The 57,671-nt window shown below is 39.5% G+C and carries 40 protein-coding genes and 1 tRNA gene (1 of these 41 cut by a window edge); 14 read left to right on the forward strand and 27 right to left on the reverse strand.

What is annotated here, in order from left to right; genetic code table 11:
* From U735_RS0122835 to mobC, 9 genes are all read right to left on the reverse strand, one after another.
* Window positions 1-565, reverse strand: the 5' portion of a protein-coding gene (locus U735_RS0122835) for an AraC family transcriptional regulator (RefSeq protein WP_034248702.1). The gene continues 440 nt to the left of window position 1, outside the view; only the first 565 of its 1,005 coding nucleotides appear in the window; its start codon is at window positions 563-565; its stop codon lies off the left edge, out of view.
* A gap of 188 nt (window positions 566-753) precedes the next feature.
* Complete coding sequence (locus tag U735_RS0122840; protein ID WP_198036675.1) at window positions 754-3,168, reverse strand: ThuA domain-containing protein; 2,415 nt, start codon at window positions 3,166-3,168, stop codon at window positions 754-756.
* A 65-nt stretch (window positions 3,169-3,233) separates the two neighbouring features.
* Window positions 3,234-4,082 (reverse strand): sugar phosphate isomerase/epimerase family protein, encoded by an 849-nt coding sequence (locus U735_RS0122845; protein ID WP_198036676.1) that lies wholly within the window; start codon window positions 4,080-4,082, stop codon window positions 3,234-3,236.
* Window positions 4,083-4,133: 51 nt separating this feature from the next.
* Window positions 4,134-5,789 carry a DUF7133 domain-containing protein gene (locus U735_RS0122850; protein WP_051892308.1) on the reverse strand — a complete coding sequence of 552 codons (1,656 nt, stop codon included), beginning with the start codon at window positions 5,787-5,789 and terminating at the stop codon, window positions 4,134-4,136.
* A gap of 114 nt (window positions 5,790-5,903) precedes the next feature.
* On the reverse strand, window positions 5,904-7,637 hold the full coding sequence (locus U735_RS0122855) for a RagB/SusD family nutrient uptake outer membrane protein (RefSeq protein WP_031446040.1): 1,734 nt from the start codon (window positions 7,635-7,637) through the stop codon (window positions 5,904-5,906).
* 11 nt (window positions 7,638-7,648) lie between these two features.
* Complete coding sequence (locus U735_RS0122860) at window positions 7,649-10,777, reverse strand: SusC/RagA family TonB-linked outer membrane protein (RefSeq protein ID WP_084681134.1); 3,129 nt, start codon at window positions 10,775-10,777, stop codon at window positions 7,649-7,651.
* Between the two features lie 945 nt (window positions 10,778-11,722).
* Complete coding sequence (locus U735_RS26100) at window positions 11,723-11,854, reverse strand: hypothetical protein (RefSeq protein WP_262482707.1); 132 nt, start codon at window positions 11,852-11,854, stop codon at window positions 11,723-11,725.
* A gap of 313 nt (window positions 11,855-12,167) precedes the next feature.
* On the reverse strand, window positions 12,168-14,453 hold the full coding sequence (locus tag U735_RS0122880; RefSeq protein ID WP_031446042.1) for a relaxase/mobilization nuclease domain-containing protein: 2,286 nt from the start codon (window positions 14,451-14,453) through the stop codon (window positions 12,168-12,170).
* Entirely contained in the window at window positions 14,450-14,839 is a 390-nt protein-coding gene (gene mobC, locus U735_RS0122885) for a plasmid mobilization relaxosome protein MobC (protein ID WP_031446043.1), read from the reverse strand. The genes U735_RS0122880 and mobC overlap by 4 nt, the downstream gene beginning before the upstream one ends.
* 152 nt (window positions 14,840-14,991) lie before the next feature.
* Between mobC and U735_RS0122890 the strand changes: the two genes are divergently transcribed.
* The 12 genes from U735_RS0122890 to U735_RS0122945 all read left to right on the forward strand — a co-directional run bounded on the left by U735_RS0122890 (window position 14,992) and on the right by U735_RS0122945 (window position 31,848).
* Window positions 14,992-15,228, forward strand: a complete 237-nt coding sequence (locus U735_RS0122890; protein ID WP_031446044.1) for a hypothetical protein — start codon at window positions 14,992-14,994, stop codon at window positions 15,226-15,228.
* A gap of 155 nt (window positions 15,229-15,383) precedes the next feature.
* Window positions 15,384-16,394, forward strand: a complete 1,011-nt coding sequence (locus U735_RS0122895) for a helix-turn-helix transcriptional regulator (protein ID WP_031446045.1) — start codon at window positions 15,384-15,386, stop codon at window positions 16,392-16,394.
* 76 nt (window positions 16,395-16,470) lie between these two features.
* Window positions 16,471-18,918: an N-6 DNA methylase gene (locus tag U735_RS0122900; RefSeq protein ID WP_031446046.1), complete on the forward strand. Its 2,448-nt coding sequence runs from the start codon at window positions 16,471-16,473 to the stop codon at window positions 18,916-18,918.
* Between the two features lie 5 nt (window positions 18,919-18,923).
* The gene (locus U735_RS0122905) at window positions 18,924-20,078 is read left to right on the forward strand and encodes a hypothetical protein (protein ID WP_031446047.1); all 1,155 of its coding nucleotides are present in this window, start codon (window positions 18,924-18,926) and stop codon (window positions 20,076-20,078) included.
* Window positions 20,079-21,707: a type I restriction-modification system subunit M gene (locus U735_RS0122910; RefSeq protein ID WP_031446048.1), complete on the forward strand. Its 1,629-nt coding sequence runs from the start codon at window positions 20,079-20,081 to the stop codon at window positions 21,705-21,707.
* Complete coding sequence (locus U735_RS0122915) at window positions 21,707-22,819, forward strand: restriction endonuclease subunit S (RefSeq protein WP_034248705.1); 1,113 nt, start codon at window positions 21,707-21,709, stop codon at window positions 22,817-22,819. Before U735_RS0122910 ends, U735_RS0122915 begins: the two co-directional genes overlap by 1 nt.
* A 6-nt stretch (window positions 22,820-22,825) precedes the next feature.
* The gene (locus U735_RS0122920; protein WP_031446050.1) at window positions 22,826-24,217 is read left to right on the forward strand and encodes an RNA-binding domain-containing protein; all 1,392 of its coding nucleotides are present in this window, start codon (window positions 22,826-22,828) and stop codon (window positions 24,215-24,217) included.
* Window positions 24,218-24,373: 156 nt separating this feature from the next.
* Window positions 24,374-27,865 carry a DEAD/DEAH box helicase family protein gene (locus tag U735_RS0122925; RefSeq protein ID WP_031446051.1) on the forward strand — a complete coding sequence of 1,164 codons (3,492 nt, stop codon included), beginning with the start codon at window positions 24,374-24,376 and terminating at the stop codon, window positions 27,863-27,865.
* A gap of 152 nt (window positions 27,866-28,017) precedes the next feature.
* Window positions 28,018-28,248: a DUF2188 domain-containing protein gene (locus U735_RS0122930; RefSeq protein ID WP_031446052.1), complete on the forward strand. Its 231-nt coding sequence runs from the start codon at window positions 28,018-28,020 to the stop codon at window positions 28,246-28,248.
* A gap of 5 nt (window positions 28,249-28,253) precedes the next feature.
* The gene (locus U735_RS0122935) at window positions 28,254-29,330 is read left to right on the forward strand and encodes a hypothetical protein (RefSeq protein WP_031446053.1); all 1,077 of its coding nucleotides are present in this window, start codon (window positions 28,254-28,256) and stop codon (window positions 29,328-29,330) included.
* A complete protein-coding gene (gene cap12, locus U735_RS0122940; protein ID WP_031446054.1) occupies window positions 29,327-30,241 on the forward strand; it encodes a CBASS system CD-NTase-associated NAD(+) hydrolase Cap12 in 915 nt (304 codons plus the stop codon). The genes U735_RS0122935 and cap12 overlap by 4 nt, the downstream gene beginning before the upstream one ends.
* A 398-nt stretch (window positions 30,242-30,639) precedes the next feature.
* Window positions 30,640-31,848, forward strand: coding sequence for a site-specific integrase (locus U735_RS0122945; RefSeq protein WP_031446055.1), 1,209 nt, complete (start codon window positions 30,640-30,642; stop codon window positions 31,846-31,848).
* Between the two features lie 20 nt (window positions 31,849-31,868).
* Here the strand turns inward: U735_RS0122945 and U735_RS0122950 are convergent, their stop codons facing one another.
* The 17 genes from U735_RS0122950 to mce form a co-directional block, all read right to left on the reverse strand.
* Window positions 31,869-33,545, reverse strand: coding sequence for a sulfatase family protein (locus U735_RS0122950; protein WP_232233320.1), 1,677 nt, complete (start codon window positions 33,543-33,545; stop codon window positions 31,869-31,871).
* A gap of 6 nt (window positions 33,546-33,551) precedes the next feature.
* The gene (gene bglX, locus U735_RS0122955; RefSeq protein ID WP_031446057.1) at window positions 33,552-35,819 is read right to left on the reverse strand and encodes a beta-glucosidase BglX; all 2,268 of its coding nucleotides are present in this window, start codon (window positions 35,817-35,819) and stop codon (window positions 33,552-33,554) included.
* 37 nt (window positions 35,820-35,856) lie between these two features.
* On the reverse strand, window positions 35,857-37,662 hold the full coding sequence (locus tag U735_RS0122960; protein ID WP_031446058.1) for a family 43 glycosylhydrolase: 1,806 nt from the start codon (window positions 37,660-37,662) through the stop codon (window positions 35,857-35,859).
* A gap of 50 nt (window positions 37,663-37,712) precedes the next feature.
* A complete protein-coding gene (locus U735_RS0122965; protein ID WP_031446059.1) occupies window positions 37,713-38,501 on the reverse strand; it encodes a carboxylesterase family protein in 789 nt (262 codons plus the stop codon).
* A complete protein-coding gene (locus U735_RS0122970) occupies window positions 38,491-39,873 on the reverse strand; it encodes a glucoamylase family protein (protein ID WP_031446060.1) in 1,383 nt (460 codons plus the stop codon). The genes U735_RS0122965 and U735_RS0122970 overlap by 11 nt, the downstream gene beginning before the upstream one ends.
* A gap of 166 nt (window positions 39,874-40,039) precedes the next feature.
* Window positions 40,040-41,407, reverse strand: coding sequence for a glucoamylase family protein (locus U735_RS0122975; protein ID WP_031446061.1), 1,368 nt, complete (start codon window positions 41,405-41,407; stop codon window positions 40,040-40,042).
* Window positions 41,408-41,418: 11 nt separating this feature from the next.
* A complete protein-coding gene (locus tag U735_RS0122980) occupies window positions 41,419-43,173 on the reverse strand; it encodes a LamG-like jellyroll fold domain-containing protein (protein ID WP_031446062.1) in 1,755 nt (584 codons plus the stop codon).
* A 17-nt stretch (window positions 43,174-43,190) separates the two neighbouring features.
* The gene (locus U735_RS0122985; RefSeq protein WP_031446063.1) at window positions 43,191-44,738 is read right to left on the reverse strand and encodes a RagB/SusD family nutrient uptake outer membrane protein; all 1,548 of its coding nucleotides are present in this window, start codon (window positions 44,736-44,738) and stop codon (window positions 43,191-43,193) included.
* Window positions 44,739-44,750: 12 nt separating this feature from the next.
* Window positions 44,751-47,765 (reverse strand): SusC/RagA family TonB-linked outer membrane protein, encoded by a 3,015-nt coding sequence (locus U735_RS0122990; RefSeq protein ID WP_031446064.1) that lies wholly within the window; start codon window positions 47,763-47,765, stop codon window positions 44,751-44,753.
* Window positions 47,766-48,005: 240 nt separating this feature from the next.
* Window positions 48,006-50,759, reverse strand: a complete 2,754-nt coding sequence (locus tag U735_RS0122995; protein WP_031446065.1) for a helix-turn-helix and ligand-binding sensor domain-containing protein — start codon at window positions 50,757-50,759, stop codon at window positions 48,006-48,008.
* A 652-nt stretch (window positions 50,760-51,411) separates the two neighbouring features.
* Complete coding sequence (locus U735_RS25635) at window positions 51,412-51,576, reverse strand: hypothetical protein (RefSeq protein WP_157365040.1); 165 nt, start codon at window positions 51,574-51,576, stop codon at window positions 51,412-51,414.
* A 32-nt stretch (window positions 51,577-51,608) separates the two neighbouring features.
* Complete coding sequence (locus U735_RS0123005; protein WP_031446066.1) at window positions 51,609-52,271, reverse strand: P-loop NTPase family protein; 663 nt, start codon at window positions 52,269-52,271, stop codon at window positions 51,609-51,611.
* 5 nt (window positions 52,272-52,276) lie between these two features.
* Window positions 52,277-52,729, reverse strand: a complete 453-nt coding sequence (locus tag U735_RS25130; RefSeq protein ID WP_157730716.1) for a helix-turn-helix domain-containing protein — start codon at window positions 52,727-52,729, stop codon at window positions 52,277-52,279.
* A gap of 16 nt (window positions 52,730-52,745) precedes the next feature.
* Entirely contained in the window at window positions 52,746-53,036 is a 291-nt protein-coding gene (locus U735_RS25135; protein ID WP_180994008.1) for a helix-turn-helix transcriptional regulator, read from the reverse strand.
* A 127-nt stretch (window positions 53,037-53,163) separates the two neighbouring features.
* Window positions 53,164-53,838, reverse strand: a complete 675-nt coding sequence (locus tag U735_RS0123020; RefSeq protein WP_031446069.1) for a hypothetical protein — start codon at window positions 53,836-53,838, stop codon at window positions 53,164-53,166.
* Between the two features lie 131 nt (window positions 53,839-53,969).
* Window positions 53,970-54,043: transfer RNA gene (locus U735_RS0123025), tRNA-Ile, on the reverse strand.
* A gap of 202 nt (window positions 54,044-54,245) precedes the next feature.
* Window positions 54,246-54,674: a methylmalonyl-CoA epimerase gene (gene mce / locus U735_RS0123035; protein ID WP_031446070.1), complete on the reverse strand. Its 429-nt coding sequence runs from the start codon at window positions 54,672-54,674 to the stop codon at window positions 54,246-54,248.
* Window positions 54,675-54,819: 145 nt separating this feature from the next.
* On the opposite strand from mce, the gene rbfA reads away from it, so the two are divergent.
* Both rbfA and U735_RS0123045 read left to right on the forward strand, forming a co-directional pair.
* A complete protein-coding gene (rbfA, locus tag U735_RS0123040) occupies window positions 54,820-55,212 on the forward strand; it encodes a 30S ribosome-binding factor RbfA (protein ID WP_031446071.1) in 393 nt (130 codons plus the stop codon).
* A gap of 2 nt (window positions 55,213-55,214) precedes the next feature.
* Window positions 55,215-56,423 carry an ABC transporter permease gene (locus U735_RS0123045; RefSeq protein ID WP_031446072.1) on the forward strand — a complete coding sequence of 403 codons (1,209 nt, stop codon included), beginning with the start codon at window positions 55,215-55,217 and terminating at the stop codon, window positions 56,421-56,423.
* Here U735_RS0123045 and dusB read toward each other — a convergent pair.
* Complete coding sequence (gene dusB, locus U735_RS0123050; protein WP_031446073.1) at window positions 56,420-57,415, reverse strand: tRNA dihydrouridine synthase DusB; 996 nt, start codon at window positions 57,413-57,415, stop codon at window positions 56,420-56,422. The genes U735_RS0123045 and dusB overlap by 4 nt on opposite strands.
* Window positions 57,416-57,671 lie beyond the last annotated feature (256 nt).

A 57,671-nucleotide genomic window follows, 5' to 3' on the forward strand; every position in this document is an offset into this window, starting at 1 on the left:
TACAATTATCGAGACAATATCCCAATTCTTTAAAACATTGCTGTATTTTTCTATCTGAGTTCCAAACCTGAATATCATTCTGCCTCAAAATGAGGGTTAAAAAGTCTAAATCCTGTTTTGAAAGTATAATCCAATCGGGCCATTCCCATTGTTGATGTGGTTGGCGTACTTGTACGTCAATGATCAACCAATGCAACTTTCCAACAGTGACTTCAGGATTCCCCACCTTATGAAGCTGCCATGGTCTGGTTACCGTTAAATTTCCAGGAACCAAATTAAATTGTTCTGTTTCGGTGGAAAAACTCAAGTTTCCAGATTCCAAAAAAGTAAACTCTATTCCTTCATTTCTGTGCCAATCCAAACCCCAATTTTGGTGTGTTTTAGCATCCCAATAACCAATACTTAAAATTCCCGGTAAAACTTCTTCAGGGAGCTCCGTTCCGGGATAATCCTCCCTCTTTAAGGCTCTCATTTCGAGTTCACCGGAATCTACCGCATTAATTAAGGGATCACAGCGGTCAGGGCGATATATTTTAGAAAAATCTTTACTTCCTTTCTTCCCCATAATACCTTTTTAATGGTTGCATTTTAATTTTCAATCTAAACATTTAAAACACTAACTATCAGCATCTACTAAATAAATTAACCCAAAAATGTCTCTGTACTTTAAAATAATTTTACAAAAAAAATATAATAACAGTATTCCAATTTTGTTTTGCAGTGGGTCTAAGTCCAAAAATAATGTACTGCTTTTTATCTGGATAGTTCTATGCTATCTTTTACATTTAAAATATAGCCAACCATCTTCTCCACATCCTCCTTGGCAAGTTGGGGGTGGGCACTCATAGGGCTCTGACCCCAAATCCCGCTTCCTCCTTCAATTACTTTATTTATAAGACTATCCACAATATCGGGTTGATCTTTATATTTCAAGGCAATTTCACGGAAGGAGGGTCCCACAGATTTTTGCTTCATGGAATGACAAGCCATACAATCACTTTTTTCCATCAAAGTAAGCCCTTTATCCTTATTCCTAGTACTCAAATGATGCCCACTGCTCGCTGTATCCTCAATTTCTGATTTTACAGTTGTCGATCCGTCTATGTGAATGTCTTTCCGAAATTCAAGTCTACTAAGCCTGGCATCTCTGTTGGGGGAGTACCAATTTTTGCCATACTCTAAAATGTACAAGGCTCCATCCGGACCCAATTCCATATCAATAATCTTTTCAAAATTCGTTGAGGGCATAAAAGGTTCCATGCCAACATAATTTCCGTGCTTATCAGTTCTTACTACCATAATCCAATTTCGCATCCAGTCATAAATAAAAATGCCATTGTCATAATATCTTGGAAGCTTCACATCTGATTGTAATTCCGCGTCAAAATGGTATACTGGGCCAGCCATGGCTGTACGTCCACCCTCGCCTACCAAGGGAAACTCGTCAGACTTCACGTAAGGATAATAAATTAAAGCAGGTTTTGCAGGCGGAAGTACCTTGGAACCTGTATTTCTTGGTGAATTGTTTATGGGAGCCTTGGTGTCGTAAGTTTCACTGATTGCTCCTGTTGTAAAATCGACCTTATTATATGCTTTATTGTTACCCACAAAATAAGGCCATCCAAAATTCCCTGCAGCACGCGCCTGATTAATTTCGTCGTAGCCGCGAGTACCTTGAATACTATCTTTCCCTGCATCGGGGCCAACATCACCCCAATAAAGCCAAGATGTTTTTGGATCAATTGAAATCCGAAATGAATTCCGGGTACCCATAACATAAATTTCTGGTTTTCCCTCTATGCCATCCATAGGAAACAAGTTCCCCGATGGAATGGTATAAGAACCGTCCGGTTCCGGTTTAATACGAAGAATTTTACCGCGAAGATCATTGGTATTGCCAGAAGAACGCTGAGCATCAAAATCCGTTCTACCCGGGCGCTCGTCTATAGGTGCATAACCATGGGAATCTCCAAAAGGATTTGTATTGTCCCCAATTGCTATAAACAAATTACCATTACCGTCAAAAGCAAGTGATCCACCCGTATGATTACTTTCTGAATGTTCTTCATGCACTTTCAAAATAATCTTTTCCGAACCCATGTCCAACATGCTAGTATCATCAAGGGAAAATCGCGAAATATGATATTCATAAAGTCCGTCAGGAGAAGAATACATTACATATATCCATCTAGTACTTTCAAAATTAGGATCAAGGGTCAATCCTAATAATCCGTCCTCATATTTATGGTAAACGGGAATTGTTCCTATTATTTTAGTAACCCCACTTCCCGGGTCAAACATCTTTATCATTCCTTTTCTTTCCACAAAAAATATTCGCCCGTTATTGGCAACCGCAAGTTCCATCGGCTCAGAAACATTGGTGCTATCCAACAATATGTTCCTTCTAAAATGTCCCTCCATCGGGGCTGCCAAGGTATTTGCCTTTGCATAATCCAAAGGAGCATTGTCATCCATAACATATTCGAGTCCATTCATAATATGCATTCTAAAAATACTGTCTATATATGCTTCAGGTCTATGACCTAATGCCGTATAAAAAGACCGCCCACCGTCAAATTTTTGTTTCCAAAAAATAGGGTGGTTATCGCCATGCTTACCTCCTTTAAAAGAACTTTCGTTTACCCTGGCTAATACCTTTATTTCTGGGCTAATAGAATCAAAATTGTACCATTCCTCCTTAAATCTCCATGGGTTTGGTAAACCCTTGGTAGCTGGGTCGATCAAATCTTCAATAATTATTTCTCCGGTCTGTAATTCTTCTGGGTGACTTTCAAACCTTGCTCCCATTAATTTGCCATACCATGGCCAAGAATATTCTGCACCACTGGCACCATGAATCCCCATTACCCCTCCTCCCGATTGCACATAACGTTTTAAGGCAGATTTTTGTCGATAGTCCAAAATCTCTCCGGTGTTACTAAGGAAGACGATTGCACTATAGTTTTTAAGGGAATCGTCCACAAAATAATCTACATTTTCCGTAGTGTCAACCATTAAATTATTTTCATTACCCAATTCTAAAAACATTGCTTTGCCATCCTCGATCGAAGCATGGCGAAATCCGAGGGTTTTTGAGAATACCAATACTCTCCTTTCCTTTCTTTGCTCCTCTTGACAAGATATAACAGCAAAAAGTACAATTATCATCAAAAAAAATATTCTGGTACCCCTAGACATCATGGTATTCCATTTATAGTTACAATTTTGAATTTTTATTCAGCTCCCAATGATTTTAAATACTTATAACTTTCCAGAACTGAATCTTGGCCTGCAATTTCCAAAGTGGAATGTCCATCGTAACCAGCTTTTACAAGTTCTTTATAAATTTCTTCAATACCAACTACCCCTGTTCCCAATGAGATCAGCGACATACCGCAACCATATAACTTTCCTCTCTGTTCCTCCATTTCTTGCGGAAGGTCCTTCCAATGAACATGTTCAATTTTTGATCCTAGTTTTTTGATCATAGCTATTGGATCTCCACCGCCCAACCATAAATTCCCTGTATCCAAATTAATGCCAAGTGCATCTGAATTACAGGCATCTATGATGCGCTCCATTTGTTTGATAGAATCAGTATACTTTCCATGTGGCTCCAATAAAATTTTGACACCATAATCTCTGGCCATCCTTAGCGGTTCATGCAATTTTTCCCTTATTGAAAATATGGCCTCATCATCAGTTAGGTTTTCCCCAAATTCGGTATGGGCATCTCCTTCTGTCGTTATTACATGCTCAACACCTATTGCCGCTGCCATTCGGATGGCTTTAACGATTTGCGCAGTACCATAGCGCCAGGGCGCAGAAGGATCAAGCAAAGTTGCATGTGCACAGACGCTAGTAATTGTAATGCCCCTGGACTCGAACAGCCTTTTTAAATCAAATGCATTAGCATCCAGACTTGCCACTGCGTTGAAACCAAAATGAGATCCTAAGCATGCCCCGTCAGCATTGTCTGTAATATCTGCATATTTAAACCCCCATTCCCTAATCTGATCTACTTGTTTGTCCAAAGTTTGAAATGGATTGATAAGCGCGAAGCACCCTACTTTAATTGCCATAGTAAAAATGTTTTATTATTGTTATACTAATTTTAATTTCCTATTCATCATTTAATTTACGCCTTCAAGGCTTCGTAAATAGCCCAATAGATCCTTAATATCAGAGTCGGTAAGCCCATTAAGTAATCCCTCAGGCATCAAGGAAGTCTTAATCATATTACTTGATTGAATATCCTTTCTACCTATTTTTATTTCTTCATTTCCGATTGTCATCATAACAATGTACTCCTTGTTAGAAGTTACCATTCTACCATCTATGATTGTCCCATCATTCTTTTTTATTTTAATATGATCAAAACCCGTTTTAATATTTCTATTGGGATCTGTTATAGACTCTAATAATTGTCCTCCTTGTAGTAATGTACCTATGCCACCAAGATCTGGACCAAGTAGTTGTTTTGAACCGTCTATCGAATGGCAAGTCATACATGCTCTACTTTTAAAGACACCCTCGCCATGATGAACATTGCCTTCAACAGCTGCAGTATTATCTTTCGGATTGTCTGGCTCTATGGAAGGCATATAAATAAATCTATAAATAGCACCCATAGGATTTTTATATGGAATATGATACGCCCCTTCTGTACCGAATTGAGAAACATACAAATCTCCTGTTTTGCCAAACTCAAGATCGGAAAGTTTAGCAATCTTATCGGCTATCGGAAATTCTTTTCCCTCATAAGTACCATCTTCATTTTTAACAAGATGGACTCTTGATATAGAACCATCCTCCCATTGACCATCGGGTCCATAAAAAGCAATAAACAAATCCCCTGAGGTCCTATCAAAATCATTCAATTTATCGTTAAAATCCATACCAACAGGAGCATAACCGTATTGCAATCTTAGAAAAGGTTCAATTGCTTTCCCTTGATCTTCATATTTGTTGGGATTGTTCCCATAAAAACCACTTTTTACAACATAGTTTAATTCTTCATACTTATTTTCGTTACCCCTGTTGTCATTAAAAAACAAATCTCCTTTTTCATTAAAAGCCAAATCATAGGCATACCGTAACCCAGTAGCATATCTTTCGTGTGATTGTCCATTGGGTGCAATTTTCAAAATACTGCCCCTAAGACGATTTGGATCCGGTGCAGGGTTGTCATTTAAGGCGTCCGTGCATAATATTGCGAATACATAGCCATCAGGACCAAATTCGAGTCCAAATGTCCAATCAAAATAATGCATGGTATATGGAAAATCATTGAAAAAGGTATAGCTCTTATCGGCTATTAGGTCCGCATCTACATCCTCATATACCCTTATTTCTTGGGTCGTGGCAACAAATAGTTCATTACCCCTAAATACCATACTTGTAGGATATCTTAGGCTGTCGTTAATAACATTACAATATAATTTGGCAAAGTCCTCCAAACCATCTCCATCAGTATCCTGCAAGGAAAAAATTTCCCCAGTATAATTGGCTACATACATTACCCCTCCTGGTCCCTCCGCAATGGCCGTAGGGTTCCATAATTTCACTCCATTCCTAATAGGCAATTTTACCGCAGCGTAACGACCATAGACCCGAACCGTTGTATCTATATTTTCCTTAACGGCCGTTTCCCATTCCCCTGTGTCTTTTGATGGTAATTTCCCTTCACCACACGCCAAATTCAAAAAAATGAAAATAAAAAGATTAAAAATTAGAATTCCATTTCTTAATTGAACTAAATAATTGATAATCAAATTTCCTGAATTCATTTTTAATCTAATTTAATATGGGGTATCTACTCAATTCCCGAGACCGTGAATTCAATTGTATCAAATAATACACGAAAAATGATTTTACAAACCCCAAGCTATATTATTAAACCTTTATTTTTCCCATCCAACATTCTGGATTAACAAGCCATCGGATAAATCAATTTCGTCCCACGGAATTTGTTGTAATCCAGAGGTTTTAAGAACATTATTCCCGTCTACAACTATATTTGTAGACCCATAAATGCTTGGCCCGTCTTTAACTACGATTCCGGGTGCAGGGATAGCGAGTATCTCGGCAGCCTTTTCCACACCCTGTCTTAAAACGTCATAATACCGGATTCCCTCACCGAAGAATTCCAAATGACGCTCATGCATGATATTCTCATAATTTGGAGTCACAGGGTTGGCATTAACATAATCCTGGCCATATGCTCTAATGCGAACAGCCTCCAGATTTGACTGTGCATCTATACCCATTTCGGCTGCCATTAACAACACATCTGCATATCTAATTAATGTATAATCCTGATACCAAGCACCAGCCCAATTTTTACCTCCACGTAAGGTACCATCCTGAAGACCTGGTTCTGCATTAAGCGGAATATATTTTTTATAATAAAATCCGGTAAATGAGCGCTGGTCCTTTGTACTCCACAAGTTGTACCCTACATCTCCCCGTTCTAATTGAAGGTTCAACAAAGAAGCCCCTCTTCTTGTATCTTCTTCCTCAAAAAGATCCCATCCTTTGGCAAACGGAAGACCGATTCCCCAACCTGTACCATATATGCTATCGGATTGAACCTGTCGAGGCCCTATCCATTTTGAAAACCCATTAAATGAATTCCCAGAGTATGAAGCTTTCATAGTCATTATAACCTCGGGATTATTTTCACCTAAGTAATCGGGGAAGTTTGGATTGATTTTCTGTGCTTCTGCAGTTCCCGTAACCCATAAGGTCTGAAAATTAGGAGCCAAAGAAAAGCCACCATTGTTGATAACATCGGATAAATACCCCTTAATCTCATTCTCGGTCAATATCCCATTTATATAGTTTATCAATGCAGCTTTATCTACTGACCCTTTGCCAACACCTAAGGGAATATCCTGGATTGTTTTACCATAATATCCTGTAGCAAATAAATACACTCTAGCCGCCAAGGCTTTTGCAGCCCACTCAGTCATTCTTCCAGTCGAAGTTGACGGAGAATAGGCTCCATTGTTTAAAAGGGACGCTGCATCTTTTAAATCCTGTAAAATCTGCCCATAAACCAAACTGGGATCCGCTTGTGCTTCTTTGGCAGGGTCTTCTGTCTTCTCTGTTATCAATGGCACATTTCCATATCGACGCGCAAGACAATAATAAATCCAAGCCCTTAAGACTTTTGTTTCCCCTTCCGCTTGTTCCTTTGTCAAATTCTCTCCACCTGGAACATTAGACCAATCTATATCATCTAATTTTCCTAACAAAGTATTCATTCGGCCAATTGCGACCCAAGCTGCCTTGTAATGAGCTTTGTAAATATTAAGAGAAGAAGGGTTGACCCCTATGTCGAAACGATCAACTGCATCCGCTTCGAAACCAATGCCTTGAGCTGATCCGGCAACCCCATCATCGCTTAGTATTTCAGCTGCAGTAAATTGTGCCCACCAGGAATATGAAGTATTGTCGTAATCCAAAAAAGCAGCATAACAGCCTATTAATGCTTGATAAGCATCCTGCTGGGTTTTAAAGAAAAATGGCTCTGTCTTTTCTGTAAGTGGCTCTGTATCCAAAAAATCATCACTACAGCTAATAATGAACGAAATTGATAACCCGACCAACAAAAATATTTTTATAGTTTTCATAATCGCTTATTTTATAGTTTGATATTTGCTCCAAGCATTATTGTTCTAGGGTTGGGTACGAACCCTACGTCATGACCCATCTCGTAATCCGGTCCCTGTCCAACCTCTGGATCCATCCCAGGATATTTCGTAAAAGTGTAGGCATTTAATACAGATGCAAAAACTCTAAACTGGGACAGAGGATTAATATTTACCAATTTAGTTATATCATAGCTTAAGGTAATATTGCTTAATCTCAGAAAGTCCCCATCATACACATAAATGTCTGAATTATTGGTCCAGTTCGTATTGGCCTTATCCAATCTGGGATAATGATTGGACGTCCCTTCACCGTGCCATCTGCCCAGTGCTTCAGTAGTATAATTTGGAAAATAACGGGCATAATTGTAATATGCTTGTACAATTTGAAGGCCGGCCATACCATTGGCATTTACCATCAAATTCAGGTCTTTATAGTTTAAATTCAGATTGATTCCGTAAACAAAATCAGGAAATGGATCCCCTACATTGATCCTATCCTCATCATTTATTATCCCATCACCATTCTGGTCAACATACTTTAAATCCCCAGGTACAGCACTTGGCTGAATTAGGTTTCCATCTTTGATATAATTATTTACATCAGTCGTATTTTGAAAAAGACCGTCTGTTTCAAGCATCCAATAATATCCTAATGGCTTTCCTGTCTCGGTTCTAAAATATTCCTGTGAATTGTCCCACAGGCTGCCACCTGGTCCATGAATAATATCGTTGGGCACTTCAGTAACCTTATTCTTGTTATAGGCACCATTTAAGTTTATATTGAATTTGAAATCACCAATGCTTTCCTTATAGGTAAGGGCTAGCTCAACGCCCTCATTGATAACATTTCCTCCATTAATCCAAGGCGGGGCTAGACCAATCACACTACTTATCGGCGGAGATAATAGCCAACCATTCGTCGATTTCTTATAATAGTCAAAATTAACGGCAAACTTATTTTCAAACAGAGCTGCATCAAAACCGATATTGGTTTGTTCAGATATTTCCCATTTCAAGTTAGGATTAGCCATACGGTCTATTTGTGCTCCAGAGGCTAAAAAACCGTCCTCTTGAGTACCTAAAGAATAGATCGAATTTGATGTTACCGTAGCAAGGTATCTAAATGGCGGCAGGTTCTGATTTCCATTTTGCCCCCAACTTGCCCTAAATTTAAAAGATGTCAACCATGCACTAGTGGGCTCCATAAATTGTTCATTGGTTAGCACCCACCCTCCAGAAACAGAAGGGAAATACCCGCGTCTATTTTCTTTGGAAAAATTTGAAGATCCATCCGAGCGAAGGGTGGCATTCAACAGATATTTTTCCTTATAATTATAATTGATACGGCCAAAATAGGACAACAATCTGTGCTGCATAGGATATCCGTTCATAGACATAAGACCCTCATTATTCTTTCCTAGGGCATTATCTAAATATGCATGTTCATAGTCTTGAAAAATTAAATTCTTATTGCCAGCAGCCAGATATTCCCCGTCCGTTTTTTGTGATTCGGAACCAAGCACCATATCAAACTCATGATTATTCAAATTGTAATTATAAGATACTGTATTGGTCCAGACGACTTGCAAAGATTTATTATCACTTTGAAAAACCTCGTCAAAAGGCCGTGTGGACGGATTATTAAACTGTCCCAAGGAAGGGTATTTCGGAGTATATCTTCGAAAACCTTCATCTTCGAAAACCGTACCAATACTAGACCGAATTCTCAAATCCTTAATTGGCTGAAGTTCAGCATAGAAATTACCAAGCACCTTAAATGTTTTGGATTTTTGTTGATTATTGAGAAGCATTATAGCATATGGATTTGCCAATCCACCAGCACCAAAGTCAGCCAAAAGCCCAGTGGAATTATCAACAAAATCTCCATTTTCATTGGTATTCTGAAGAATGGGTGGCATTGAAAGTGCCTGATAAACATAATTGCCTCTGCCATCTTGCTGCCCCCCTTGCAAATCCACATGGGTAACTGTCAAATTCTCACCTACCTTTAGAATATCATCATAAAACTTGTGTTCAGAATTGATTTTAAAAGTTAATCTTTTTAAATTGTTTTGGGATGCCCCACCAAGTATTCCTCCTTGTTCCGTATAGGAAAGAGCCGTAGAATAAACTGATTTATCTGTACCTCCCGATAACCCTAATGAATAATTTTGAGTTGGGACATTATCCTTGAACATAACGTCTATCCAGTTCGTTCCCTCTCCCAAGGCCGTAATGGCATCCATTTTTTCACCCACAAAGAAGGGGGTATCCCCAGAATTTTGGAACTTCTCATTCATTAACATTGCATATTCCTGGGCATTTAACAAATTAGGCCTTTTGGCCAAACTTTGCATCCCATAATAGGTATCAAAAGTAATTTGAGCATGGCCTGCGACTCCTTTTTTAGTTGTTATTAATACAACGCCATTGGACGCCCTAGATCCATAAATTGCAGCAGAAGCAGCATCCTTAAGTACATCCATTGACTCAATGTCATTACTGTTTAAATAATCTATACTTTCGGTTTGAACGCCGTCCACAATAAAAAGTGGTGTAGTACTTCCAATGGTACCCATTCCACGGATAAAGACTTTGGTGGGGGATCCAGGTTGGCCGCCGTCTGTAGCAATGGTTACACCAGGGGATTGCCCTTGAAGGGCGTCTAATGGATTCGTCTTCATTCGATCTGCTAAGTCTTCTCCCTTTACTTGAAGTGTAGCTCCGGTATTGAGCTTCTTCTTTTGGGTTCCATAACCTATAACAACAATTTCGTCCAACTGAGCAGCATCCAATTGCATTTGTACCTCAATGCTGTTTCTTCCTGCGATTTCGATTTTTTGGGTCTGGTATCCTATATAGGAAACTTCCAATACAGCATCTGTATTGACAACCCCAATCGTAAACTTACCATCGAAATCGGCAGAAACACCATTTGTTGTACCTTGCTCTACAACATTAGCCCCCGGCAATGGCTGCCCTAATTCATCCAAAATAGTACCAGTAATATCAATTTTTTGATTTTGTGCAGATAGAGTGTTTATTACACCAAAACACAAACAAATTAATGAACACAGAACATAACGCCATTGTTCACTGAAGAATATTGAACATTTCATAATAATAGTTTAAAGTCAGTTAATAATTTAAAGGGTTATATCAATTCTATTTTTATTTTACCCAATTTAATCCTAAGCTTAACAATCCTAAAGAGGATCGAATATTCTACTCCTTGGCCCGCAAGCTATCAAAAATGAAAATTTGCTTTGATTTTTCATTATAGTATGCTTACATTTTAACCTAAATATTCCAAATCAATAAGCAAAAAGGTGGCAAGTATGTATTGTAACATTTTTTTCAATAGCAAAAGGTAACGACCAACGTTTTCTGGAAAACACTCCTTATTATCAATTTGATTGGTCTTCCTTAGAATCAAATATAATTATCCAAGTCCATTTAGATGTTCATTATATTTTAACGGTATATATTGAACATAAAAAAAAATTAAAACTTGCTGAAATTTGATTGACCTGTTTCCTATAAACAATGAAACTCAGGAACATTCCTTCGTTGACAATTGACTAAATAATCTTTCGCATTTAATTATGTGAGGAGAGTTCGTGGGAGTGAGAAAGAATGGTTTGATTATACCGCCTTTAGAAATTAATCTAAATATTAAAAATTAGCTAAGCGGGGTTACACATTAACAAACTTAACGATAACCATAAGTAATTTGTACAGCAAAACTACTACCCGGTTATCCGTATAATAAGTACAATGAAGTTGGCAAAAACTAGAGAAGAAATAGTTATATAGATTTATGTAGCTATTATCCATATTCCGATTTAATACCCTTAATGACTACCAAACACGGGCTCAACCGTACTTTATCTCAGCTTTTCACTCGTTTGCCCCATTTATTGTGCTGTCGTGCGTAGGCCCTCAAGTATTGTTGATCATAGATGGTTCTGGTGATTTTTTTGCATTTGGTATTCGGCACACATTGGGATTTCATGGGACAGTCCTTGCAGTCCCTGGGTGCCGCCCAATAGCATTTCAATACGCTACCGTCCCGGTTGGTTCGGAATCCCTTGAAGGGCAGGGGCATGTCCATCGGTCAACTGTATTCGTCCTTTTCCTTGTTGTAGGGAAAACCGTCTATCTTGGGTTTGTACTTCCCGAAAACGGGTATCCATGTGGTGACCTGCGTTCTTGCCGTAAATTTCTTGCTGGGTTAGTAATCGGCACTTAAAGAAGCTAATTTATTTCATAAATAATTATACCATTATTTATACCAAAATATAATTAACTGTAAATAAAATAATTATGTAAAATTCTTTTTGAAGTGGAATTAAAAGCATAAAATGACTTTACAGAAAGTGTCTAATTTTTTTTACATTGTATCTGGTAATTTATTGGATAATTTCGTCATGCTAGTCGTTACGTTAAGCAGTTCGTAAAACGAAACTTTTTGGAACTAATGATAACTAGGAAGAAATCTATTGAAATTTACATTGAAATCCCCCTACCCTTGTACTTCGACCAATCCGTCAGCTCATCCTTGAAGCCGTTGTAGGCTTCTTCCGGTTTGGGATTTTCACTTCCCAACAGATTGCCCAGGGCATAGACACCTTTTCTCAGAAGATGTGCATGCTTCCTGTCAATCTGTATTTTGGCAACGGTGTGCAGTGCTTCCCTTAACCCATTTTCCATATGGTGTTCCAATATCTCAATGGGGAGGTTTGGCCTTACCCCTTCCAACACGTACAAATAGGCTACTTTATTATATTGCCCTCTCTCCATCAGATACCCGGACCAGAGGTTTTTTAGATTATCTCGCCCGTTGGCTCCAATATCTTCCAAGATTTTTGTTTGACCCTCCAAGATATTGTCCAAGTTAATCGATGATTCCAGATAAGCTTGTGTTTTTGGTGCTATAGAAACTTTTACCGGGTACTTGGAATATATAGAACCGATGCATATTTTCTCTCCCTGTTTCTCAAAATAAAAGCCTTTGGCATTGAAAAACTGGACATAGTCTTTCGGGGATTTCTCGAAGGATACTTGCGCACGTTCTGCATATTTGTAATAAGCCCTTAGGCTCAAGTTTTCAAATTTTTTCCTGTACGGCGAGGCCATGGCGCCGTAAAGGTTCGGAAACATCAACGGCTGGAATATCGCGGTCGGATTTAGTTTAATTTCCTTTGCCGTTTTGTCGTTCAGAATTCCGTCCAATACTTTTTCGTTTTCCTTTATAAAGCCAGGGGATACATAAAAATCGATTTGGTTTGGCATCGGTATTGGGCCCATATTCAGCTCGGCCTTGTGCCGGTTAGAATTCGCATAGGTAAGGTTACCGTTGTCATATATGGTACTCAGGCTGCGAATAAATTCAAAAAGGACTTCCCTTTGCTTGGTAGGTTCGAACAGTTGTTTGTCGATCGCCTGTATTATCAGTCCCGCTTTTGTTTGCAATGCCCGTTCCTCCCTTACCAATTCCGGAGTATACAGCTTGTCCTTTGTAATTTCGAATTGTTTTCGTATCAGATCGCCCAGGTTTCGGTTGTCGGTATGCAGATACTTCCTAAGAAACCTAAAGCGTTCCGATTTGGCCATTTCCGTAACTATAGACTTTATGGGCATCCTAATGATATGTTCAGAAAAAAGGGTCCTGTTCCATGAATCCTGATAGCTGCTACGATAGGCTTCCTTGATGCACCGCTGGAGCTCCAATTGCAGCTGAACGCTTTCCGCATACATCTGGGTATATTCACATTCGAACAGTGCCGGGTTTTCTAGGATTCCTATATCCTTCTCCATTTCTTTGCTATTGAGGACATATCCCGATTTGTCATATATCGAGAAATCCACTGCTTTTCCCTGTCCGTCATAGTTTAGCCTACAATCCAGATTTTGATGGGATCTCAGTATATCGGGAAGGTGTTCGGGGCCGATGGTCCTGAAAAGTCCAAAAGTGGTACGCAGTTGTTTTTCCAGCCGTTTTTTGACCATAGGAAATAACTTGGATTTTTGGTTGAGCTCAAAGACCTTTTGCAGTTTTGGACCGCTCAATTGTGGGTGGACGGTATAACCGTTGATAAATCTCGACCTGTAGCCGTCCTTTACTTCGATGCCGAACGATACGCCTATCCTGCCATTGTGATCCACCGTCCTTAATTGAATGTGGTTCGGGCCCAGTAGTTCGGCCAGTTCCTTAAAGCTTCGCACCTTGTACTTCTGCAAGGTGTTGTTTATAATATCTTGCATATAGAACCTTACTCCGCTGATGTCCTCGTTCTTGAATTGGGGCATTTCGTATTTCGGGAGCACCTTGCTCTGACGTGTTTCGGGGGATGGGGAGAGCCCGAACTGTTTTTCCAGGTATTTCTGGGTGGCAACGTTCCTTTTAAAATCATTGGAAAGGTTTATTTGTAGACAATCTTCCCTTATAGTGGTAGAGACGATATGGACATGCTCGTGCTTGGTATCACAGTGACGTACTACAATAAAGGGCTGTTCCCCATAGCCCATATGTTCCATGTAAGCTTTGGAAAGTTCAAAAAAGTCCTTGTCGTCCAATTGTTCGCCACGGGGAAGATTGATAGTGGCATGCACATACCGTTTTTCAGAATCGTGCCGATTACCGAGATAATGAAGCACCCTTCCAAAAAAATCGGTATTGGTATCGGTATCGGAATAGGTGTTCTGGAAGCCGAGTATGGTGCTTTCGGCCTTGCCCAATACATAGTTCAATACTCCCTGAACGCTGTTCCGATATAGAATCCTTGCTATCATTCTTGATCTTTGGTGTTGATGGTCTCCATGAGTTCAAGCATCAGTTCGCTGGCCTTTTGCATCTCCAGATCCAAGTTTGAATTTGGGCTTCTCATGTTCTTGTAGTTCGCCACCTTGACCAGTTGGTTGATGTTGGTGCCTATCCTGTTCAATTGGTAACTGAGGTTCGAAATACTATCGGGTATCCGTTTCTCCTTTATGGATTCCCTATTAAGGATAAGCTTTCTAAGGAAAGGGCCAACGGTTCCCCTTTTCCGAAAATCGAGATTATAGGACTGCAGGATGGCCTTTACCTTTTCCAGTTCCCTGCCATTGAAACGAAGCGTTATGGCATGCTCCCGTTTCCTGTCCCCCAACTGTTTTCTGCCGCCTTTGTTTCCAACCATTTTTTAAATCGATTTTATCGTTTTTCACTTCGTCAGAAGTAGGCGTTTTAAGATGCTTAAAACATAACTTGCTATCCTTTCCAAGGATAAATATAGTGGATCAATATTAAATATAACTATCTTATAATCAATATTTTAACCTCTTCAAACATATGGAGCCATATCAATATAAATGGGTACAGACAGAAAATTTATCTGGTCCTATTTGGTGTTCAAAAAATAATAGGTATATGGATGTATCCAAGTTTTTTATGGGCAGGGAGAGAAAAGTTCAAGCGGTTTTTTCGCCGCTGGTACTTTTGCGCGGCTCCGAGGGTGTAGTGCAAACCTGGAACGAAAAGACTTCAAGGGCGGACCGGCCCAGCGTGTTCGCAGGGGGAGGATTGTAGTGGAAGGTTTGTGCGACTTCCGCAGGTGCTCGGGTTAACAATTGTAGTAACCATTTTTTTGAAGCACATTTAAAATTTGGAACGCAAAATTTAATTTATGCACTTCAACTGCATAGGATTTCATACTTTTAACATCTTAATCAAAATCGAACAAAGTGGCCATTACCAAAAATGCTTTTATCCGATATCAGGCATTGGATAGGTGTTTCCGAAATCCTGGTAGAAATTTTTATATTGATGATCTCCTAGAAGTTTGTAATGAAGCCATTACTGAACTAGATCCAGATTCCTCCGGTATTAAAAAACGTCAACTTTATGACGACATTACTTTTATGGAATCATCTCAAGGATGGAGCATTCCGTTAGAGAGAATGAAAGATGGTAGAAAAAAGTATTTCCGATACGAAGACCTGTCCTTTTCCATAAATAGTCAACCGATAAATGACTTGGAGGCCGAACAATTGAAATCTGCGATGATGGTATTGCGACGTTTTAAGGGAATGCCGCAATTTGAATGGATCAACGAATTATTGCCCAAGCTTGACGATACTTTCAAATTATCGAACCATTCCGAAAACATTATCAGTATTGACCGTAATGAATTTTTAAAAGGTACGGAACATCTATCCCCATTGTTCAATGCAATTCTATATAAGCAAACACTGCTAATAACCTATCAATCCTTCAAAAGTGATACTGAACAAGAAATCGTCTTTCATCCCTATCATTTAAAAAGTTATAACAACCGTTGGTTTTTATTTGGGAAAAGTGGCAACTATGAGAATCTTACAAATCTGGCACTTGACAGAATCAAGGAAATAATAAATTCCGATACGCAGTATATTGAAGATGACTCTTTGGACTTTGATGAGTACTTCGAAGACATTATTGGTGTGTCAAAATTGGCTGAACAAGAACCAACTAAGATAGAGTTGCACGCTACAGCAAAGCTTGCCCCCTATATAAAAACAAAACCTTTGCACGGTTCACAAAAGACAATTAGCGAATCAAAAGATGGATATCTCTTTTCTATTGAAGTAATACTCAACTTCGAATTAGAGCAACTATTACTGTCATATGGAGAAGCTATAAAAATTATAGAGCCTCCCAGTTTTAAAGAAAAGATGAAAGAAAGAGTTGTGGCATTACTCGCCAACTTTAACTAGTGCAGTTGTACTGCAAACATTAGTCTTAGATTTATAGTGGAATAAGATTTAGATATTTGAAAAAGAAAAAGTATTTATGAGAGAAGACAACTACGAAAATATTGAAGATATAAATTTCATTACTCACCAAGTATGGAAATCTATGAATATTCTTCGTGGTGTAATACCTGCGCAGCAACAACACGTGTATCTCTTTTTGCTTTCCGCTTATTATGATGGTATTCTTAGTAAACGCGATATAGATTTTTCAAATAATCTTTATAACTACGTATATCATTCTATCGAGGGTAAAGAAAAATATTCTGAAATTATCGATGTCTATGGTCCGATAATAAAAAGTATTCCTGAACAGAAGTTGAATGAGATTTTACACCACTTTTCCATCTTCAACATAGACCATTTAGAAAACAATTTTGAGCAAATTTTTGATAACCTTTTGTTCAAACTAGCCGAAGCACAAGGTAAAGCTTCTGGAGAATTCTTATTACCCTATGAAATCAGCAAATTTGCTATGGACATTGCTCAACTTCCTTTGAACGGTAGAGTTTTCAATCCATTTGCTGGCCTTGCGTCATTCGCCACTCATTTAGAAGGAGATCAATCCTATTACGGTCAAGAAATTGTTAAGTCAACTTGGGCTTTAGGAATGTTACGGCTAATTCGTCAAAGAAAAAGCAGAAATTTCGATTACCATAACGAAGATTCTATTCGCTACTGGCCTCAATCCGATAAATATGATTTGGTAATCTCTAATCCACCTTTCGGATTAAAGATTGACCCCAATCTATCATCATATTATACAGGGAACCCTAGAATCAATGCAGAACAATTTGTTATCAAGCAAGGCTTGGAATCTATCAATTATGATGGCAAGGTAGTCTGTATTGCATCGCAAGGAGTGCTATTCCGTAAAGGCTCTGAAGCGATATTACGCGAAGAATATGTTGAACAAGGCTTGTTAGACACCATAATTTCCCTGCCTAGTGGACTCTTGAAACATACTGGAATCCCAATTTGCATTCTAATTCTTACTAGAAAAAAATCTTCTACTGGAAAAATTAGAATGGTCGATGCATCTGATTTCGTTATTAATAATGGAAAAAGAGATAAACGGTTAGATGGCGAGAGGCTTTTGGTATATTTAAAATCTCCGGATAATGACGAATCTGTTAAATCGGTTTCGATTGAACAAGTCAGAAGTAATGATTACAACCTAAGTGTTCAGAGATATTTTGCAGATGAATTTAGCGGGGAAGCACTTAAGGGATATGTAAATAGCTTATCAGGAATCCGCATAGACAAGGGCAGCTCTGGAAAATTTGTTAGAACTAGTAATCTTTCTGATGACAGCATAGATTTTATGTTAGATGTATCTGCACTTAATGATAGGGAACTGCCCACACATTCCAGAAGGATAGAGGAAAGTTGCTTACTGATTTCAACAAGATGGAAATCTTTAAAACCCACTTATTTCAAATATGACGGGGTACCTATTCATATTGGCATTGAGATAATGCCATTTAAAATTAAAGAGGACTTAATAGATAGGCATTATTTAATAAACGAGTTGCGTTCTCCAAAGGTTCTTGAACAGGTTAAAGCTTATCAAAATCCTGGCGCTATCCAATTTATTAAAAGAGCTGATTTAACGGGTATAAAAATCGATGTGCCCTCGTTAAATGAACAAAGAGCTAAAATCAAGGGTTTTCAAGAATTATCTCAAAAACTCAGGTCTTTAGAACAAGAACGCAATGCCTTAGCGCATGGTCAAGAAATAAAAAGCTATGATGAATTTGCTTCCTTGAAGCATTCAATGGGAGCTCCTCGTCAAAATATACTTTCTAATGCAAAGAGTTTACTCCGTTTTTTTGAAGAGAACGATTCAGAAGCTTTTTCAGAGGTCAAGAATAATTATAAATCTCGTTATAATGCTGACCTGCTTTCAACCTTTGAACAAATAAGGGATAACATAAACCATATAAGCACAATTCTTGAAAAAGGAGAAGGCGGTTTAATTCTTGAAAACTATAAAAAAGAAATAGTCCCATTAAAAGAATTTAATCAATGGCTAAATAGTCTAGATGATAAGGGGCTAAAATTTTCAATTAAATATGATAAAATGCTCAGTTCAGAAGTAACAAATAGAGCAGTAGTGGTGCAGGAAACACTTCTGAAAATACTTCTAAACAATATAATTTCAAACACAGAAAAGTATGCGTTTAAAAACAAAGAGAAAGGCAATCGACTACTTATCGAATCAAAAATTGTTGATGACTTTCTAGAGCTTGAAATAAAGAATAATGGTGTTCCGTTTCCGAAAAATTTTAATAAAGATAAGTTTACTGTAAAGTATAGTACGGCTAATTCAGAAAAGGGAACAGGTTTAGGTGGCTACGATATCAACAGAATTGCTGCATATTTTGGCAACCCGGACTGGGAACTTATTCTTGATGAAAACACTATTTACCCTGTAATATTTAAGTTCAATTTTCCCATAGTACCTTTATCAAATACGAAATCATAAGAGAAATGAAGAGTAAATTCAATGTCCTTTGGATTGATGACCAACATGAAGATTTAACTGGTTTACATAAAACCGCAGTAGATTTCAACATCCAACTTTTCCCATTTAAGTCAATGAATGGTGGGTGTGCTGCATTGGAAGAAAACCCCGCAAACTACGATGCTGTGCTGTTAGATGCAAAGTTCTTCGAGAATGAAAATGATGCTGCCGGTACCGAAGACACAAAATGGGTTCATAAAGCAAAGGACAGAATAAGAGATGTGGACAAGTCTTTAGAATATTTTGTCTTAACAGGTCAAGCAGCAGCTCACGCATCTCTAGAATTTAAGAATGCCTTTCAACATGTATTTGAAAAGGGAAAAGATGAAGATGAAGATAATCTTTTTAAAATGTTGGTCAAGTCATGCGAAAACAGGACATTGACTCAGCTAAAACACAAATACCCGAATCCATTTATAATTTGCACAGATGAATATATTGGCATCAAACACTTTGGCAGGCTTTTTAGTTTAATTCAACATATCGAACAACCTAAAAGCCTCACTAGAGCCGAAGACATGCTTAATCCTATGCGAAAAATCATTGAAGCACTTTTCGCTAAATTAAATCAGATAGGCATAATTCCAGATGAAGTTTCTCAAGGAGCGGGCTCAATAAATGGATCAAGTTATTTTCTAACTGGAAAGAACTCGTCGTATACTTATAATGAGGTTTTGATACACCCAATGGTTGCTGAAAATATTTACAGATTGACAACCTTAACACAGGATGCTTCGCACAATGTAGGCAGTAAATTAGAAGCGGATGAATATCTAGCTAATAGTAAAACGAATCACCTTTATATAAGCAGCATTTATTTATTACTTGACATATTGGATTGGATGAAATATTATATCGATGCCAACCCTAATAAGGAAACCAATTTAGAAAAATGGTCTAAAAAAGAGCAAAAGGCGGATGCCTCTATTTACGAAGGGGAAATAGGCCAAGACGAAAACAATAATTATTATTGTGGAAAGTACCATTTGAACTATGGTTATGTAGATGGTAATTTTCCAATCGGACAGAAAATTAAAATTCTTCAAGAGGATATAAACTCAAATCCAAGAACAAAACATTTCTACAGTCACTATGCTGTAAAATTTGAAATCATAAACTAAATGATCACAGGAGACCTAAAATCACAAATAGACCAAATCTGGAATACCTTTTGGACAGGCGGCATTACAAACACCATTACCATCGTAGAGCAATTGACCTACCTCATCTTTATTAAAAACCTTGATGAGACCGAGACTCGTAACGAGCTAAAGGCCAAACGTGGATTTAAGTTCACTCCTATTTTTAGCGAAGACCAACAAGATTTTCGTTGGAAAAATCTTCGCCAGATGGATGTTAATCCACGTCACTCTGTTTTTAGCAATACGGTCGATGGGGTCTTCCCCTTTATTCGTTCGTTGGGTAAAGAAAAAAGCCTCTTTAGTACCTACATGAAAGGAGCCACTTTTGGTATTTCAAAACCTGCCGTTCTCGATCAGGTCATCGAGAAACTCGAAAGGCTACCCATGGAAAACCAAGATACCAAAGGCGATATTTACGAGTATCTGCTTTCCAAGCTTGAAGGCGGTGGAACTGCCGGCCAGTTTCGTACACCTCGTCATATCATCAAATTAATGGTAGAGCTAATGCAGCCTACTTTGGAAGATATAATTAGTGACCCTTCCGCAGGCACCGCAGGCTTTTTGGTCGCTGCAAAGGAATATATTGATACACATCATAGTGTAACCGAACTGGACAAACATGCCGATTTTATCAACAAGAAAATGTTCAACGGTACGGAGTTCGATGCTACCATGTTACGTATTGCCTCCATGAACCTTTATCTGCATGGTGTGGAAGAACCCAATATTATCGATGTGGATGCCGTATCTAAAGATAACACCATTAGCGATGCTTATACCTTAGTACTCGCCAACCCGCCTTTTAAGGGCACAATTGACAAGGAAAGTATTGCACCCGGACTCAAAAACGTGACCAATACTACGAAGACTGAATTGCTGTTTTTGGCCTTGATGCTTCGACAATTGAAAACGGGAGGCCGAGCGGCCGTTATCGTGCCCGACGGCGTGCTATTCGGTAGTGGCAAGGCACATAAGAATATTCGTGAAGAAATCGTAGCGAACCATAAATTAGAGGCCGTAATCTCAATGCCCAGCGGTGTATTTAAACCGTATGCAGGGGTTAGTACGGCCATCATGATTTTTACCAAAACAGGTTCGGGCGGTACAGATCATGTATGGTTCTATGATATGCTGCAAGATGGCAAATCTTTGGATGATAAACGAAATCTATTGGTCGACGAAACCTTGTTCGACGACTTTGCTTTTGGCGACGGTTCAAAGGCACTAAGCGCAGCAGAAGCGCATGAAAAATTTAATCTGCCGCAGTTATTGGATCATTACCGTTACTTGAAAAGCCACTATTTTAAAAAAATGCATGCTAAGGATGGAGAATTGTTACATGTACAAGATGTCCCAGAAAATTTAGGGCTAAACCAATTTCTAGAAAACACGTGTACCCATAATTATAAAGACCGTACCTCACAATCTTTTTTAGTGCCGTTTAAAGAAATAAAGGAGAATGACTGGGACTTGTCTATCAACCGCTACAAAGAGATAGTTTATGAAGAAGTGGAGTATGATGCACCAGAAGTAATCATAAAAAGAATTAAAGAAATTGATTCAGAAAGAAAGACAATTTTAGTGGATTTACAGAAACAATTGATTTAATGATAGCAACTGAAAAAGAGAACAAAATTGTGAATTGGAGTGAGGTTTTAACCATCAAAAATGGTAAAAATCAGCGAAAAGTTGAGAATCCAAAGGGCAAATATCCAATTTACGGCAGCGGTGGGGTGATGGGCTACGCAGATGATTATATTTGTGATGAGCATACTGTAATTATAGGACGAAAGGGTTCAATAAATAAACCGCTATACATCTTAGAGAAGTTTTGGAATGTTGATACTGCTTTTGGCTTAGTAGCGGGTAAAAATCTATCTTCAAAATACCTCTATTATTTTTGCATACAGTATGATTTTTTAAGACATAATAAAGCCACCACAATACCAAGTCTTACCAAAGCAGATTTACTTAAAGTTGAAATTCCCTTACCACCCCTAGAAACCCAAAAGCGAATTGCCCAGATTTTAGACGAAGCCTGCGCCCTCCGCGACAAGACCCAACAACTTTTAAAAGAATATGATTTGCTCGCTCAGTCTATCTTTTTGGAGATGTTTGGGGATCCGGCTATAAATCAAAAAGGTTGGGAAATGAAAGAATTTGGTGATGTCGGCAAATTAGACAGAGGTAAATCAAAACATCGCCCTAGAAACGCACCAGAATTATTAGGCGGCATTTATCCTTTAATTCAAACAGGAGATGTGGCAAACTCAAATGGGCGAATAGAGGAGTATACATCCACATATTCTGAAATAGGGTTAGCACAAAGTAAAATGTGGCCAAAAGGTACACTTTGCATTACTGTTGCCGCAAATATCGCTAAAACAGGTATTTTAACGATGGATGCATGTTTCCCTGATAGTGTTGTAGGCTTTATTCCCAATGAACACACTAATAATGAATTTACTCTATTTTGGATGTCATTTTTACAAAAAATAATTGAAGCAAATGCGCCACAAGCAGCTCAAAAAAATATTAATCTTAAAATTTTAAAAGAACTAAAATTTTTCTGTCCCCCAATCAACCTCCAAAACCAATTCGCTGAAAAAATCGCCCTAATTGAAAAACAAAAGGATTTGGCGAAACAAGAACTTAAAGAAAGTAAAGAGCTATTCAATTGTCTTTTACAAAAGGCGTTTAAAGGGGAATTGGTAAATTAGCAGCACATGACCGCAGAAAGACTTCAAGCCATAATAGACCAAGGCGAAAGCGTAAATGTTGAGTTCAAGACATCAAGCATAGCGCTCAATAAGGATGCCTTTGATTCCATTTGTGGTTTTTTGAACCGAAGCGGCGGTCATTTGCTCCTAGGAGTGCAAAATGATGGTGCGGTAAGCGGGGTACACGAAGATAAAGTACAGGGTATTATTGATGGCTTGGTCGCCAATGCCAATAACCCCCAGAAACTGAACCCACCTTATTATGTTTCCCCAGAGGTCTTAGATATGAATGGCAAAAAAGTCATCGTAGTCTATGTGCCCGAAAGTTCACAAGTACATGCCACTAAAGGTAGAATCTACGATCGCAACCAAGATGGCGATTTCGACATTACCAATCAACAAGACCAAGTGTCTCAATTGTATCTGCGTAAACAGAATTCGTATTCCGAGAATCAGGTATATCCGTACGTGGAGCTATCGGACTTTAAAGAATCGCTCTTTGAAAAGGTTCGCAACTTGGCTAGAAACCAACAGCCCAAACACCCGTGGTTGGCTATGACCAATGAAGAACTGCTGCGTTCCGTAGGGCTTTATAAAAAAGATATGAAAACGGGGCAATCAGGTTATACGCTAGCAGCCGTTTTGCTCTTTGGCAAAGATGAAACCATACAAAGTGTAGTGCCACACTACAAAACCGATGCCCTTGCCCGAATAGAAAACAAAGACCGCTACGACGATAGAGACGATATACGCACCAATCTTTTTGAGAGTTATGACCGTCTCATGGCATTTGTGGCTAAACACCTATCGGAAAAATTTCATTTAATAAATACACAGCGTATCAATGTAAGAGATAACCTTTTTCGAGAAGTAATCGCCAATCTATTGGTACATCGGGAATACACAAATCCCTTTCCGGCAAAGTTCATCATCGAAGCAAATCAGGTGCGTGCAGAAAATTGGAACAAACCCCATGGTAGCGGCAATATAGATCCTGCCAATTTTTCGCCCTATCCCAAAAACCCTATTATCGCAAAGTTGTTCAAGGAAATCGGATGGGTAGATGAATTGGGTTCCGGTGTACGAAATACTTATAAGTACACAGAATTATATACTCCAGGAGCGAAACCTACTTTTACCGAAGGCGATGTTTTTGAGATTATAATTCCACTTAGCGAAAAGGCAAGCGAGGAAACGTCGGAGAAAGTATCAGGCAAAACGTCGGAGAAAATTATTACCCTTTTAAAGGAAGATAATAAAAGAACCGCCAAGGAATTATCGAAAATCATTGGTGTTTCTGATAGGGCAATAGAAAAACAGATAGCAAAATTACAGCAACAAGGCAAGCTAACAAGGGTAGGCTCCGATAAAGCTGGCCATTGGAAAGTGATGAATTAATAAATAGAATAGTAAGCCAGCTTTAAAAAGTTCGGAGTAAAGTTCGGAGTAAAGTTCGGAGTAAAGTTCGGAGTAAAGTTCGGAGTAAAGTTCGGAGTAAAGTTCGGAGTAAAGTTCGGAGTAAAGTAAATTTTAAAAAAAGACAACACAAAACAAATGGGTACAAATTTCCAATTTTTGGCTACTGAATGGGACACTTTCTACGAAAGAGCAACCAAAGCGGAGCAATTGGTCATTACAGACCCTCGTGCTTCTTTAGCCTATTCGCGTATGGCCCTGGAACTTGCCGTGAACTGGATGTACACGAACGACGAAGAACTAACGCTACCATTCGATACTTCGCTCAACAGCTTAATCACAGCGAAAGCTTTTGAATTACAGTTCAATCATAAACTGTACAATGAAATCCACCTCATTCGAAAAGCAGGCAATCTGGCCTTGCACAACAAAAGGGTTTCAGATGTCGATTCACATACCATAATCGAGTACCTGTTCTATTTTGCCAAGTGGTTCGCAAAATCGTATACACAAGAAGTTCCTGAAAACATAGGTCTTTTTGATTGGGAATTGATTCCAAAGGAAGGGCAAGATGCACTTTCAAAAAAGCAGTTGGCTCAACTTCAAGAAAAACTTGATACCGAGAAAAATACTTTTCAAAAGCAACTGGCGGCATCAGCGGAGAAAAATAGGTTATTAGAGGAAAAGAACGAACTTTTCAAAAAACAGCTCGAAGCCTTACAGCAGCAAATCGAAGCGAACAAAGTTGTCGCTAATACGCAAGATGAAGTACACCATCCGCGAAACGAATACGAAACCCGAAAATATTTTATAGATGTGCTTTTACGGGAAGCAGGATGGGATTTGGCAGGAATCAAGGATACCGAATTCAAGGTACAGTACATGCCCAAATCAACAAATACTTCCGAAACCGGGTATGTAGACTATGTGTTGTGGGACGATGACGGCCTCCCATTGGCCTTGGTAGAAGCAAAAAAGACCTTGGAAAGTGTCAGCAAGGGCGAAAACCAAGCCCAATTATATGCTGATAGTTTAGAGAAAATGTACGGTCGAAGGCCTGTAATGTATTATAGCAATGGATTCGAAACCTATCTCTGGGACGACCAATTTTATAAAAGGTCACGACCCGTACATGGTTTTTATACCAAACAGGAACTCCAAACCCTAATGTACCGTCGCAACCATCGCACAGATATTAGAACGGCGGATGTTGATGTATTGATTGCGGGTAGGACGTATCAATTACGATCCATAAAAAGTATTGCCGAACACTTTGCAGGCACTGATAAATCAACAGGAAACCTTATCGGAACAAACCGTGGTGCCCTATTGGTTTTGGCAACAGGTACTGGAAAGACCAGAACATCCATCGCCCTCTCAAAAATGATGTTGGAAGCCAATTGGGTAAAGCGTGTACTCTTTTTGGCAGACCGAAAAAGTTTGGTGCGACAAGCAAAGAGCAATTTTGTAAAATTTCTGCCTGAACATTCCAGCGTAAATCTATTGAAGGAAAAAGATAATCCGGATGCCCGTTTTGCTTTTTCTACATATCAGACCATGATGGGATTGATAGACAGTTCAAAAGATGATGACAAACGTTTTTATGGGGTCGGGCATTTTGATTTGATTATAGTAGACGAAGCACATCGTTCCATCTATAAAAAGTACCAAGCGATTTTTGAATATTTTGACGGCTTATTCTTAGGACTCACCGCAACGCCAAAAAACAGTATCGATAAAAATACGTACTCCATTTTTGGTTTGGCAGACAAGTCTCCTACAGATGCCTATACTTTTCAAGAAGCAGTTGCCAATAAACATTTAGTCCCCTATCGAACCGTTTCCGCACCGACCAAATTTTTGAGGGAAGGCATTCGCTACGATGAGCTTTCCGATGAAGAAAAAGAAGAATTCGAAGAAGAAATATTAGATGGGGAAAAGGCAACGGGCAATGAATGGATATCATCCAATGAATTGTACCAATGGCTGTTCAATAGAGATACCACGATAAAAACATTACAATTTATCCTGAAAAACGGCATCAAAAAACGAGGTGGAGAAGAACTCGGAAAAACCATTTTTTTCGCCCGTAATAAAAAACACGCACAGTTCTTAAAAGATATTTTCATGGAATTGGATAAGGAGCGTTTCGGCAACGACTATGTAAAGGTTATTACACATGGCGAACCCAAAGCGGAAGAATTTATTCAGCGTTTCTGCGATGAAGAAAAAGACCGTTTGCCCCAGATAACCATTTCTGTGGATATGATGGATACCGGTATCGATGCACCCAGTTGCGTAAACCTCGTATTTTACAAACCTGTAAAGTCGTATGCCAAATTTTGGCAGATGATTGGTAGAGGTTCACGCTTACGCCCTAATCTATTTGGTGTCGGAAAGGACAAAGAGCGTTTCTTGATATTCGATCTATGCGGCAACTTCGAGTTTTTTAAGGAAAATCCCGAAGGCATAGAAAGTAGTTCCCAAAAAAGTTTGACCGAAATCGTTTTTGGTTTAAAGCTACGTCTGGCAGAATATCTAAAAACCAATGCCTTTATCGAAGAAGCGGATTTACACCAATTCAGAACAGAACTATTAGATACCCTGCATTCGGAAATCTCCCATCTCAACAAGGATAGATTCGACGTTAAAATGCGAATGCAAACTGTTTTGGAGTACGGAAGCGAAAATCGTGAACTGTGGAACCACCTCTCGAAAAAGGATATTAAGATTATCGAAGAAGCATTGGCACCATTGGTCAGGCCAGCAAAAGGCGATGTTGATTTAGCTCGATTCTACGATAAACTATTGTACACTCTAATGATAAAAGGTTTGGAAACCCCGAATGGAACCGAATTTGTTTCCTCTTTTACCATACCCATTTCTAAAGTGGCCGTCATTTCCAAAAAACTACTAAAGAAAACGACTATTCCAGAAGTAAAAGAAAAAGAAGGCCTTATAACAAAACCTTTGGAAGAAGTTTTTTGGAAAAAGGAGGGTATCGCACATCTGGAAGAAATAAGAAAAGGTATCCGCAACCTCGTAAAGTACATTGACCCTTCCGATCAGAAGTATGTAACTACCGATTTTGAGGACAGCTTGGACGAAAGTCAGGTTACCACTAACGATTATGTCAATGAACCACCAATAACCTTAAGTACACCGTTTACCAATAATCTGCACCGACTAAAAGAGCTAATACGAGCAAACAAAAACAACCTGACCATATCAAGAATACGCAAGGGCGAGACGATAACCGAAAAAGAATTGCAGTCTTTGGAAACTATCATATTTACTGACGGAATCAAGAAAGATGCAATTGAAAAAGAAATAGGCGAGCAATTTATTCTTGTCCCATTTGTCATCTCACTTATGGGTCTTTCGGCTGATCGGGTTGACGAAGCCTTCGCCAATTTTATCAATCTATATCAACTTAATTCGATACAAATCCAATTTTTAGATACCATCAAACTGTTCTTGACCAAGAATGGAAAAATAGACCCGACTAAACTTTACGACTCCCCTTTCAGAAATTATCATTCCATGGGTATCGACGGCGTATTTGACGAGACGCAGGCAGATACCATCTTCGAAATTATCCAAACCTTGAACGATAGCCAGTCCGTATAATTCTTTTTTGACGTCGAAAAAACTCCCGACTTTACTTTTAATTTTTATGTATGCAGATAGGTTGCATACATTGTTATCATCTTTGTACCAGTTTAATAAAGGTCTAATTGCCAGCACCTTAAAAAGATGGCATAAACTAAATAGTAAGAAAGATGAAAAATTTTCATTTGGTTCAGGAAGACGGGGTTTATAAACTCAAAAAAGAAAATGCCCAACGAGCATCTAAAATCATTGACGCAAACAAGCCGGAAGCTATTAAGGAAGCACGGGATTTTATCACCGAACAAGGGGGAGGGTCATTAAAAATTCACAAAAATAAGGGAGGGTTTCAAGAAGAAAGAACTTATCCGAAATCAAAAGACCCTAGAAAATCAAAAGGATAATAGTTATGAAAAAAAACTACGAACTGCTCATACAAAGAGTAAAGCAAAGATCAAATCCCAATGCAATCGATGAATCAGTTCTATTGGAAAAGTCCTTTAGTGCTGAGCTTAAGGGTCTATATGATAAAAAGGTTCTTGTCTATATAAAACGAGCTATGCAAGGAGTAGAACCTGTATATACAAGCAACACACTTGTTGCTGGGGACAAAGTTAAGACTCAATTGAAAAATTTGTATCCAAAATTAGACTATAAATATCAAGGTTCCGTCCCGTCAAACACGCACATCAGAGGATATAGCGATATTGATTTAGTGCAAATTGGTGGTGGCTTTTACGCGCACGACGATAGATCAAATTTTATTACAGAATATCAAAAGCCAAATTTAAGCCAGGACCAGAAAATAAGATTGTGCGAAGTAATAAATGGAGCACCTTATTTGGGAAATTCTAATGAGGATTTAAAAAAGATCAGACTAAATGCTGAAGAGGTTCTAACTAAAGCCTATAAGGAGGTCAATATATTAAAGGCCAAATCCATTGAAGTCAATCTAACCAACCCAAAAAGAATGGTAGATGTAGTTACGGCATCTTGGTATAAGTCCGTTGAGGCTGTTTTAAGTGCCAATGACTACGAAAATGGTATTCAAATCTATAATAAGGAAAAAAATCATCGTCTAAACGCAGATTTTCCATTTTTAAAGATTCATCTGATCAATAAAAAAGATTCCGACGTCAACGGTAGATTGAAGAAAATGATTCGCTTTTTGAAAACCTTGAAAGCAGATTCTGATATTGAGATAGATTTCTCCAGTTTTGACATATCTTCCGTCTGTTATAACATAGAGAAAATAAAATATTATGATAAGTCGTATGATGCGCTTGTTCACGTGCTACATGAGGAACTAGATAGGATTGCCATCGATTCGGTGTATAGAGACACCATTCAGTCTATTGACAAATCTGAGCATATCTTCAGGGATAAACCAGAAAAGATTGCTCAGTTAAAGCTATTACTAGATGAACTGAAGATAATAAGAGAAGACTTATTTAAGGATAGCTTGGTTAAAAGGTTTTTATCATGAAAAGAATATTTATAGGAAGTTCAAGTGAAGAATTAGGTACTGCCAAAATCGTAAAGGCGATTTTGCAGCAAGATTTTGAGGTGATCATTTGGGATGAGGCATTATGGAATAAATCGGTTTTTAAATTAAACCGTAACTTCTTGTCGAGCCTAATGACCGCTACCTTAAAATTTGATTATGGCATTCTAATCGGTTCGCCTGATGACAAGGTAGATTATAGGGGAAAGGAAATGCTTCAGGCCCGTGATAATGTTTTATTCGAATTGGGCCTATTTACAGGACGTTTGGGATTGGATAAATGTGCCTTTCTTGTAGATGATGCTGTAAAGATTCCTAGTGATTTAGGAGGTATCAAGCTGGCAATGTTCAACAAAGGAAATCTTGCAGAAAAAGTTGAGGAGGTCAAGCAAATGTTTCAAAATTCTAGTGAAGCGGATTTGAACTTTTTCCCTTCAAGTACATTGGCATATGCATATTATGAGAACTTTATCAAGTACGTTTGTGAACATTTTGTCATGAACAAAGGATTCGAGTTCCAAAATAAACTGCATGACAATTGCAAATTCAAAATAATGATACCTAATACCCTACCCAACGATTTGAACATGGCATTCCAGAAGATTCAAAATAAGATAGGAGTGGAAAAAATTTCATTTGGGGCCACGGGAAGGGTTAGAAATGTACATGTGGATGTTAAAATTGAGAACGGACAGCTTATTTTATTGGATTTTCCAACAACGTTAACCGGTATTGATCATGCGATTTCGAATTTACTCCCTAATGATTATAAAAATCAAACCAATGATTATAAATTGATATTAGATAGGGAATTAAACAAATTCATGTCAACCTTGAAGAAAACAATAGAAAAAAATGAATATGATGATTTTGTGATTATTGAAAGAATATAGAGCATCATTCTGTCATACTCATTGGAATTAGCGCCTCGAAGCGTTGGGGTAACAAGTGACTTCTTTCCTACAAGTAGTGAATTAGGAAATAAATTTATCCAATTGGTTTTAAAAAAACAATTGTTCCTGATCAAAAAAGCACGCCGAAAGCACGCCGAAAAATAAAAAAGACAGTTACAAATTTATGTAACTGTCTGATTTCTAAGTGGTCCCACCTGGACTCGAACCAGGGACCACCTGATTATGAGAATCTTAATATTGTCTTCATTAGGTATCATTTATTTTCTTATAGTCTGATTATCAATAATTTATGATTTTATTCTTTGTAACAAATTACATTTATTTTACCTTTAAAGGGCTAAATGTTGTACCTATGTTGTACCCAAATTTAGAATTAAATGATAAATGTCAAGACAGTTTTACGAAAAAAGAAACTCTCAACAGGAGCGTATCCAATATGCCTCAGAATTACCAAAGATCGCCAAACAAAATATTTCAAAACTCTTTTTAATGCCACTGAAATTGAATGGGACGCCCAAGCAGGTAAATTTAACAAACGAAATCAGAATTATCTACAAAACAACCGTTTGATAAATAAGTTCCAAGATAGGGCACTAAAAATTATTGGTGAACTTGAGTTAGAACAGGACGATTATACTTTAGATGATATTGAAAAAAAATATCGTATCGAATCCAATCCTATAAAGAATAATGTGTTCGAGTTTTGGGATGAAATAATAGAAGAAATGCTTTTGGCCGGAAGAGCAGGGAATGCACAAGTAAATAAAGACGCCCGACATATCGTCAAATTATTTCATAATTCACTAAAACTGACATTTAAGGAGATTACTCCGGCCTTCCTGCAGAAATTTGAAGTCTTTTTAAGGTCTAGAGGAGGTACGGATGGTGGAATTGGGGTAAAAATGAGAGCTATTAGAGCACTTTACAACTTTGCAATTGAACGCAACCTTGTTAAGGAAGAGTTCTACCCATTCAAAACATATAAGGTTTCCAAATTGAAGGGTAAAAGTCCTAAAAAGGCATTGACTATGGAGCAAGTCAAGAAAATAGTTGACCTTGACTTGAAGAAATATCCTTCTTTCACCAATACCAGAAATTATTTTGTCTTTAGCTTTTATACAAGGGGAATGAACTTTACCGACATGATGAAGCTGGAATGGAGGGCAATTGCTGACAACAAAATTTTCTATACCCGTTCGAAAACCAAAGGAAATTTTATGATTAAGATATTACCTCCTGTTCGGGAAATTTTAGAATATTATCAAGAAAATTCCTTGGGAACGAAATATGTATTCCCCATTCTGTTAAAGGATGAATTAACCCCATTACAACTCGAAAATAGAAAGCACAAAACCCTTCAACGTTACAATAAGGAACTAAAAGAAATTGCGAAAATCTGTGGAATAAATAAACCTTTGAGCAGTTACGTTGCACGACATAGTTATGCCAACTGCTTAAAGCAAAAAGGAGTTGCTACCGATGTTATCAGTGAATCTATGGGGCATCAAAATTTGACAGTTACACAAGCTTATTTAAAAGAATTGGATAGCGCTGTTTTGGATGAGGCGAGTGAACTACTTTTATAAGCAAAATAAACTTGAGTTTATCAATTATCCAAGCCCCTAAGTCTTTCAAATAACCTATAGGCGTTTTCCACTTTTTCTTTAGAAGCGTTGAGAAATTCTTGATCCGTAAGCCGGTAAAATTTCTGTACACTGTCCAATTTACGGTGCATTTCAATTAATACATCACTATATTGCCCATCATCGATTAGATTGTGTTGTTCTAGTGGGTCCTTTTCTAGGTCATAAAATTCCCATTGATCTATATCATCGTAAAAATGCATCAGTTTGAAGCGTTGCGTTCTAATCCCATAATGCTTTTTCACCATATGAAAGGCGGGATAATCATAGTAATGATAGTAGATTACATCTCTAAAATCAGCTTCCAACGTACTGTCTTTAAGAATTCCCAAAAAGGATTCTCCTTGCATATCTTCACCTAAATGCGGTACTCCTGCCGACTCCAAAAATGTTTGGGCAAAATCGAGATTCTGAACCATGGCATCAATTTTTATTCCCTTCTCTATAGTACCTGGCCATTGCATCAACAAAGGAGTCCGAAAGGAAGGTTCGTACATAAACCGTTTATCGAACCAGCCATTCTCTCCCAAATAAAAGCCTTGGTCAGAGGTATAGACCACCAAAGTGTTTTCTGCCAAACCCTCGCCTTCCAAATAATCCAATAATTTTCCAACCCCCTCGTCTACCGAGGCTATGGTTGCCATATAATCCTGTAAATATCGCTGACCCTTCCATTCGTCCAACTCCCTACCCATTAAATCTGATTTGTGAAAAATGTTATTCTTGACCAAATATCCGGTGTCCCATTCTTTTCGCTGTTCTGGGTCCATCCTATCAAAATCGGTCGTCCAAGGGTTGTGAGCTAATTCCGTGCTGCCATACTCCATGGACATCTTAAGGTCATGGCCCTCATACATATCCTTATAGATAGTCTGTAATTGCTCTTCAGCAGCCTGTTGATCTATAAATGTTGGGAAGTAGGTTTCCGGTAAAGGAAATTGTACAGAATCATATTTATTGATATGCCTTAGTGCCGGCATCCAATTCCTGTGGGGCGCTTTGTGCTGTACCATAAGAAAAAAAGGAACACTGTCGTTACGTTGGTTTTTTAGCCAATTCAAGGCATCATTTGTAATGATATCCGTGGCATATCCTTTAACTCGGGTAGTATCGCCATTTTCAATAAAATCGGGATTATAATAATTGCCTTGATCCACTATTATTTTCCAATAATCAATACCTTCAGGGTATCCATGTAAATGCCATTTTCCCAATAAAGCAGTTTGGTATCCCTCTTGTTGTAGAATCTTGGGCAAGGTAGGTTGACTCCCATCAAAACGGTCGCCGTTTTGCCGAAAACCATTTATATGGCTGTGTTTGCCCGTTAAAATAACCGCCCTACTGGGACCACAGATAGAATTGGTGACGTAACTATGATTAAAAATTGCTCCATTATTGGCAATCCGATCTATATTGGGTGTTGACGCCAACTTTCCAATTGGATGACCATAGGCACTAATTGCCTGAATAGCATGATCATCGGCCATTATAAAAAGAATATTGGGCCTTTGATTTTCGACTGCTTTTTTAGCCTGCTCACTTTTACACGAAAAGGCAAACGCTAAAAAAACCAAAAGCTGGAATCTAATGAAGTAATGCATTTTAAATTCAATTTGGGCCAATCTGTATATATTGACCATGTCAATCTATTTTAACGTAAAGGTTACTTTGTCAGTAGCATTGGAATCCGTACCGATATACACCTCAAATTCTCCTGGTTCCGAAACAAAATTTAGCTGGCTGTTATAAAATTTTAAATCGTCCGGGTCAAGGGTGATACTAACTGACTTGCTTTCTCCCTGTTTTAGAAATACCTTAGTAAATCCCTTTAGCTCCCGTATTGATGGAGTAATACTTCTCACTACATCCCTAAGATAAAGTTGCACCACTTCCACCCCATCATAGTTACCGGTATTCTTTAGGCTTACCGTAACAGTCACGGATTCTCCTTCCCCTATTTCCGCTTTATCGATACTTAGGTCCGAATACTCAAATTGGGTATAGCTAAGTCCGTAGCCAAAAGGCAATAATGGAGCATTAGGGGCATCTAAATAATTGGATTGGAATTTCTGGAAAGATTCTGATGTTGCCGGCCTTCCCGTATTCTTCATGCTGTAAAAAATGGGGATTTGCCCAACCTTTACTGGCCAAGTGGCTGTAAGTTTTCCTGACGGATTATAGTATCCAAACAGCACATCAGCTACAGCATTTCCTGCCTCTACACCGGGATGCCAAACCTGTAAGATACTCACAGGAAGGGCTAACTCCTCTGGGATGGTCAATGGACGTCCGCTCATCAGCACCAACGCAACAGGTTTGCCAGTACCTACTAGGGCGCGAATCAATTTTTTCTGACTTTCCGGAATGGAAAGGTCCGCTCTACTGGCTGCTTCTCCACTCATTTCGGTGGCTTCCCCCACTACAGCGACCACTACATCGGATGTATTGGCCAGATTTAAGGCTTCTTTGAGCATATCCTCAGGGGAACGCCCATCAATCTCTATTCTGGGACCAAATACATTGACTTTTTTCGCCAACTCCGGGTCATCTGAAATATTTGCACCTTTGGCATACTTAATTGTAGCCAATGGGGCTACTTTCATTAATCCGTCCAAAATAGGAACCGATAATTCCGGATTTCCCGTTGGCGCCCAAGTACCCAGCATATTGTTTTTGTTATTTGCCAAGGGTCCTACCAAGGCAATTTTTATATCCTTTTTTAAAGGAAGAAGATTATTGTGGTTTTTAAACAACACAAAAGAACGGGCCGCAGCTTCACGGGCCACTTTTCTATTTTCCTCACTATCGATATCCTTGGCTGGTCTCTTGGCATCGATATAGCGATAAGGATCTTCAAAAAGGCCCAATTTATATTTCGCTTCCAAAATTCTACGACACGCGCGTGTAATCTGATCCTCTGTGACCTTTCCTTCTTCCATTGACTTTTTTAAAGTGGTCAGAAAGCCTTCCCCTACCATATCCATATCTAGTCCGGCATTAAGTGCCAAGGCAGATACGGCTTGTAAATCCCCAAGTCCATGGGCAATCATTTCATTCACGGAGGTATAGTCTGATACTACAAAACCATTAAAACCCCATTGATCTCTCAGCAGATCGGTCAGGAGCCATTTGTTTCCGGAAGCCGGAACACCGTCTATATCGTTAAATGAAGTCATCACACTTGAAACCCCTGCATCTATTGCCGCTTTATAGGGTGGCAAATAATGGTTAAACATTTTCACTCTACCCATATCAACCGAATTATAATCACGACCTCCGTCCACAGCCCCGTAGAGTGCCAAGTGTTTTACAGTCGCCAGCATAGTCTTGGCATTGCTTAAATTATCTCCCTGATAACCTTGGACCATAGCTTTCGCAATGGCAGAGCCTAAATATGGGTCTTCTCCTGCCCCTTCAGCTATTCTACCCCACCTAGGATCGCGGGCAATATCCACCATGGGAGAAAAATTCCAGTTAATCCCATCTGCGGTAGCTTCCTTAGCTGCTATCTGCGCCGTTTTTTCGATCAATACCATGTCCCAGCTCGAGGCAAGCCCCAAGGGAATCGGGAAAGTGGTCTTATATCCGTGGATAACATCGGAACCGAATAACAAAGGAATTTTTAATCGGGTATAGTTGACCGCATAATCCTGTGCCATCTTTATCCTTTCGGGACCAGCAACCCCGAAGAGTCCGCCAACCTGGCCAGACTTTATCTTGGCTTCCACATTCTCACTGACTACTGCGCCAGTTGCAATACCCCCACCTGGAGTCAATAAATTTAATTGCCCAATTTTTTCCTCTACGGTCATTTTCTGCAAGAGGCCTTCCACAAAGGGGATATTTTCTTGTGATTGTAGACTTGAAAGCCCTGTAAAAAGCAGAAAAGCGACAAACAGATTAAATTTTCTCATCTTAGTTATAATGTAATAAATTGATAATTTCTTTTCATTATTTCACTTCCACTACTTCAGTTTTATCTGAAATCCCATTTTCATTAAATGCTTCGATACTAAAATAATATCGGGTATCGCGATCAAGGTTGCGCATAAAATGTTCATTTACATCATAAATCAACCAGGAGTGGTATAATTTATCTGGTGCGATACCCCATCGGATATTGTAACCCTGTGCTCCTTTCACGGAGTTCCAGGTAAAAGAGGCATCTCTTCTATCTTCCTCCCGGGATACTTTAAATCCCTTCACCTTTTCCGGTTTCTTCCCTAAACCTTTTCCAAATACCCGTATTTCTGATAATGCCAGGTTATTCCCCGGAACCTCCACATTATTGTAGCGTACATATTTTCCACGTACAGGTTGATTAAGGGTGAGGTAGGCATTTGGAGCATCTTTAAAACTCCCGCTTCTGTCTACAACAGTTACCCAGTTTTTTCCATCCTCTGAAACCTCCAATATAAATCGATGTCGCAGGCCTTCGGTACGGGTATAAATGGCCGACTCATGATCATGAAAATTCAATTGAAAAGCATAAATATTTCCAGGTGAAGACATTTCGATCTTAACCCATTGCTCATCATCGTTGGATTCTGCAACCCAAAATGATTTCGGGCTTTCATCGGTTAACAGCTTCGAAATAATTTCACCTTCACTATTTCTTTCAAGTGGCAATTCGCTGATGTCGAAATCATCATCGGTAGTAGTACTTTTTTTCACCTGCATTAGTGAAGATGAAACCGTTGTTTTTCCTTTGTAAGAAAGCAACATCCAGCCACTATGCTGTCCTGCTTTTGTTGGATGATTTGGCCCAAACAAAGGGTAATCGCCATAGCTGGTGTTGGAATACATTAACCCTTCATCATCGAAATAGGTGGGGAACATGGCCAAACGACGTTCCCAATGAGAATTTGAAGCCAACGCCATGGTGGAAAAATGCCAGTATTGGCCATTGGTTTGTTTCACAGTAATACCATGGCCTGCCCCATTAGTGAAACCGCCAGGCTTGAAACTCATGGGATTATTTTTCATATAAGTAAAAGGGCCAAGTGGGGTTTCACCAACATAAGCACCGTCGGCATACACATTAAATTGCGTCCCGGGCGCCGCATACTGTAAATAGTATTTCCCGTTGTGTTTGGTCATCGAGGCACCTTCCATGTATCCTTCCTTTAAGGTTGGATGGTAATTATTTTCGCCAAAACGTTCCCAACCATGTTCTTCCTCAACCAAATTGATAAGGTCTTTCTGAACTCCTGTTTCAAGAAAACGATCGTCTTTATTCAGCATTTTCACGCGAAGGGGATGTACGTTTGACGAGCCCCAGTACAGATAGGTTTTCCCGTCGGCGTCAATAAACAACTCCGAATCCTGGATGTTATTGGTAATTGAAGCAGTAGGTGTCCACTCCCCTTTTTTTGGGTCATCGGTATGAAGAATACTTCCGTAACCCGCGGGATCACCTGCAAAATATACCAACGAATCTTTATAATTGAATGCAGTTGGGGCATTGGAACCCTCGAAAAACCATTGTTTAGGTTTAATAAATTCCCAGTTGATCAAATTGGGGGAATGCCAATAACCAAAAGACCGAGTGACAAACATGTAGTATTCACCACGAAATTCAATTACTGCGGGATCTGCACCGGAACGGTAGGAAATATTCTTACTTGAATTATAAACCATATAGGTATAGTCAATATCCAGAGGATTGATATAAGTTTCCGGAACCACTTCCTGTGCATATATTATTACACTTAATAGTAAAACCACTGTTGTAATTGTTGTTTTAAAATTTTTCATCTGGTTCCGTTCTACACAAATTTATGATTGCAAAATTCTTTGGTTACTCTCTATTCAGATCGTTTTAGTGAAAACAACCAGGGCAGTAAATTAGGCTCAGCAAAAGCTGGATCCCAACTATTGTGATTGGAATCTCCAAAAATGGTTAAGTTTGGACGCCCACCATATTCTATAATTTTGGACGTCATATCCATGGACAAATTCGGATCTACTACGTTATCCTGGGCTCCATGAAATATCCATAAAGGAACTTTATGGGCGTAGGCCTTTGCCGCATCAGTATCTCCGCCTCCACAAATTGGTATGGCAGCCGCGAACATTTCCGGTTTTCTATACAATATTTCAAAAGTGCCCATACCGCCCATGGACAATCCCATAACATACACTTGGTCCCTTTTTATGTGGGATTCCGCTACTAAAGAATCCATTAAGGCCATAGTAAGGCCTAGGGCTTTGGTAGGGCCCTTGTCGTATTCAAAACTTAAACCAACGGGCTCAGTTCTCCTATCTACCTGAACACTGGACCAATAGTCCTCTATAGGGCATTGGGGAAAAACTACGAAAGCAGGAAATTTGTCCCTATTCTCTTCACTAGAAAATAAAGTACTGCCGTGGGCCAGCTGCTTTTTATTATCATGACCTCTTTCTCCCGCGCCGTGCAAGAATAGTATTATGGGATATTGTTCATCGACCGAGTAATTTGGGGGATACATTATGCGGTACCTTAAGGTATCTGAGTCCTTTGTGAACATTTCTGACTTGTAGAAATCATTTTGCCCATGCAATACCACAGTGCCCAATACAATAACGAGCGATATAAGGTTATGTTTAATTTCCATAAGTAAACCCGAGTTTTGTTAAACCAGCTTTGATATCTTCATTCTGCATAAACAACTTCCACAACAACCCGGTTCTATAATTTTCTATCATTATGATCTGAGGCCCTTGGTCTATAGCCAGATAGGCCTGCGCCACCCAGAAATTATACTGTGGGCTAAAAGCATCGTAAAAGCCGGCTGGACCCAATAAATTATTCTTATTCCGATAAAAATACTGCATGGCTCTAAGCGATTCGGTGGGTGTGTAGGGAATGGAGCTTATTGCTGCCGTGGGGGAAATAAGTCCCAAGTCCTTTGAAGGGGAATGGGCATTATACCCAAGGCTACCATCAGAATTTCTAGAATAACTAGCGGTTAAGCCCCAACATTCAGTACTATAGCCCAGATAATTCTTAGGGTTCTCCACCGCATAGCGATAGTTGATAATGGCGTGATTGATACTTACCGCACCATAATCCACGAACTCGTCTTTAAGCCCAATTGGATTTAGGCCCAAAAAGGAGTAATGCGAAAAGAACAAGGGTCCTCCATAGATTTCGGAACCAGCATGTTTTACCAATAAAGGATAATTGTATGCGGATATATTGGATTTTAAATTGCCATTGGATGCCCAACCATTATTATATACTTCCTTGGATATTGAATAATCCGGAGAAGCGGCAGCCAATATATAGGTAACCAAAGTTTCATTATATCCTTTTAGCTGAAGATTAATTGCGAATTGATTATCAGGGCTCCAATGCCAGTAAAGGACGTTGTGATTCTGGGTGTACCAATTCCATTCCACCCCTTTCCACAAGGCATCGGCTTTGGCCGCCAAATCTATTTCGGTCTGTGTCCCATTTTTGAAATACTCCTTTACACAAATGAGACCTTGAACCAAAAAAGCTGTTTCTACCAAATCACCTCCATTGTCCATTGCGCTAAAGGGTTTTACTTTACCAGTATTACCATTTAGCCAATGGGGCCAAGCCCCATGGAATCGATCGGCATTCTCTAGAAAACCCAACATCTTTTGCAATCGAATAACTGCCTCTTCCCTAGACACATATCTGCGTTCTATGGCCACCAAAATGGCCATAAGTCCAAAACCGGTTCCTCCTATGGCAACGGTATTGGCATCATTCTCGGGACTATCCGGATGATACCGCTCCCTGGCACAACCGGAGTTAACTTCCGCAAAATCCCAGAAATACCTAAAGGTTTCCCTTTGGGTAAGCTCCATCAAATTTTCATCCGAAATCTCTTCCGGCTTGGGTTGTTCGGTCATAGGTGGATCGGGTAATTGCGATTCACCTGTAGGTCCAGTTACATCATCTCCTGAGCAGGAAAAAGATAGAACTAGCATTAAGATTATAAAAACACTTCTCATTTTAGCTTTTCTTTATCGGCTAGTGCTATTACGCCCTCGCTTTTTTATAGATGTTGCGATACCGTTTAGCCGGTCATAGGGATCAAGGCATACACCACTAAGCAACCGTATAGGCATTTTATGTATATAAGCCATCAACGTACTTGAAAACCGTCAACCAAGCAGATTACTGGGAAAGGGTGACCTCGAATCCCAATTTCCGCAATCCTGCTTGGACTTCCTTGTTTTTCATGAATAGGGTCCAAAGCATGCCAGACCTATAATTTTCTATCATAACAGGTATTGGTCCCTGATCAATGGCCAAGTATCTGGGAAGGCTCCAGTTATGTTCCAAACTAAAGGCATCATAAGGCCCATATTTACCGATCAAGGAATCCTGTTCCTGATACATAAAACGCAAAAAACGTATACTTTCCTCGGGAGTATAGGGCATAGAGGACAAGGCTGCTGTTGGAGAAATTACCCCTAGATCCTTATCTGGTCTGTGGCCAGCATATCCTTTCATAGAGTAGCTTGATGTCTGTCCCCACAAACTCTCTCCATACCCCTTGAAATTATTGGGATTGGCCACGGCATGCTTGTAATGGATCATGGCATGGTTCCTGTTCAATTTCCAATAATCGGCATATTTATCTTTTAATCCCTTTGGGTTCAATCCTAAATAGGAATAGTGTGCCCAGAACAAAGGACCAACTGGCGACTTGTCATGCTCGTAATGGTTTAATTCCGTCTCAAGACCGTAGTAAACTGTATCCTTAGTAATTTCGCCTTTAAGCGCCCAACCTTTGTCATAAACGTCTCTATCAATGGGGTGTGTTGGTGATGCCGCTGCCAATACATACATGATCAGGGCTTCATTGTATCCTCCAACAGGAAAATTCATTTCCCAACCATGATTTGGGGACCAATGCCAATATAAAACATCTTCACCCCCTTTGGTATACCAGTCCCATTCTACTTCTTCCCATAATTTTTGAATTCTAGTACTTATGGATTTTTCCTCCAATGTAGTTCCCCGACTATCATAAAATTCCTTTACAGTTAGCAAACCTTGAATCAAAAATGCTGATTCCACAAGATCTCCCCCATCATCTTTTTTACTAAAAGGTGCAGTAGATCCATCTGGGTTTAACCAATGGGGCCAAGCACCGTGAAAACGATCTGCCTTTTCCAAAAAATCCAGTATTCGCACGTAGCGTTCCGTTGCCTGTTCCTGGGTAATAAATCCTCGTTCCACTCCAACCAAAATGGCCATCAAACCAAATCCTGAACCCCCAATGGTGATTATATCCTTGTCATGAGTTGGATAGACATTATCCATATGGATGCGCTCTCTCGCCAAGCCGGAAATGGGTTCTGATCCTTCCCAAAAATATTCAAAAGTCTGTCGTTGAACCTTATCCAATAATTCCGCATCCGTTTCAACCTCAGTCATTAGGTTTAACGTGCCATCCTTATTATTGGCAGTTGTTTTTTTTTGGTCGTTGCAACAGTATAAAAGAATTGCAACGACCAATATTATTGTTAACCTCATAATTATTTATGCTATAAATCAGCGTTTCTAATGTTTTGCACTTCCTCTTGGGTCAACACTTTATTGAACAAGCGAAGTTCATCCATATAACTTAAATCGGACAAATGACCCCATTCGGTAAACCTAGGTGCCCCAGAACCTATTGAAAGAAGGTTACAACCTGTCCAATCCACACCTGTGAAATCTGATTCCTTTACAATTTCCCCATCAAAGTATACAATGGCTTTTCCATTGCCAATGGTAAATGCCATATGTACCCAGTCAGTTGAAGTAGGATCCAATGATGCGGCAGCTCCACCATCTACCCAAGTATCTGCAGAACCATTGCCCACATTTAATTTAAAGGTCTGATTTGTAGCGTTGCCCTCCCTAAAAAATCTAAATCCGCTAGTTCTTAAGTTTTGCACAGTGGGATATTCAGGTCTTTCTAAATCTTCCGGACCCATAACCAGAATCCCTGCCCTATCTGGAGCGGCATTGAGGTTGTACCAAAAGCTGGCGCTAAACTCTTGTGTTGTTAGTCCTGTAGTCGGGAATGATAAATAGGAATCGGCTGCTCCGGCATAGGCATCTGCCCCTCTAATGCTTTCTCCTGCAAAGCCAGTAGTGCCTATCATTGTAGCCTCTGCATTGGTAAATTTATTTTTGGTATCCCCGTCAAAAGGAAGGTAAAACATTTCTCCATCAAATTCTCCGGTATAGGGATTGGTAACATTGATCATATTCTGAATGTCGGTTTCCGTTAATGCCTTGTTGAACAACCTTAATTCATCCATTGGGCTACTATCGGATTTATGGTTCCAATAGCTAAACGTAGGACCTCCCGAACCTATTACCAATTCATCACAACCTGTCCAATCTACAGGTGAACTTAGAGCGGCTGTCCGAACTGCTACACCATTAAAAAAGATTGTACTTTGGGTTGCAGAAATGGAAAGCGCTATGTGAACCCATTCCCCTGCGGTTACGTCTATTACACCACCATCGTTCCAGCTTTCACCGCTGCCAATACCCACATTTGCTTTAATGGTCTGGTTGGTAGTGTTACCCTCCCTAAACAACCTAAGTCCCTGAAAACGGTCATCGGCATCGTCTCCAATTATTATTATACCAGCTCTATCTGGACTAGCCTCTACCTTATACCAAAAGGCTGCCGTAAATTCATTACCTAATAGGCCTGCAGTGGGGTATGTTAAGTAGGCATCAGTGGTTCCCTTATAGGCATTTGTCCCTATCAATCCCTCACCGGAAAAACCAGGAGTGCCCACTTTATCAGCTTGCTTCAGGCCCACAAGATCGAAATAATCGCCATCAAATGGCATATAAAGGATTTCCCCTGCAAATAATGGTGTATATGCAGGTTCCTTTTCAAAATTTATTGTTGTTACGGTATTTTTCCCTTCCAAATCTGTTGCACTAACCGATAGTTCATGGGCGCCATCCGTCAATTTATCGTACACCAAGTCCTTGACCAACAATCGACGGTAATCCTTGAAACTATTGTAGGTTCCTATAGTACTTCCATCGAGCAATACATCGACTTTGGCTATCTCAATATCATCGGTCACTTCAAAATCGATGTTAATGGAAGTTACAACCTCCAGTACTTTTATTTTCACGCCCTCTGTAGGGTAATTGACCTTTATCTGTGGTGCTGTCGCATCCGTCCCCGGATCTACTTGTGTAATGGCGTCTATTCCCTGATCACACCCGTAAAAAAGAAACACGGCGACCAAACTTGCACATATTAGTTTAATATTTTTCATTTGTTGTTTATTGAATATTAGTTATTGATCTCTCCCAAAATAGGAAATTGATCTACTTGACTTTGTGGATAGGGAAGGAAAGTATTATTCTCTGAAAAGGTCCTTCCATCATAACTGAGCTCATTAAATCGTCCCAAGCGTATCATATCATAATAGCGTTTACCCCACTCCATACTCAACTCGGCGAACTTCTCGTCCAATACTTGATCTAAACTAACCCCAGACAATGGAGTCATGTTGGCTCTTACCCTTACTAGGTTTACTGCTTGATCTGCAGTCATCCCCGTGCCAGTGGCACCTTGGGCCAGAGCTTCCGCATATACCAATAAAATTTCTGCATAACGGATGACGTTGTAGTTTTTATTGCTACCGTAGTCTGTTCTACCTGGTATTAATTGATTGGATGGCAAATAGTGCTTTCCGCTTGCAAAAAGTGCCCTTGGATAGTCATTAATAACATCTCCATCCCGAGTTGTATTTGTAATAAAACTCGGCAAGGTAGCGTATGCAGGATCAGTTTTGATTTCAGCGATTCCTCTATCAGTGAACAAAACACTGGTTTCCAATCTTACGGTTTCTCCACGGTCCAGCATAAACTTTATGAACTTCATACTAGGTTCAAAGAAACCCCAACCACTGCCAGATCCTGCAACTTCAGGGGTCCAGTTTTGTGGTCCATAAGGTGCATAAAGATGAGCAGATCGATCGCCTTCACCTTGGTTATAGTCAGAATATTGCAAATCTAGAATGGTTTCATCGCTCAATTTACCTGGGGTCTTAAACTGTTCGTAAAAATCAGGATATAGAGTAAATTTTCCAGAGCTTATAATCTGGCCGGCTGCGTCGGCAACAACCTGATAGTTCTTCAGTTCCTGGTTGGCCAGAGCTTTAATTGCCAAGGCCGTATATCTTGTAACCCCTCCAGGAAGGTCTGTCCGTTCATTAGGCCTTAGGTTGGGCAAAAAAGGAATGGCCTCATCCATTTGATCGGAAATATGCTGCATTACCTCTGCTTTCGTTGGTACCTGGGTCACATCTAGTAGAAGATCGGTATTAGACGATTCTGGAATAAATACATCTCCCCATACTAGGGAAATATGAAAAAGCATGATACCTCTGAGTACCTTTGCTTCGGCAATGTATTGATTCCCCAAAGCAACTCCACTTTCATTGGCAAACTCCTGGTACCTAGCAATTTGTTCCATGGCTGTGTGTGCAGATATTACATCAACATAGGTGTTCTCCCAAAGGGAATTGTACATCCAATAATCCTTGTTGTAAGTAAACTTGTCGGTCTCGGCAAAATCCTGTTGATCCCCTAGTCCCCCGGCATTTACGTCGTCACCCCTAACAGAAATCAACAAAGGCTGTTCCCATCCACGGGACTGAAATGCTTCATAGACGCCCACAATTGATAACTGCATGTCTGCCGTCTTGGTAAAATCCGTACCGCCAGCAAAATTATTGTTCAGTTCAGGTTCTTCCAATTTGTCCGTACATCCTATATTGCTCAAGAAAGATATGGCCAGCAGGACAAATACTGATATTTTATAAGATAGTTTCATAGTTTCTATATTTTATATTTTTATGTTAACACCTATGGTATAAACAGATGGTATAGGATAGGTCTCATTATCTACACCGTTAGCTACTTCAGGATTGAATCCGTTGTAGTTAAAAAGAGTTAAGGGCTTTTCAGCGGTCAGATAAATTCTGGTTTCCGGTATTCCTGCACGCTCTCCCTTTTTATTAATGGTATATCCTAATGTAATGTTCTGAATTCTGAAAAAATCGCCGTCTTCAATAAAGTAGTCACTTAGTCTTTGGTTCCAGCCCTTTCTAATTCCCGCTGCTGAAGGATAACTATTGGTAGTTCCCTCTCCGTGCCAACGATTTACGGCAAAATCACGATCTATATTGGTGTCGTTGGTAAAGATTACCTCTCCTCTTTTCCGGTTCAAAATCTTATTTCCACCCTGGCCTAAAGCGCTTGCTGAAAAGTCAAATCCCTTATAATTCACGCCCACATTAAATCCAAAAGAGTAAGAGGGCAAGAATGACCCCAGGACAACCCTATCATCATCATTAATTTCCCCATCACCATTCTGGTCCTTATATTTAAAATCGCCCGGAACCAAATTATTAGATACAGCCACCGGATCGGCCTGTACTTCAGCTTCATTTTGGTATACTCCGGCCACTTCCCGACCAAAGAATGCGAATATGGGTTCCCCAACAATAGATCGTTGTCTAAATTCTGCCGTTCCGGCATCCAAGGCAACTGCGCCATTTATGTCCAACACCTCGTTCGTCAAAGTGGAAATATTGGCTCCAATGTTATAACTAAAATCCTTGGATACCATTTTATCCCAATTAAGGGCCAATTCAAAGCCTGAGTTTCTAATCTCTCCGACATTCTGTCTAGTCGTCCCAGGTATAAGCGGTCTCGCTACAGGGATAACTGCATCCTTGGTATCCCTAACGTAATAATCCGCTTCAAGTCCAAGATTATTATCAAAAAACCTTGCTGAGATACCTCCGTTTATCTCCTCAGTAACCTCCCATTTTAATGCTGTAAAGTCACTATTTGTATTTACTCCACTAAATTGGGTATCCCCAAGAGCTGTAGTCACTACCGTAGAAGTAATAGAGCCCTCACTGGATGCAATTTTATCGTTGCCCAATTCACCCCAACTACCACGTAACTTCAAATAATCGAAAATGCCATTGTTCTCCATAAATGATTCCTCAGAAAGGACCCATCCAGCTCCTACAGTAGGGAAATAACCCCATTTTTCCTGATATTTGTTGGTTCCATCTGCCCGAAAAGTACCATAAAGCAAATAGCGGTTGTCATAATTATAAGATATCCGTGAGAAATACGAAAATCCATACTCACGTTTCCCATCATCTCCTACGCCATCAGTTACTATAGTCTGGGCTTGATCCAGAAAGTAGGCCTCCTCGCCAGACAAAGGAAAATTAAGACCTTCTGCCTGTAATTGTTCATACGATTCATCTCTAAATGAAGTTCCTGCCAACACCGTTAGGTTGTGTTTGCCAAATGAATTGTTATAGGTAACGGTATTGTCCCAAATTTGATTGGAAACCGTAGCGTTTCTTTTTACTAACTGTGAATTTTCTCGTTGAAAATTGTTGCCAACGAAATAAGGCAAACGTACCAATCTGGTTTCCAGAGTTTCAAAATTATGGTTATAGGCCGTTTTAAAAGTTAATCTGTCAGGTACAATATTGACTTGTGCATAAAAATTAGCTAGTACATTCCTAATTTTCAATCTGTTCTCATTGAGATCCATTAAGGGAAAGGGGTTTTGTCCTCCACGGTATCCCAAGTCTTGAGCGTTGGCGTAATTCTTAGGAGACGCCTCCGTATTCTGAGGGTCGAAAACAGGTAATATAGGTACGGCAAAATAGGCGCTTCTCCATGCGGAATTTTCTGCATCGTATCTCGTTGCATTACTAATAATAGTATTTCCTCCCACGGTCAACCAATCGGAAACTTTAAAATCGATTTTACTTCTTAAGTTAAAACGGTCGTACTGATTTTTCATTTTCAGAATACCCTGTTGCCCAAAATAATTGGCTCCAATTGAATAAGTCGCATCTTCGCTACCACCTGTAATACCTATACTATGGCTTGTAATAAGGGCCTGACGTGTAATTTCATCGTACCAATCTGTATTTACATTGGGTACATTGGGATTTATCCTGCTTCTACCATACCGTTGCATGGCGTTTAAAATAAATTGCGCGTCAGGAGCGGAACCTGACTCCATAGCAATGGTAGTAAACTGCTCCGCATTTGCCAATTTTAATATGTTTTGCGCTACTTGAAAACCAGAATATCCATCATATGTGATTTCTGCCTTTTGGTTACGAGAACCAGATTTGGTTTCTATAAGAACCACACCGTTGGCAGCACGTACACCATATATTGCTGCGGCAGATGCATCCTTTAATATAGATATTGATGTAATGTCCGAAGTATTGAGAAAGTCTATATTATTAAAGAACATACCGTCTACTACATATAATGGTCCAGAGGCACCCTGATCATAGGAACCGATACCCCTTACCCGCACTGTTGGAGATTGTCCAGGGCTACCATTACTGACTATCTGTAAACCGGCCACTTTTCCCTGTAAGGCCTGCATTGCCTGCCCGGTAGGAGTGGCTGCCAATTCTTCAGATTTGATAGTGGTGATGGCGGAAGTAAGATCCTTGACCTTCATTTCACCATAACCTACCACTACTACCTCATCCAATGCTTGGGCGTCCTCCTGTAGTTCAATGTTTAAAGTAGTCTGGCCGTTAACAGGAATTTCCAAAGTAGTAAATCCTAAATAACTAAAAACCAGAGTTGCATTGATAGGGACATTGTCTAGACTAAAATTCCCATCAAAATCGGTCTGCGTTCCTGTAGTAGTTCCCTTAACAATGACAGATGCTCCCGGTAAGGGCAGATTTGCATTGTCTAGGACGGTACCTTGAACAGTAATACTCTCCTGAGCATAGGTAAACCATTGGAACAACAAGAACGAAATTAATAATAAATTGTTTTTTATTTTCATAATTCGTAAAAATTGAGTTAGATTATTGCTAAATTAATAAAACATAGTGGCAGGCTGTCCTAATTAGAGGTACATAAAAACTACATCAGTCCAAAATGTATCTATTTGTCCCATTTAGCAAGTACTTGCAGTAGCACCGATACGGCCTAATTATGAAATTTTAACAAATAGATGTATTAATGATGTAGTATTAACAGGCATCAACAACAGTGTAATTACACATCTAATATGTTGATATTACTACTTCAGGGTGATTAGGAAGTTGGAAATGTTATCTTCACTGCCCAATTCCAATTTTTTGCGAAGTCGGTAACGATGTATCTCAACCCCCCTTGTACTAATACCCATTAATGGTGCTATTTCCTTGGAGGTAAGATTCATTTTTAGGTAGGCACATAATTTCAGGTCTTTTGAAGTAAGGGTGGGATAATGCAATAATAAGGTCTCAAAGAAGTCATTATGAAGCTCTTTGAAATTGACTTCAAAATGCCTCCAATCCGCATCATCACTTATAGCGCTGTTGAGTTTTTTCATAAAGGAGCGATAGCGTTGATGGTTGTCAAATTTAGATTTGTTCATTAGCAAAAGATTCTTAAGCTCAAGGATAAGCTCATTCTTTCTTGCCATATTAAGAGTAGTGCTCGTCAATTCCTTTTGCTTAACTCTAATTTCCTTCGCCAACTTTTCTTTTTCCAATTGTGCCATCTGCTCTTCTTGCTCACGTTGCAGTTTCTCCTTTAATAGGGTGTGTTTCCTTTTTAGTTTTCGACTATTGTACCTTCGCACTAAAAAGATGATCGCAAGCCCCATTAATCCATAAACTACATAACTTAAATTGGAAAGATACCAAGGTGGCCTAATTTGGAATTCAATACTTCTCGGTTCAGATCGTGCATTGTTGACCCCCACAGTAAAAATTTCCAAAGTATATGTACCATATGGCAAATTTTGAAACTTCAAAATTCCTAAATCTATATAGGAAGATAGCTCCATTGGTCCTGTTAAGTTATAAAAATACTTGGGTTGAACCATATTGGTAGCCGCAAATTCCATTTCAAGTTCACGTGACCATTTATTCTCTATCAAAAATGGTGTGCCGTCCAAGGCGTGCATGCCATTTTGATCCTTAAAGAATACAAGTTCTGGTACAGTTAATGGAAATTTTCCCAATTGTGCACGGAAATTTGTTAAGTTGAGTTTACCAATACCGTCACTAAGCGTAAAATAATAGATACTGTCATTGATCTTGATTACATTTTCGGCCTCTGGTACCAGACGTCTGCTCAATTGCGCCTCCTCCAAAACAAATTTATCATCATTTAAATTGGTTACTATTAATTCCTTGGCCCCTTGATGATCTCGGAACCAATAGTAATCCTTATCGAAGTGTACAAGCTCCTTATAATTATAATCCTGAAAATCTTCAAAAACAAGAATCTTATCTCTTATTGGGTCGTATTTATACCAAATGCCATCGCTATAGAGTACAATCTGGTTTTTTATATTAAAGAGTTTTATATTATAGATATTGGGAATGCTATCATCCCTGTATTCCCGAATTTGCACCACTTTGGTAAATTTATCATTTAGGATTACCCTATATAGGCCTTTATATGGATGTGCAACCCATAAGGTGGTAGCATTTTCGAAACAAAGATATTTTACAGGAAAAGATATTCCTTCAATGGCTTGTACATACCAACTTCCTTGTTCATCCTTAATATACCTTGCTAGGCCTGTATAAGTGCCCTGAAGGTATGTTGCACCATAACTTGGGATCTTAACTATTTGGTAACCTCCTGATATATTAGAAACCAAATTTAAAGTACCATTCTCAAGGATAAACGTACCCGTATTATGGCCACAAAATAACTTTCCCTCTATGACTTCCAGATCCCAAATATGGCCCTGTGAGCCCTCAACAAATTTCAGTTTATTTTTTTCAAAATAATGAATACCAGTATTACTACCCAAGTATAATGTACCGTCATGTTGAGCTACATCATAGACAGTACCAACGGTACCCGAATAATCCGTATAATATGTTAGTGGATTATCCAACTGTAGGCGGTCTATTCCATTATCCAACCCAATCCACAGTTGATCATTAAACTGCTCGAGCGACAAAACCGTGTTATTTTGAAGACCCACCTCCCTATTTACAGAGTAATAGCTGCCCGCCTCCAAGTCATAAAAATAAATCCCATTCTTTATAGTCCCAAAAGCTACTTGTCCGTTAGTTAGCGGTAGAATTTGGTTCAGTTGGTGTTGTTTCAACTCAAGGTTCATATCCCCGTCAATGGGTTGAAGCTGGCCGCTTTTATAAAAATATACACCGTGAAGTTTGGTTCCGATTAACAAACCATTGTCGACCGGTTCCATATCCACTACAATCTTGGAATTCAAAATAGAACTTCCATTTATGGGCACTAAGTCCTTTCCTTGCAAATAACTCAAACCATTTTGCCCACCCGCAACCAATATTTTATCTTCCCAAAGAGCCATATGATTTACTACAATTCGCGGTTCCACATTGATAATTCGGTTCTCCTCAAAGACATAAATACCAGAAAAGGATCTGAATACAATTGCATTTCCATATGGCATAATTTGCCAAAACTCTTCACTTGTGAATTCATGGTCTCGAATTAAATGAGTAAGTGAGGTATATTCCAAACTACCAAAAACATTCATTTCCCAATATCCAAACTCCTCATAAGATCCGGTATAAATCTTTTCCTTAACCCAGGTCACAGATCTAATTGTAGTCTTATTGGGGAGTTGATAAAATGCCCAATGCTCACCATTGAAATGCAACAATCCCTTGTTGTTGGCTACGAACAATTCTCCTTCAGGGCTAACAGCTAGATCCCAATTTTTACTTGCTGCCTTATACTCAAATATCCTATAGTTTTCTATTGGAGGAACAAGGCGCTGTCCCATAACCAAGGGATTTACCAAAACAAAAAAATAAAGCACTATTAAAAGTCTCATATTTTAACCTAGTCTATAAAAGTTTTGGACACATTAAATTATTCTGGAAGTTACGCAAACTTAGCATATTCCGAAAAATTTGAAATTCCTTTAAACGACCTTATAATATACTGACAATTAACCCAAACAATAATCTAGTAGCCAACCGAATAATGTAAAGCCAAAACTAACAAAATAGATTTTACGATCGATTAATAGAATAAAAGACCTTCCAAGTGGTCCCCAAATCTTACCAAAACTTAACTGCGCATGGATCCTAATTCGATTTTATAGTGTTCGGGAAGATAAGCGTAAAATAAAATCGGATTAGGGCGCACCTACTTATGTCATTTTTTATTTCGAATTTCATCCAAAGTAAATGACTGTGCGTTGGCAAAGATAAAAGCATGGGACATTTTTTCTATGACCCATGTTTTTATCAGCGGTCTTGAGGAGGTTGAAAAATACTAAGGTTTTTCAACTTCCGCAGGGACCGGATTTGTTTCCTAAATCATCAAATAGTGTCTTGCAACAGCAATTTTTTTTCCAACTTCATCATAAGCATTTCGAAATTTTCTCGGGTCAGATCCAATGGTAATCTGGCTTTCAGAAACCTTCACTAGGATATTATTTACTGTAAAAACTCCAATGATTTTGGGCCCTTCAAGTTGATTTACAGTAATAATAGGACATCGCCTTCAATTTGATTTGCAAATAAGAGACTAAAAACCAACCCTTTACTAACTGTAACACCGCCTTGGCGTGTTACCCTCTTGCTATTCCAAACCTTATATGCTACGCTACCGGTTTTTCGAATACTCTTCTTGTACTTTTCCATAGACCCTCAAATTTTGTTTTTCTTTTCACCAGCTACTTTCTCCGACTGGGGCCGTCCAACTTTAACTGGTTGAACATCCTTACGAACCGGTCCGAGATCTGTCTTCCGTAACGGTCTTCTAGTTGGGAATCGTTAAGGTTGGTAGTGATATGGGTCTTTGTCCCCAGGTCCTCAAAATTTCGATAACGGTTGAGCAGGATCCTGACGAATATATCCTCCTTTCCGTATTGGTAGACATTGTTCGCCACAGTTTCGGATCCCAGGTCATCGAACAGAAAATTTCCCTTCGAATAGTATTTTATGACTTCGTCCTTGTTCTTTTCGGCATTGTACCTGTCCACTACCTCCTGGGCGCTGATGGAGGGGAACCAAAGTGCCCTTAGACCATATTGTCTGGACATGTTCTGGATGATCTTAAAACTCGATGTCTTTCCGGTGCCGTAGGAACCGAAGACCATCAATCCCTTTCTCAAAGAGATATTTTCCAAAAGTTCGAATGCGGGATCCCTGTTCCAATACCTGCAGAAATGCCCAAGGAAATTTTTGTTGGTCCCGTCCACTTCAAAATCGAGATCCATCCGTGCATAAAATTCCTGTGCCGCCCTATAAAAAACTTTTTTAAAAAGCTCTGGGGCGCATAGCGGTTTTGGTTCCGTTTGCTTGCTCCGAAATTGATTGGACCATTCCTTTTCCATATCGATTATTCCAATATTGGACTTCTATTTTTATTTCCTTCTTTTAAAAAGGTAAATTCTTTTTTTTCTTGTTTTGTTACTTGTTTAGTATACTTGACACTTTTGTCCATGCTGCCACGACATTTCTGTCCAGGCAGCCCGGACACCATTGTCGGGGCAGAGTCGCCAATTTTGAACCCAAAACGTAGCAGACTTCTCAGGTAGCGCTTCCTTCCGTTGAAGGAGGTCTCCTCTATCCAGCCCAGGGATTTCAGTTCGGAAATGTACCTGCTTACCTGTCGTTCGGAAATGTGAAGGAAGGAGGCGATATACCTGTTGGACATATAGCATTCCTTCCCATTTTCGGTAAAGCTATGTATCTCCATAAACAGGATCTTCGCGTACCAGTTCACCTCCTTGTTCAGGTAGATCGATCTGGGTATCCAGATGCCCTGAAAATTTCTTTCCGTTGGTTCCATGCCGATGGACATCCGTTTACCTCCTGTTCTTCAACAGGGACTCGTTGAAACGGTGCTCTAGGGTCTCATCGGAAAGGTCGGGCTCTCCCAGGAGCCATGCATCGATGGTGTCCTTGTCGAAGAATTTTTGTCTGATATGGGGATTGTTGCCCATAGGGATAAGCTTCTGTTGGGTAAGCTTGTAGATCTTGCTCTTGGAAAGGCCCGTGTATTGTGCCAGTTCCTCCACATTGAGCGTTTTTTTGTTGTGGGCCAATAGTCCCTTGATCTCTGTAAGTATCGTTACTACATCATGTTGATTTTCCATTATCGTATTTTTAGGATTTTGAAGAATGTGCAACCGCCCGATTGCTCTTTTGTACGGGACAAACATATGGCAACAGATATGCACATGTCAATACGATAATCGGGCCTTGGAAAGGATTATGCTATAATTATGCTTTGCCGAGCATTTGTTTCACCAATTTGCGCTGGTTCTTGGAGTTTGTCTTTTCCTGATCGGTCTTCCAAGAGGAAAAACTGGACTTTAGGGTATTGGGGTTGATCGGTTCCCCGTTCATCAGAAACGAGTTTTGTAAAAATTGGAAGAATTCCTGTTTCCGTTCCCCTGTTATCTCGGTAACCCCTCCCACTATGATCTCATCGAACAGGACAAATAGAATGCGGTGGTTTGCCGATTCCCCGCTCTTGTTGCCCATGGTAAAATTGATCTTGTTGTTGACATTCCTGCCCAAAAGTATGCGTTCGAACTCTTTTCCTCCATCGGGGTCCAGATCCAGAAGATGGAATCTCATCCTTGACCTCTTTAACCGCTCCATAGCAAATCCATGTCCGTCCTTTGTCATATGGGATTCGGACTCATAAAAAACGGCCACCCAAAGTATGGCCAGTATCAAAGCCAATAATAGCCCAAGATACAAGGGATAATGGTCGATAAGCGACCTAAAATTGATGACGGCCGAAACAAGAAGTATGAACAGGATATATACGCAAACAAGGAAAATAATAAGGTTCCTCCTATTGCCACCGATCCGTTCGTTCAGAAAATCATTGGTGGCGGTCCGTACCTTGGCAAGTGCCCTACCGGCGTTTTGGATGAATTTTTCCATTGAGATCCAATCTTCCTACCAGTAAATATAATCAAAAGAGAAGAAATGGAACGGAAAATAAATGTTGTACCTATGTTGTACCCATTACGAACAAAAAAGCCCTCCCATCTGGGAAGGCTTGATTTTACTAGTGGTCCCACCTGGGCTCGAACCAGGGACCACCTGATTATGAGTCAGGTGCTCTAACCAACTGAGCTATAGGACCGTTTTTTGGTACTCTAACCTCCCAATAATTATCGGGATGAGCTATAAGACCATTTCCTTTTTTGCTTCTTGTATCAAATACGCTTATTTGAAAAAGCAATCGGGAACCGCAAATTGCGGATGCAATATTACTACTTATTTTCCAACACTGCAAACAAAATTGGAAGCTTAATAATGCGTATTTATTCATTTGCCCGCAAATATCATTCCTTCCTGCTTTCAAGTTTTGATAAAGGGTCTTCCTGACAGAGCTCTATCAACACTCCATTAGTGCCCTTGGGATGTAAAAAAGCTACCAGTTTGTTGTCCGCTCCCTTTTTGGGAATTTTATTCAAGACCGTAAATCCTTCATGGGTCAAACGCTCTATTTCAGCCACTATATCATCCACCGCAAAGGCAATATGATGTACCCCCTCTCCCCTCTTCGCCAGAAATTTGGCAACAGGGCTATTGTCATCCAAAGCCTGCAATAACTCAATCTTATTGGGACCTGCTTTAAAAAAAGAGGTCTTTACTCCTTCCGATGCTACTTCCTCGATCTTATAATGGGGCACCCCCAATATTTTTTCGAACAAGGCATTGGAGACCTCCAAATCATGTACCGCTATACCCAAATGTTCAATTTTCTTCATATTCACCCTAATTATACTGTCCCAGATTTATTGTATTCCCCTATGCCCTCAGCTCCCTTATATCAAAAATATCATATTCCACATTATCTAAGGCTAATCCTTGCCCAATCATAGAATCTATATAAATATATCGTATTTTTGTGCCATGGAGACACAAAGACAGAAGAAAATAGGTGGGGTCATACAAAAGGATATCGCGGATATTTTACAACGTGCTGCTACCGACGGCGGACTAAAAGGTACGCTAATTTCGGTATCCAAAGTGTCGGTCACTACAGACCTTTCCATCGCCAAAATATATGTAAGCATTTTTCCTGCCACCAAGGGCAAGGAATTATTGGAAGGTATTAAATCCAATCAGCCCATGATAAAACATGAACTGGCACAGCGTACTAGGCATCAGTTAAGAAGGGTTCCTGAACTTTTATTCTTCCTGGACGATTCCTTGGAGTATATAGACGGCATTGAAAAATCGCTTAAGGGCGAAGAAAATCCTGTTAAGAATCCTGATCTACTGGAAAAAAGGAAAAAATCATAAGATTGAACTTCCCTTTATACATAGCAAAGCGGTACTTGCGTTCCAAGAGTAGCCAAAATGCGGTAAACATTATCAATTTTATTACCTTTCTGGTCATCGTTATTGGATCGGCAGCGCTTTTTATCGTGCTTTCCGGTTTTGCCGGACTAAAAACCTTTAGCCTTTCCTATACCAATATGGTGGACCCCGATCTTAAGGCCTTGCCACTAACGGGGAAATTCTTTAGCGTATCGGAATCCCAGGACCAAGCACTTCAACAACTGCAGGACGTAGCAGCCTATTCGAAGGAAATTGAGGAAAAAGTCTATCTGACCCATGACCAAAAAGCGCATATTGCCTATATAAAAGGAATAGATTCTACCTTTTTGCAAACTACCCCCATAGATAGTAGCCTTTATTTTTATGGCGACTGGGCCATAAACGGACTACAAGGGGTTGCTGGACAGGGAATTGTAAGTCTATTGGGATTGAGCATCAACAATTTTAGGAGTCCGTTGGTGATTCGTGTCCCCAAACCGGGCAAGGGCCTATTGGGCCAACGCTTGTTAAAGGACAGCTATAATGAGACCAACTTGGTCATTAGTGGAATCTACCAAATTGAAGAGGAGTTGGATAGAAAATATATTTTTGCCGATCTACCCATGGTACAGGCCCTACTGGAAAAGGACAGTACACAGTTTTCGGGAATAAATTTTAAATTCAAGGAAGGCGCCAATATTGCTGATCTGCGGCAAAAAATTGAAGCTATTTTTCCAACTCAGGTCGTTTTAAAGGACCGCAGGGAATTGAACAGTACCCTGTATAGAATGCTAAACACGGAGAACCTGGCAACCTATCTTATTTTTACCCTAGTACTTATCATTGCCCTTTTTAATGTGGTAGGTGCCATTATCATGATGATTCTGGACAAACAGCAGAATTCCAAGACCTTGTACAACTTGGGCACGACCATTAAGTCGCTTCGTAAAATATACTTTGTTCAGGGTATATTGGTAACAGGAATGGGCGGTTTGATCGGCGTGTTTTTGGGTTCCTTGTTGATTTGGTCCCAATTGGCCTTTGGTTGGTTAAAAATAACTCCTAGCCTGTCCTATCCAGTGGAGTACAACTTGATCAATGTTCTAATCGTATTGGCCACCATTATTGTACTGGGCATAATTGCCTCCTTGATTGCCAGCAGTAGGATCAATAAAAAATTAATAGCACATTAACCTACGAATTCGAAATCCCCGAATTTTTCCATTACCTCATCAAAAGCCTCAAAAACATCTACAGAATGGTCACTGGTGACCATCTTCATTCGGTACTCCTTAAAATTGGGTATACCCTTAAAATAATTGGTATAGTGCCTACGGGTCTCAAAAACCCCCAGCTGTTCCCCTTTCCAGTCTATGGCCATTTGTAAATGACGGCGTGCAGCATTAACGCGCTCCTCCATAGTTGGTGGTGCGGCATGGGTGCCTGTTTTAAAAAAGTGCTTCACTTCCTTAAAGAACCAAGGATAGCCTATACTGGCACGGCCTATCATGGCTCCGTCCAAGCCATATTCGTCCCTCATTTTCATAGCCATTTCAGGGCTGTCCACATCACCATTCCCAAAAACCGGAATATGCATCCGCTGGTTGTTCTTTACCTCCGCTATAGGTCTCCAATCGGCCTCTCCCTTGTACATCTGTACCCGGGTTCTGCCATGAATGGAAATGGCCTTGCAACCTACATCTTGTAGACGCTCCGCCACCTCAACTATTTTGATGGAATCAGAATCCCAACCCAAACGCGTTTTTACCGTAATGGGTAGTTTGGTATGCTCTACCATAGCCTTGGTCAAAGAAACCATTAGGTCTATATCCTTAAGGATTCCGGCACCTGCACCTTTACTTACTACTTTTTTGACGGGACAGCCAAAGTTGATATCAATAATATCCGGCCCGGACTTTTCCACTATCTCTACAGATTGAAGCATGGAGTCCAAATTGGCCCCAAAAATCTGTATCCCCACAGGACGTTCCTTTTCATAAATATCCAACTTCATGACGCTTTTGGCGGCATCGCGAATTAGTCCTTCCGAGGAAATAAATTCGGTATATACCACATCTGCACCCTGCTCCTTGCACAAGGCGCGGAAAGGTGGGTCACTAACATCTTCCATTGGCGCAAGCAGCAATGGGAAATCCGGTAATTGAATGTCTCCTATTTTAGGCACAGTATATATCCTTTAAATTTTGGGACTGCAAAATTACTGAAAAATTCTATAATCCTAAATTTCAAGGGATAAGAATAGTATAACAGCTAAACGAAACTAATAACAAAATTCAATTTTAGATATATTTCGATCTTAATATTGCATTGGGAAATTTAATTATAAAGTACATTAGCCCCTATGTTATCTCTTATCTTTCTGCCATACGAACCAATTCTGTTTGGAATAAAAGTCAATGCACATATAGTGCTGGAATATT

Origin of the sequence: Arenibacter algicola (assembly GCF_000733925.1) — a bacterium.
GTDB lineage: Bacteria > Bacteroidota > Bacteroidia > Flavobacteriales > Flavobacteriaceae > Arenibacter > Arenibacter algicola.

Coding starts and splice junctions, on each gene's coding strand:
- U735_RS0122950 (WP_232233320.1), bottom strand. CDS start 33,545: ATGGTCAATATATACAGATTGGCCCAAATTGAATTTAAAATGCATTAC.
- U735_RS0122920 (WP_031446050.1), top strand. CDS start 22,826: ATGACCGCAGAAAGACTTCAAGCCATAATAGACCAAGGCGAAAGCGTA.
- U735_RS0122900 (WP_031446046.1), top strand. CDS start 16,471: ATGAGAGAAGACAACTACGAAAATATTGAAGATATAAATTTCATTACT.
- bglX (WP_031446057.1), bottom strand. CDS start 35,819: ATGAGAAAATTTAATCTGTTTGTCGCTTTTCTGCTTTTTACAGGGCTT.
- U735_RS0122980 (WP_031446062.1), bottom strand. CDS start 43,173: ATGAAAAATATTAAACTAATATGTGCAAGTTTGGTCGCCGTGTTTCTT.
- U735_RS0122985 (WP_031446063.1), bottom strand. CDS start 44,738: ATGAAACTATCTTATAAAATATCAGTATTTGTCCTGCTGGCCATATCT.
- U735_RS26100 (WP_262482707.1), bottom strand. CDS start 11,854: ATGGATACCCGTTTTCGGGAAGTACAAACCCAAGATAGACGGTTTTCC.
- U735_RS0122890 (WP_031446044.1), top strand. CDS start 14,992: ATGGAGCCATATCAATATAAATGGGTACAGACAGAAAATTTATCTGGT.
- U735_RS0122990 (WP_031446064.1), bottom strand. CDS start 47,765: ATGAAAATAAAAAACAATTTATTATTAATTTCGTTCTTGTTGTTCCAA.
- U735_RS0122880 (WP_031446042.1), bottom strand. CDS start 14,453: ATGATAGCAAGGATTCTATATCGGAACAGCGTTCAGGGAGTATTGAAC.
- U735_RS0122965 (WP_031446059.1), bottom strand. CDS start 38,501: ATGGAAATTAAACATAACCTTATATCGCTCGTTATTGTATTGGGCACT.
- U735_RS0122840 (WP_198036675.1), bottom strand. CDS start 3,168: ATGATAATTGTACTTTTTGCTGTTATATCTTGTCAAGAGGAGCAAAGA.
- rbfA (WP_031446071.1), top strand. CDS start 54,820: ATGGAGACACAAAGACAGAAGAAAATAGGTGGGGTCATACAAAAGGAT.
- U735_RS0122930 (WP_031446052.1), top strand. CDS start 28,018: ATGAAAAATTTTCATTTGGTTCAGGAAGACGGGGTTTATAAACTCAAA.
- U735_RS0122925 (WP_031446051.1), top strand. CDS start 24,374: ATGGGTACAAATTTCCAATTTTTGGCTACTGAATGGGACACTTTCTAC.
- cap12 (WP_031446054.1), top strand. CDS start 29,327: ATGAAAAGAATATTTATAGGAAGTTCAAGTGAAGAATTAGGTACTGCC.
- U735_RS0122855 (WP_031446040.1), bottom strand. CDS start 7,637: ATGAAAACTATAAAAATATTTTTGTTGGTCGGGTTATCAATTTCGTTC.
- U735_RS25130 (WP_157730716.1), bottom strand. CDS start 52,729: ATGGAACCAACGGAAAGAAATTTTCAGGGCATCTGGATACCCAGATCG.
- U735_RS25135 (WP_180994008.1), bottom strand. CDS start 53,036: ATGGAAAATCAACATGATGTAGTAACGATACTTACAGAGATCAAGGGA.
- U735_RS0122945 (WP_031446055.1), top strand. CDS start 30,640: ATGATAAATGTCAAGACAGTTTTACGAAAAAAGAAACTCTCAACAGGA.
- U735_RS0122935 (WP_031446053.1), top strand. CDS start 28,254: ATGAAAAAAAACTACGAACTGCTCATACAAAGAGTAAAGCAAAGATCA.
- U735_RS0123005 (WP_031446066.1), bottom strand. CDS start 52,271: ATGGAAAAGGAATGGTCCAATCAATTTCGGAGCAAGCAAACGGAACCA.
- U735_RS0122860 (WP_084681134.1), bottom strand. CDS start 10,777: ATGAAATGTTCAATATTCTTCAGTGAACAATGGCGTTATGTTCTGTGT.
- U735_RS0122915 (WP_034248705.1), top strand. CDS start 21,707: ATGATAGCAACTGAAAAAGAGAACAAAATTGTGAATTGGAGTGAGGTT.
- mobC (WP_031446043.1), bottom strand. CDS start 14,839: ATGGTTGGAAACAAAGGCGGCAGAAAACAGTTGGGGGACAGGAAACGG.
- U735_RS0122975 (WP_031446061.1), bottom strand. CDS start 41,407: ATGAGGTTAACAATAATATTGGTCGTTGCAATTCTTTTATACTGTTGC.
- U735_RS0122910 (WP_031446048.1), top strand. CDS start 20,079: ATGATCACAGGAGACCTAAAATCACAAATAGACCAAATCTGGAATACC.
- U735_RS0122960 (WP_031446058.1), bottom strand. CDS start 37,662: ATGAAAAATTTTAAAACAACAATTACAACAGTGGTTTTACTATTAAGT.
- U735_RS0122970 (WP_031446060.1), bottom strand. CDS start 39,873: ATGAGAAGTGTTTTTATAATCTTAATGCTAGTTCTATCTTTTTCCTGC.
- U735_RS25635 (WP_157365040.1), bottom strand. CDS start 51,576: ATGGAAAAGTACAAGAAGAGTATTCGAAAAACCGGTAGCGTAGCATAT.
- U735_RS0122905 (WP_031446047.1), top strand. CDS start 18,924: ATGAAGAGTAAATTCAATGTCCTTTGGATTGATGACCAACATGAAGAT.
- U735_RS0122850 (WP_051892308.1), bottom strand. CDS start 5,789: ATGAATTCAGGAAATTTGATTATCAATTATTTAGTTCAATTAAGAAAT.
- U735_RS0122845 (WP_198036676.1), bottom strand. CDS start 4,082: ATGGCAATTAAAGTAGGGTGCTTCGCGCTTATCAATCCATTTCAAACT.
- U735_RS0123020 (WP_031446069.1), bottom strand. CDS start 53,838: ATGGAAAAATTCATCCAAAACGCCGGTAGGGCACTTGCCAAGGTACGG.
- mce (WP_031446070.1), bottom strand. CDS start 54,674: ATGAAGAAAATTGAACATTTGGGTATAGCGGTACATGATTTGGAGGTC.
- U735_RS0122995 (WP_031446065.1), bottom strand. CDS start 50,759: ATGAGACTTTTAATAGTGCTTTATTTTTTTGTTTTGGTAAATCCCTTG.